The sequence below is a fragment of the Alloprevotella sp. Lung230 genome (genome assembly GCF_014385435.1).
Classification (GTDB): Bacteria; Bacteroidota; Bacteroidia; order Bacteroidales; family Bacteroidaceae; genus Alloprevotella.
Genome location: NZ_JACSUD010000016.1, coordinates 1 through 57,671, shown reverse-complemented (window position 1 = coordinate 57,671; position 57,671 = coordinate 1). Strand labels below are relative to the sequence as shown.

The 57,671-nt window shown below is 55.5% G+C and carries 39 protein-coding genes and 1 tRNA gene (1 of these 40 running past the window's edge); 31 read left to right on the top strand and 9 right to left on the bottom strand.

Going from position 1 to position 57,671, the window contains the following annotated elements:
* The 11 genes from purD to H8527_RS08355 form a co-directional block, all read left to right on the top strand.
* Window positions 1-1,194, top strand: the 3' portion of a protein-coding gene (gene purD / locus H8527_RS08405) for a phosphoribosylamine--glycine ligase (RefSeq protein WP_187547327.1). The gene continues 78 nt to the left of window position 1, outside the view; the window shows 1,194 of its 1,272 coding nt (coding positions 79-1,272); the start codon falls outside the window, past its left edge; the stop codon is at window positions 1,192-1,194.
* A 44-nt stretch (window positions 1,195-1,238) separates the two neighbouring features.
* The gene (locus H8527_RS08400) at window positions 1,239-2,189 is read left to right on the top strand and encodes a hypothetical protein (protein WP_187547325.1); all 951 of its coding nucleotides are present in this window, start codon (window positions 1,239-1,241) and stop codon (window positions 2,187-2,189) included.
* Window positions 2,165-2,626: a YqaA family protein gene (locus H8527_RS08395; RefSeq protein ID WP_187547323.1), complete on the top strand. Its 462-nt coding sequence runs from the start codon at window positions 2,165-2,167 to the stop codon at window positions 2,624-2,626. The genes H8527_RS08400 and H8527_RS08395 overlap by 25 nt, the downstream gene beginning before the upstream one ends.
* An 88-nt stretch (window positions 2,627-2,714) precedes the next feature.
* Window positions 2,715-3,590, top strand: a complete 876-nt coding sequence (locus H8527_RS08390) for a metal ABC transporter solute-binding protein, Zn/Mn family (protein WP_187547320.1) — start codon at window positions 2,715-2,717, stop codon at window positions 3,588-3,590.
* A gap of 182 nt (window positions 3,591-3,772) precedes the next feature.
* Window positions 3,773-4,402: a metal ABC transporter ATP-binding protein gene (locus H8527_RS08385; RefSeq protein WP_255498557.1), complete on the top strand. Its 630-nt coding sequence runs from the start codon at window positions 3,773-3,775 to the stop codon at window positions 4,400-4,402.
* A 76-nt stretch (window positions 4,403-4,478) separates the two neighbouring features.
* The gene (locus tag H8527_RS08380) at window positions 4,479-7,214 is read left to right on the top strand and encodes a DNA gyrase/topoisomerase IV subunit A (RefSeq protein WP_187547341.1); all 2,736 of its coding nucleotides are present in this window, start codon (window positions 4,479-4,481) and stop codon (window positions 7,212-7,214) included.
* Between the two features lie 18 nt (window positions 7,215-7,232).
* Window positions 7,233-9,320: a hypothetical protein gene (locus tag H8527_RS08375; protein WP_187547318.1), complete on the top strand. Its 2,088-nt coding sequence runs from the start codon at window positions 7,233-7,235 to the stop codon at window positions 9,318-9,320.
* 855 nt (window positions 9,321-10,175) lie between these two features.
* Window positions 10,176-11,237: a TlpA disulfide reductase family protein gene (locus H8527_RS08370; RefSeq protein ID WP_187547316.1), complete on the top strand. Its 1,062-nt coding sequence runs from the start codon at window positions 10,176-10,178 to the stop codon at window positions 11,235-11,237.
* A gap of 182 nt (window positions 11,238-11,419) precedes the next feature.
* On the top strand, window positions 11,420-13,465 hold the full coding sequence (locus H8527_RS08365; protein ID WP_187547314.1) for a protein-disulfide reductase DsbD: 2,046 nt from the start codon (window positions 11,420-11,422) through the stop codon (window positions 13,463-13,465).
* Window positions 13,466-13,580: 115 nt separating this feature from the next.
* The gene (locus tag H8527_RS08360; RefSeq protein WP_187547312.1) at window positions 13,581-15,143 is read left to right on the top strand and encodes a YifB family Mg chelatase-like AAA ATPase; all 1,563 of its coding nucleotides are present in this window, start codon (window positions 13,581-13,583) and stop codon (window positions 15,141-15,143) included.
* 54 nt (window positions 15,144-15,197) lie between these two features.
* Complete coding sequence (locus tag H8527_RS08355) at window positions 15,198-15,947, top strand: outer membrane beta-barrel protein (protein WP_187547310.1); 750 nt, start codon at window positions 15,198-15,200, stop codon at window positions 15,945-15,947.
* A gap of 622 nt (window positions 15,948-16,569) precedes the next feature.
* Here H8527_RS08355 and H8527_RS08350 read toward each other — a convergent pair.
* From H8527_RS08350 to H8527_RS08335, 4 genes are all read right to left on the bottom strand, one after another.
* Window positions 16,570-17,721, bottom strand: a complete 1,152-nt coding sequence (locus tag H8527_RS08350; RefSeq protein WP_187547308.1) for a glycosyl hydrolase 53 family protein — start codon at window positions 17,719-17,721, stop codon at window positions 16,570-16,572.
* A gap of 52 nt (window positions 17,722-17,773) precedes the next feature.
* A complete protein-coding gene (locus H8527_RS08345) occupies window positions 17,774-20,269 on the bottom strand; it encodes a glycoside hydrolase family 2 TIM barrel-domain containing protein (protein WP_187547306.1) in 2,496 nt (831 codons plus the stop codon).
* Between the two features lie 153 nt (window positions 20,270-20,422).
* Entirely contained in the window at window positions 20,423-21,646 is a 1,224-nt protein-coding gene (locus H8527_RS08340) for a hypothetical protein (protein ID WP_187547304.1), read from the bottom strand.
* 26 nt (window positions 21,647-21,672) lie between these two features.
* Window positions 21,673-23,832 carry a TonB-dependent receptor gene (locus H8527_RS08335; RefSeq protein ID WP_187547302.1) on the bottom strand — a complete coding sequence of 720 codons (2,160 nt, stop codon included), beginning with the start codon at window positions 23,830-23,832 and terminating at the stop codon, window positions 21,673-21,675.
* A 473-nt stretch (window positions 23,833-24,305) separates the two neighbouring features.
* On the opposite strand from H8527_RS08335, the gene H8527_RS08330 reads away from it, so the two are divergent.
* On the top strand, window positions 24,306-26,165 hold the full coding sequence (locus H8527_RS08330) for a glycoside hydrolase family 16 protein (RefSeq protein WP_187547299.1): 1,860 nt from the start codon (window positions 24,306-24,308) through the stop codon (window positions 26,163-26,165).
* Between the two features lie 206 nt (window positions 26,166-26,371).
* On the opposite strand, the gene H8527_RS08325 is transcribed toward H8527_RS08330, so the two are convergent.
* The 3 genes from H8527_RS08325 to H8527_RS08315 form a co-directional block, all read right to left on the bottom strand.
* Window positions 26,372-27,901 carry a peptide MFS transporter gene (locus tag H8527_RS08325; protein WP_187547298.1) on the bottom strand — a complete coding sequence of 510 codons (1,530 nt, stop codon included), beginning with the start codon at window positions 27,899-27,901 and terminating at the stop codon, window positions 26,372-26,374.
* 79 nt (window positions 27,902-27,980) lie between these two features.
* On the bottom strand, window positions 27,981-30,812 hold the full coding sequence (uvrA, locus tag H8527_RS08320) for an excinuclease ABC subunit UvrA (protein WP_187547296.1): 2,832 nt from the start codon (window positions 30,810-30,812) through the stop codon (window positions 27,981-27,983).
* 72 nt (window positions 30,813-30,884) lie between these two features.
* A complete protein-coding gene (locus H8527_RS08315; protein ID WP_187547294.1) occupies window positions 30,885-31,574 on the bottom strand; it encodes a gliding motility-associated C-terminal domain-containing protein in 690 nt (229 codons plus the stop codon).
* Between the two features lie 112 nt (window positions 31,575-31,686).
* On the opposite strand from H8527_RS08315, the gene H8527_RS08310 reads away from it, so the two are divergent.
* The 15 genes from H8527_RS08310 to H8527_RS08240 all read left to right on the top strand — a co-directional run bounded on the left by H8527_RS08310 (window position 31,687) and on the right by H8527_RS08240 (window position 47,837).
* Window positions 31,687-31,768: transfer RNA gene (locus H8527_RS08310), tRNA-Leu, on the top strand.
* 255 nt (window positions 31,769-32,023) lie between these two features.
* Window positions 32,024-33,316, top strand: coding sequence for a methionine adenosyltransferase (gene metK / locus H8527_RS08305; RefSeq protein ID WP_187547292.1), 1,293 nt, complete (start codon window positions 32,024-32,026; stop codon window positions 33,314-33,316).
* A 17-nt stretch (window positions 33,317-33,333) separates the two neighbouring features.
* Window positions 33,334-33,909: a TIGR00730 family Rossman fold protein gene (locus H8527_RS08300; protein ID WP_187547290.1), complete on the top strand. Its 576-nt coding sequence runs from the start codon at window positions 33,334-33,336 to the stop codon at window positions 33,907-33,909.
* Between the two features lie 13 nt (window positions 33,910-33,922).
* Complete coding sequence (locus H8527_RS08295; RefSeq protein WP_187547288.1) at window positions 33,923-34,909, top strand: DUF4271 domain-containing protein; 987 nt, start codon at window positions 33,923-33,925, stop codon at window positions 34,907-34,909.
* Window positions 34,910-34,951: 42 nt separating this feature from the next.
* Window positions 34,952-35,683, top strand: coding sequence for a uroporphyrinogen-III synthase (locus tag H8527_RS08290; protein ID WP_187547286.1), 732 nt, complete (start codon window positions 34,952-34,954; stop codon window positions 35,681-35,683).
* Between the two features lie 93 nt (window positions 35,684-35,776).
* A complete protein-coding gene (gene rnpA, locus H8527_RS08285) occupies window positions 35,777-36,190 on the top strand; it encodes a ribonuclease P protein component (RefSeq protein ID WP_187547284.1) in 414 nt (137 codons plus the stop codon).
* Window positions 36,191-36,195: 5 nt separating this feature from the next.
* The gene (gene yidD, locus H8527_RS08280) at window positions 36,196-36,417 is read left to right on the top strand and encodes a membrane protein insertion efficiency factor YidD (RefSeq protein ID WP_187547339.1); all 222 of its coding nucleotides are present in this window, start codon (window positions 36,196-36,198) and stop codon (window positions 36,415-36,417) included.
* Between the two features lie 28 nt (window positions 36,418-36,445).
* Entirely contained in the window at window positions 36,446-36,994 is a 549-nt protein-coding gene (locus H8527_RS08275) for a TatD family hydrolase (protein WP_187547282.1), read from the top strand.
* Window positions 36,995-37,634: 640 nt separating this feature from the next.
* The gene (locus H8527_RS08270) at window positions 37,635-37,868 is read left to right on the top strand and encodes an acyl carrier protein (protein WP_187547280.1); all 234 of its coding nucleotides are present in this window, start codon (window positions 37,635-37,637) and stop codon (window positions 37,866-37,868) included.
* A 164-nt stretch (window positions 37,869-38,032) separates the two neighbouring features.
* Entirely contained in the window at window positions 38,033-39,298 is a 1,266-nt protein-coding gene (gene fabF, locus H8527_RS08265; protein ID WP_187547278.1) for a beta-ketoacyl-ACP synthase II, read from the top strand.
* Between the two features lie 118 nt (window positions 39,299-39,416).
* A complete protein-coding gene (rnc, locus tag H8527_RS09755; protein ID WP_255498555.1) occupies window positions 39,417-41,345 on the top strand; it encodes a ribonuclease III in 1,929 nt (642 codons plus the stop codon).
* A gap of 29 nt (window positions 41,346-41,374) precedes the next feature.
* Window positions 41,375-41,842: a transcription elongation factor GreA gene (greA, locus tag H8527_RS08255; protein WP_187547276.1), complete on the top strand. Its 468-nt coding sequence runs from the start codon at window positions 41,375-41,377 to the stop codon at window positions 41,840-41,842.
* Window positions 41,843-42,045: 203 nt separating this feature from the next.
* Window positions 42,046-42,720, top strand: a complete 675-nt coding sequence (locus H8527_RS08250; RefSeq protein WP_187547274.1) for a hypothetical protein — start codon at window positions 42,046-42,048, stop codon at window positions 42,718-42,720.
* A 453-nt stretch (window positions 42,721-43,173) separates the two neighbouring features.
* Window positions 43,174-43,761: a septal ring lytic transglycosylase RlpA family protein gene (locus H8527_RS08245; protein WP_187547272.1), complete on the top strand. Its 588-nt coding sequence runs from the start codon at window positions 43,174-43,176 to the stop codon at window positions 43,759-43,761.
* Between the two features lie 347 nt (window positions 43,762-44,108).
* On the top strand, window positions 44,109-47,837 hold the full coding sequence (locus tag H8527_RS08240) for a hypothetical protein (RefSeq protein ID WP_187547264.1): 3,729 nt from the start codon (window positions 44,109-44,111) through the stop codon (window positions 47,835-47,837).
* A gap of 1,007 nt (window positions 47,838-48,844) precedes the next feature.
* On the opposite strand, the gene H8527_RS08235 is transcribed toward H8527_RS08240, so the two are convergent.
* Entirely contained in the window at window positions 48,845-49,222 is a 378-nt protein-coding gene (locus H8527_RS08235) for a DUF1634 domain-containing protein (RefSeq protein WP_187547262.1), read from the bottom strand.
* Between the two features lie 105 nt (window positions 49,223-49,327).
* Window positions 49,328-50,170 (bottom strand): sulfite exporter TauE/SafE family protein, encoded by an 843-nt coding sequence (locus H8527_RS08230; protein ID WP_187547260.1) that lies wholly within the window; start codon window positions 50,168-50,170, stop codon window positions 49,328-49,330.
* A 380-nt stretch (window positions 50,171-50,550) separates the two neighbouring features.
* On the opposite strand from H8527_RS08230, the gene H8527_RS08225 reads away from it, so the two are divergent.
* The 4 genes from H8527_RS08225 to pflB all read left to right on the top strand — a co-directional run bounded on the left by H8527_RS08225 (window position 50,551) and on the right by pflB (window position 57,666).
* Window positions 50,551-52,206 (top strand): THUMP domain-containing protein, encoded by a 1,656-nt coding sequence (locus tag H8527_RS08225; protein WP_187547258.1) that lies wholly within the window; start codon window positions 50,551-50,553, stop codon window positions 52,204-52,206.
* Window positions 52,207-52,354: 148 nt separating this feature from the next.
* The gene (locus H8527_RS08220; RefSeq protein ID WP_187547337.1) at window positions 52,355-54,547 is read left to right on the top strand and encodes a DPP IV N-terminal domain-containing protein; all 2,193 of its coding nucleotides are present in this window, start codon (window positions 52,355-52,357) and stop codon (window positions 54,545-54,547) included.
* Window positions 54,548-54,567: 20 nt separating this feature from the next.
* On the top strand, window positions 54,568-55,035 hold the full coding sequence (locus H8527_RS08215) for a DUF4488 domain-containing protein (RefSeq protein WP_187547256.1): 468 nt from the start codon (window positions 54,568-54,570) through the stop codon (window positions 55,033-55,035).
* A 393-nt stretch (window positions 55,036-55,428) separates the two neighbouring features.
* Window positions 55,429-57,666: a formate C-acetyltransferase gene (gene pflB / locus H8527_RS08210; RefSeq protein ID WP_187547254.1), complete on the top strand. Its 2,238-nt coding sequence runs from the start codon at window positions 55,429-55,431 to the stop codon at window positions 57,664-57,666.
* The last annotated feature ends 5 nt before the right edge of the window (window positions 57,667-57,671 follow it).

Sequence of the window (57,671 nt, the reverse complement as noted above, 5' to 3'; positions counted from 1 at the left end):
CATCTCTACATTGCTCCCGGCAATCCCGGTACGGCCCAAGTGGGGGAGAATGTGCCCATCAAAGCCGATGATTTTGACGCCATCGGCCGTTTTGTAATCGACCATCAGGTCGATATGGTTGTCGTGGGCCCTGAAGATCCTCTGGTCAAGGGCATTTACGACTACTTTCAGCACGATGAGCATTTGTGCCGTATCCCTGTCATCGGGCCTTCCAAGGCCGGAGCAGTGCTGGAGGGCTCGAAGGATTTTGCCAAAGCCTTTATGCAACGTCATGGCATCCCGACGGCAGCTTACCGCACGTTCGATGGCACACAAGTCGAAGACGGTTGCCGTTTTCTCGAAACGCTCAAGGCTCCCTACGTGCTCAAGGCCGATGGCCTTTGTGCCGGAAAAGGAGTGCTCATCCTCCCCACGCTGGAAGAAGCGCAATGTGCGCTGCATGAGATGCTTGGAGGGCAGTTTGGCAACGCCTCCAGCCGTGTGGTGATTGAGGAGTTTCTTTCGGGCATCGAATGTTCCGTTTTCGTCCTCACCGATGGCACGCACTACAAGGTGTTGCCCGAGGCCAAGGACTATAAGCGCATCGGGGAGGGCGACACCGGCCTGAACACCGGTGGTATGGGGTCGGTGTCTCCGGTGCCGTTTGCCACTTCCGAATGGATGGAGCGTGTGGAGCAAACCATCATTCGCCCCACGGTAGAGGGGTTGAAGGCCGAAGGCATCGACTACAAGGGCTTCATCTTCTTCGGGCTCATCAACTGCGATGGCACTCCCAAGGTGATTGAGTACAACTGCCGAATGGGTGACCCCGAAACCGAAAGTGTGATGTTGCGCATTGAGAGCGACTTGGTGGATTTGTTCGAAGGCGTAGCCACCGGCGACTTGGATGCCCGCACGCTCACCATCGACCCTCGTCCGGCGGTGTGTGTGATGTGCGTGAGTGCAGGCTATCCCGAACACTATGAGAAAGGGCGTGTGATGTCCCACACCGAGGTCGAAGGCAGCGTGGTGTTCCATGCCGGTACGGCGCTGCGCGATGGCCAACTCGTCACTGCCGGTGGCCGTGTCATTGCGGTCAGCTCCTATGGGTCGACAGCCGCTGAGGCGTTGCAGCAATCCATGCGTGGTGCGGCTCAAATCGACTACGAAGGGAAGTATTTCCGCCGTGACATCGGGTTTGACTTAGGTTTGTAAGTTTCTTCGCCTTTCGGCATCAATCGCCATAAAGTAGAACAGCTATGCACGAACAGAAATTCCGCAACCGAGTGAGTCAAAGTCTCGCCTCGCTCCCCATCACGGCACTACTGGTGTCGGTGGTTTGGATGCTTCCTGACGTGAGCAACCTGTATCTTTGGGGAGGGCTGGGCGTAATGGCAGCCATGACGCTCATCGTGGCCGAATGGAACAACCAGTTTCAACTCATCCGCATCCGCTCGCGCATGAACAGCGTGGTGTTTCTCACCCTCATGGCGCTCTTTCCGAACCTCCATGTGCTCAACTGGGCCGTTGTCCCGGCAGCAGCGCTACTCGTGAGCTATTTCGTGCTATTTCGTGCCTATGGCGCTTATCAAGTACAAGGCATTGTGTTCCACGCGATGTTCTTCATCAGTTTGGGCAGTTTGTCCTATCCTCCCTTGCTGCTTTTTGTGCCCTTCTTGCTCATCTCCACCTATGCTCAGCTGCGTGCTCTCACGCTGCGCGCTTTCTTTGGTGGCCTCTTGGGGGGGCTGTTGCCCTATTGGCTTTATGCCCCCTATTTGGTGTGGCAGCCCGAGGCGGGGCAGAAGTTTTTTGCACTTTGGAGGGACTATCTGATTGTGGACATACCCGACTACGCTGCCCTTCCTCCTCACCATTGGGTGGCACCGGGCCTGTTGATTTTCCTTGCTTTGGTGAGCCTGCTCCACTTCCTCCGCACGGCCTACAACGACAAAATCCGTACGCGGCAATATTTCTACCTCTTGCTGGTGCAGTTCCTGCCGCTGCTCCTGATTATGGCGGCTTACCCAACGGATGATGCACATTGGATTCCGCTGCTCATCGTCAATATGACCCCTTTTGTCGGGCATTATTTCACTTTGGCACGTGGGCGTCTGATGAACCTGTGGTTCTGGTGCTGGCTGGTGCTGTTGGTGGCGCTCGGAGGCATTCAATATCTTGATTTATGGAGGTTTTTCTACAATATCTGATCGACTATGGCGTGGCGGGGATGTTCATTTCCGCCTTTCTGGCCGGCAGCATCCTCCCACTCTCGTCCGAATTCGTTTTGGCCGGATTGGTGGCGGCCGGGGTGGCACCGCTCGAACTGCTGCTCTCTGCCACCCTCGGCAACACCCTCGGCTCGGCCCTCAACTACGGCATCGGCCGTTTGGGGCGCGAAGCGTGGATTGAGCGCTGGGTGAAGGTGACGCCCGAACAGTTGGAGCGGGGCAAAGGTTATGTCCGGCGCTTCGGATTTTGGGGTGGTTTGCTGTCCTGGTTGCCCGTTCTCGGCGAACTCATTACGGTGGCGATGGGCTTTCTGCGGGTCAATCTGCCCCTCTCGTTGCTCACCATCTTTGTGGGAAAATTGGTGAGATACTGGGCGATTATCGCCACGATGACGGGAGCGATGACGCTCTTTTAGGCGGGAGTTCCTTTCGCTGTAACACTTTCAAACTACAGGTTGACAGCTTGTCTCAACAGACTTTACCTTACGATTCACTCTCGGATTTATGCACAAGATTTCTCAGCTTCTCCTCTGCTGTCTGCTTCCCTTGACGCTGGCGTCTTGTGGTGAAGCCCTCACCGGTGGACAACGTCTCACCGTGAGTATAGAACCGCTACGCTATTTCGTGGAAAATGTAGCCGGCGACAAATTTGTTGTTACCACCCTCGTTCCTACCGGTGCCAGTCCTGAAACCTACGAACTCACCCCTCAGCAAGTGGTGGAGGTGAGCGATAGCCGCGCCTACTTCACCGTGGGCACTTTGGGGCTGGAGAAGACGCGCTTGCAAAAACTGACTGAAAACGCCCCTGAACTCGTTACGGTCAATGTTTCCGATAGCATTCCGCTGATGACCACCGATGAAACCAACTGCACGGACGAGCATCATGGCCATCTGCACAGCGATGGCGTCGACCTCCACACCTGGACCTCCACCACTTCAGCGCGGGCCATTGTCAAACGCATTTGCCACGCTTTGGTTGAACTGGATTCTGCCAATGCCGCGTTCTATGCCCATCGTTCCGATAGTCTGCTGGCCCATATCGACAGCATTGATGTTCAGATCCGGGCCACATTGCGCAACCTGCAACACCGTACCTTCTTGATTTATCATCCCGCGTTAGGCTACTTTGCCCGCGACTACGGATTGCAGCAGATGTCCGTTGAAACCGATGGAAAAGAGCCCTCTGCCGAGCGGATGCAGCAACTCATCCATCGGGCGCAGAGTGAAAATGTGAAAGTCGTTTTCATCCAGACGGAACACTCCGGCCGAGCCGCTCGCCGCATCGCTGAAGCCATCGGTGGTCGCGTGGTGAGCATCTCGCCGTTGGACTATCAGTGGGATGCGCAGATGCTCCACATTGCCAAATCTTTGGTTCAATAGATAAGTAGATGTTCAGAATTAGTTGATAATAGATTTGTTCCCCTTTTTCGTCAACTCGTCTTTGCGAAGAAGGAGTGTAGCGGGCTACACGACTGATGAACAAAGGCAAGATGGTGGAAAAGGGAAATAAAGATGGTATCAAAGTAGAGAACTACCTACGACTAAAACAGCTACGATTAATTTTGAAGACCTATTTACCGCCCATGATGCTCATTTCTCTTCAACACATCAACATCGCCTACGAAGGTCGCCCCATCCTGAGCGATTTTTCACTCGATATCCATTCCGGCGATTTCATCGTGCTGCGTGGGCAGAACGGCGGCGGAAAGACCTCCCTGCTCAAAGTGATGGTCGGCCTCTTGCCACCTGTGGCGGGACGCGTGGAGCGCGCACCGGGACTTACCCTCGGCTATCTGCCGCAATATCGCAGCATCGACCGCCGATTTCCCATCACCGTCGAGCAAACCGTGCGTTCGGGCTTGCTCTCGCAGCTCCGCTGGTGGCAACGCTACACCTCCGCCCATCGGCAGCAGGTGCAGTCCATCCTGCAACGCTTCGGACTGGAAGCCCTGGCCCATCAGCCCATCGAAGCCCTCAGTGGCGGGCAGTGGCAACGCACCCTCTTGGCACGAGCTTTGGTGAGCCAGCCCCATTTACTGCTCCTCGACGAACCGGACACGCATCTTGACAATGCCACCAAAAGCGAACTCTATGCCACGCTTGCCGAAGAACACACCCAGCGCGCCATTGTCGTTGTGAGCCACGATGCCCACTTTCCCCATCCTGCCGAAGCCCGCATTGTCGATGTCTAAATGTCACATCACTCGAAGCCGCTCACACCGATGCGGCAACCCCTAAAACTCCTTCATGTCCAACAATATCCGAACCATGAGTGAAGATTTCAAAGATACAGAAGCACAGGACGAAGTGTCCGAAGTGCTCGAACATTCCACCTACGACCCCAAAACCGAAGACCGAGGCGAAGGCCCCATCAGCGTACACCCGCTCACGGGAATGTACGAGAAGTGGTTTCTTGACTATGCCTCCTATGTCATCCTTGAGCGTGCCGTTCCTCATTTGGGCGACGGGCTCAAACCCGTGCAACGCCGCATACTTCACACCATGAAGCGTATGGATGATGGACGCTACAACAAAGTGGCGAATATCGCCGGTGAAACCATGAAATTTCACCCTCATGGCGATGCCTCCATCGTCGATGCCCTCACGCAGATGGGGCGGCAAAATCTGCTCATCGACTGCCAAGGTTCGTGGGGCAACATTCTCACCGGCGATGAAGCTGCCGCCCCGCGCTACATCGAAGGACGCCTCACCAAGTTTGCCCTCGATGTCCTCTTCAATCCCAAGACCACGGAGTGGAAACTATCCTACGATGGGCGCAACAAAGAACCGGTGGCGCTCCCCGTCAAATTTCCCCTCCTTCTTGCTCAGGGAGCGGAAGGCATTGCCGTCGGGCTCAGTGCCAAAATCCTTCCTCACAATTTTGGCGAACTCTGTCAAGCGGCCATCCACTACTTGCGTGGAGAGGCATTTCAAGTCTATCCCGACTTCCAAACGGGCGGTTTGATAGATGTTCTCAAGTACAACGACGGTCTCCGTGGAGGCAGTGTGAAGGTGCGGGCGCGCATCGAAAAGCGCGACAGCAAAACGATTGCCATCACCGAACTTCCCTATGGAAAAACGGTGGACACCCTCAGCGAAAGCATCAAGAAAGCGGCCGAAAAGGGACGCATCAAAATTCGGAAGATTGAGGATTTTACTTCCGAAAAGGTGGAAATCCTTATCCACTTGGCGCCCGGCGTGTCGAGCGACAAGACCATCGATGCACTCTATGCCTTCACCGATTGCGAGGTGAGCATTTCGCCCAACTGCTGCATCATCGACGACGACAAGCCGCGTTTCGTCACGGTGAGCGAGGTGCTCAAGTCGAATGTCGAAAGCACCAAAGAACTGCTTCGCCGTGAGTTGGAAATCCGTCGCGGCGAACTCCTCGAAAGCATGATGTTTGCCTCTCTTGAGCGCATCTTCATCGATGAGCGCATCTATAAGGACAAGGCTTATGAGAATGCCGCCGATCTCGAAGCCGCTCTCTCTCACATCGACACCCGACTCGAACCTTTCAAAAAGGATTTCGTGCGTGAAGTCACTCGCGACGACTTGCTTCGTTTGCTCGAAATCAAGATGGCCCGCATCCTGAAGTTCAACAAGGCCAAGGCCGACGAACTCATTGCGCGCATCAAGGCCGAAATCGCCGAAATCGAGCACGACCTGGCCCACATGACCGACGTCACCATCCGCTGGTTTCAGTACATCTTCGACCATTATGCCGCCGACCACCCGCGCCTCACGGAAATGCGATCGTTCGACACCATTGAGGCGGCCAAAGTGGTGGAGGCCAATGAAAAACTCTACATCAATCGGGCCGATGGATTTATGGGAACTTCCTTGAAAAAGGACGAATTTATCGACAACTGTTCCAACATCGACAACGTCATCATCTTCTATCGCGATGGCACCTACAAGGTGACGCGTGTGGCCGAAAAGGTCTATATTGGGGAGACGGAACGTTCCAAGGCGGAGAAGCGGAAAGCCGAGGTCGTCCACATCGCGGTGTTTAAGAAGAACGACCAGCGCACCATCTACAATGTGGCCTATCGCGATGGAAAAGAAGGCGCTTTCTACATCAAGCGCTTCAACGTGACCAACCTCTCTCATGAGCGCGAGTACGACCTGACCACCGGCAACCCCGGTTCGAAGATTTACTATTTCAGTGCCAATCCCAATGGAGAGGCCGAAACCATCAAGGTGACGCTCAAGCCCAATCCCAAATTGCGCCGCATCTTCTTCGAGAAGTCTTTCTCCGAGCTCGCCGTCAAAGGGCGCAGCACGAAGGGCAATCTCCTCACCCGGCTTGATGTCCATCGCATCACGCTCAAAGCCCACGGCGGTTCCACTCTCGGCGGGCGCAAAGTGTGGTTCGACCACGATGTCCAGCGCATCAACTTCGACGAGCGCGGCGCCTATCTGGGCGAATTTCACTCCGACGACCAAGTTTTGGTGGTGCTCGACAACGGTGATTTCTACACCACCTCCTTCGACCCCAACAACCACTATGAAGCCACCGGCCTGCTCCGCGTGGAGAAGTTTTCGGAAGAAAAGGTCTGGACGGCCGTCCTCATCGATGCCGACAACGACAACTACCTTTACATCAAGCGTTTCAACTTTGAGCGTACGGCCCAAACCCGTCACCTCAACTTCTTGGGCGACAATCCCAACTGCCGCTTGATGGCCCTCACCGACCAAGCCTATCCGCGCTTCCGTGTTGAGTTTGCCGCCCCCGACGATTTCCGTGAGCCCATCGAGGTCGATGCCGAAGAGTTCATCGCGGTCAAGGGATTTAAGGCCAAAGGCAAGCGCGTGACCACTTTCGGCATCGCCAAGGTCGAAGAGTTGGAACCGACCCGACACCCCGAACCTGATGCTGAAGCCGAAGAACCTGAAAGTGCCGATGAAACCGTCGACAATAACGAAAATGTGGTTGCTCCTCCCCGCCAGACGAGCGATGACATCATGGACGACTTGACGGGCCAATTCAAGCTCTTTTAGCCCAAATCCCCTCTGCCCATGAGTGTGCGCCTGTCCTCCGTCTTGCGCACGATGCTCTGCTGCTTCGTGTTCCTCCTGCCCTGCTCCTTGTGGGGACAGGTGGCCGATGTGCCGCAGCGAGAGACCTTCATCTCGTGGGAGGACTTTGCCACGGACTATCTGCTGCCGCGCGAGGAGGAAGAGGTGCTGCTGCCGGCCGACACGCGCAGTGGAGAGTTGGACGACTTGCTGGCGCTCTATGAGCACCCTCTGCCGCTCAACTCCGTGACGCGCGACGAACTGCTGGTCATTCCCTTCCTCCGCCCTGAACAAGCCGATTCCATCGTGGCCTATCGCGGCCGTCTCAAAGGCTTCCATTCCCTGGGAGAGTTGATGCTCGTACGCCAACTTTCCTACACCGAGCGCCGATGGCTCTCGCTCTTCGTCTTTGTCGACCCGCCCGAAAGTCCCTCACCGACTTGGCGGGAACGAGCTTTTGGCGGACATCATCAGGTGGAGTTGTGCGCGGACTTTCCGCTCTATCGTCGGGCAGGATTTACGGTACTGAAACCCGATGGAACCGCCCGAAATCCGCAAACCCTCTACCTCGGTCACCGTTTCGGCCACACCTTGCGCTATCGCTATGCCCATCGCACGGGGGTGAACTATGGCCTGACGCTGCAAAACGATGTGGGCGAACCCTTTGGCATGCGCGGCAATCGCCCTTACGACTTCACCTCCTTCCATCTTGTCCTCGGTCGCACCGGCAGCCGTCGGCAACTCTTCCTCGGCGACTACCGCGCGAAGTGGGGGCAGGGGCTCTTGATAGGGCGACAATTTCTGCGCTCGCCGCTCTTACTCTTACAACAACCTTCCTATCCGACTGCACGCTTGTCGCCCCACACCGGGAGCGACGAGGTGCAGTTTTTGCGTGGTGCGGCGGTTGCGATCCGGGGACGGCACTGGGCGTGGCAAGTGCTGGTGAGCCACCGTCAGCGGGATGGCCGCACCGAGGGCGACACTGTGCGCTCTTTTTTGACCTCGGGGTTGCACCGCTCCCTTCGCGAGTTGTCGCGCCGCAATGTGGTGGGCGTCTTCACCTTCGGCAGTCGTCTCGAATGGCGCAACCCGCGTGGCACTTTCGGCCTCAATGCCTATGCGCAGCATTACGACAAGTTCGTCCTTCCCCGCCCCAAACTCTATAATCTCCACTCCCTGCGTGGGCGGTCGGCGTATGGGATGAGCGTAGATTATGGATGGGCGGGACGAAAATGGTATCTTTCCGGCGAAACTGCCGTAGATGCCCAAGGCCATTGGGCGACCACCCACACCGCGCAGATGGAGCTGCATCCAGCCTTCCGTCTGACTTCCCAACTGCGGTGGCTGTCGGCGGCGTTTGTTTCTCCGCTGGGCGAAACTTTGCAACAGGGCACCCACACGCAAAATGAGATGGGGGCTTTCCTCGGGTGGCAGTGGGAAGGCCTCCCTCGTGTCGAAATGCGTGGTTTCATCGATGTCTTTCGCTTTCCGCAACCCACTTTTCGAGCCGATACGGCCTCCCAAGGTTTCGGGGTGCTGTGGGAGGCGGTCTATCACCAACGAGATGCCCTCTTGCACACCCTGCGCTATCATGTCAAAGCACGGCAACAAAACATTCCCCGCCATGCCCCACATTTGGAGTATCAAATCACTCACCACCTGCGATGGCAGCTGCGATCCGAAACGTCCCGACGCTTTTGGCAGTTGGCCATGGATGTGGCGGCCCATCATCGGCAGACCCATCCCCACCCCACTTGGGGCGGTATGTGCTCTGCACGTGTGGGGCGCACCTTCGGGCGTGCCGTGCGCCTCAGTGCATTTGCGGGCGTCTTTCTCACCGAAAATCATGCCACACGCCTCTATGCCTACCTCCCCCAACTGGCGGGAGTGGGGGCTTTTCCTCAGTTTTCGGGCCGTGGCTGTGCGCTGGCTTTGGTGGGCCACTGGGAGCCTTCGCCCCACCTTCGTGTGCACCTCCGCTGGGGCTGGACACGCTATTTTGACCGTGCCACCATCGGGCAGGACATGCAGAAAATCTTCTCGCCGCAACAACACGATTTGGCGCTGGCCCTCCGCTACCGCTTTTGAGGATTTTGCCCATGTATCGGTAGGTTTTTAGGGTGGAACATCGCTTCTCGCGCGCACGCGTATACCCTGTATGGTTCGTGTTTTTCTCCTTCAATCCTTCACCTGTTGAGCTATCTTGCTGTCATGCAGGGAGTTGTGGGTGAAGGCAACAGGGGAGATTGCCTTCACCGAGGTGTGGGTCTCGGCTTTCTTTCTGACGTATTGGAAAGGTGTTGATTTTGAGGGATTTATCTGTTGGGGTGAAGGCAGTGAAGGAAAAATACAGGGAAATCGTGTAGTGTATGGCGCGCACGTGAGGAGTGCAGATTTTGCTCAGAGATAATTATTTTTCTCTCAGAGATAGATGAAACTACCTCAGAGGTAGATTCTACTCCATTTGAGGTTTGTGTAGATGGGGGGGACGGAAAGTGTTAAACTTGTGTTAAAGTCTGGTTCTTCCGGCTGATTTCGCCGGCGAGATGTCTATATCTAAACAGAGGGAACGAGTATCGGGTGAAGTTGTCATTTTGTAGGATGTGAGCCGATTTGCGGGATTTCTGTCCGTAGGAGACTCGCTTTTTGAATAACTCCGCCTCGTGGTTTGAGCCAAAGAACGTAAAATGTTTGTGAATGTCAGCGGAAAACCTTATTTTTGCCGTCAAATCTTGTCGCTTCCGCGATTTCTATTTTAGGATGCTGCGCGCGCCTTTTCCACAGCAGCCTCATCATCGATATTCGCCCCCTTCGGGGACTTGCTGCATCCTACGTGGTTACGTGTAGGCGGGTGGTAGTATCATGTCTGCCGGTGCTCCACGTTGGTGTCGAATACCTTATTTTTGATTGAGAACTCCTCTCTACTTATCACATTTTAACGATATGAAAAAAATCTCCCTCTTTCTCCTCTTTGCTGCCTGCACATTGTCAGGCGCTGCACAACGCTACACCGTGACGGGCAAAGCCTCTGCGGGTGCAAAAACAGCCTATCTTCTTAACGTGGCCCATCAAAATGCCGACTCTGTGGCAGTGGCCGCCGATGGGACGTTCAAGTTTGACGGCGATGCCAAAGGTGATGTATTTGCCTTTGTGCGCGACGACAAGGGCAAGAGCACCGAAGTGGTGCTCGATGGAGCCATCAGTGTAGATCTCGCCACACAGGTGGTGAGCGGTACGCCTGAAAACGCGAAACTCAACAGCTATTCGAAAGAGATTGCTCCTCTGCTGGCGAGCGTGATGGACGCCGTGACCTATCTCAAAGCCCATCCCGGCGAAAGAAATGCCGAGGTGGAGGCGAAAGAGAACCTCTACGAAGAGAATGTCCACAAAATCGGCGATATTGCCAAGCGTGCTGTCAGCGAAAACCTCACCGAGCGCTTTCCCGCCATCCTCGTGGCACAATATGGCAGTTTGCTGGAAGAGAGCGATTTGGCAACCCTTGCCGCCCTCAATCCGGCATCGTTCAAAGAAAAACTCCTCGCTCCCATCGTGAAGCGAGTGGAAGCCGGGAAGCGTCGTATGCCCGGTCTGCAATATACCGACCTGAAAATGCCCGACCCCAACGGCATCGTGAAGAGTCTTTCGGACTATTGCGGTAAGGGCAACTATGTGCTTGTGGACTTTTGGGCATCCTGGTGCGGACCTTGCCGCGCAGAAATGCCGGCTGTGAAGGCACTTTATGACAAGTACAAAGGCAAAGGGTTCGACATTGTGGGCGTTTCGTTCGACCGCGACAAGATGGCTTGGACCGGTGCCATCAAGAAGCTCGACCTGCCCTGGCACCACATTTCCGACCTGAAAGGGTGGGAGAGTGAAGCCGCTTCGGTCTATGGCATTTCGGGCATCCCTGCCACGCTCTTCGTAGGACCTAAGGGCGAAATCATCGCTTTCGGCCTCCGTGGAGAACAACTGAGCGACAAACTCAAAGAAATCTACGGCGAATAAAATCATCTGCTTTCTATATTTGTTTCAATTTTTCGTCAAGTCGTCTTTGTGAGGAAGGAGTGTAGCGAGCTACACGACTGATGGACAAAGGCAAGATGGCGGAAAAGGGAAACAAAGATGGTGTCAAAGTAGAGAATATCCTACGCAGAAGATAGTTACGATTAATTTTTGAAGACCTACTTATGCAACGTAAGTTTTTCCTTTCGCTCCTCGTGTTTCTCGGAGCGACGGTGTCGGCGTTGGCGCAAATCTCATTTAGCGTGAGCTACAAGCGCGTCAGTCCCACCGAGATAGATATTGTGTTCAGCGGTAAGGCCGCCTCGGGTTGGCACATCTACGGCACGAACATCGAAGATGGTGGCCCTACCCGTGCCACTTTCGGTACCGACCAACTCAAAGGAGTTCGTCTCAAAGGCGGCCTTAAAGAAGGCCCCGGTATCAAGAAGAAGCACGATGCGATTTTTGATATGCCCGTGACTTATTTTGAGAAAACCGCGGTGTTCATTCAGCGCGTCGAACTGACAGCGAAGGACTATTCGCTGAAAGGTTATCTCACCTATGGCGCGTGCAACGACCAAAACTGCCTGCCCCCGACCAATGTGGACTGCAACGTTTCCGGCAGTGACGGCCCCAACAAGACCGCGGCCGAAGCCGCTGCCGTCGAAAAGTCTGGTGCAAACCCTATGGAGGCTGCCGTGTTGCTAAAATCCGACTCGGCAGCCACCCCAAAAAGCGCAGCACCCGATAGCAGCCTGGCGGCTGTCGCTCCGATGGACAGCCTTTCCGCACAGCAACTTTGGACTCCCGTCATCGACCGCCTGCAAGCTTTCGGCGGCAACGAGCACGGCACGACCAACAAGGGCTTCCTCGTCATCTTTGGCTTGGGCTTCTTGGGCGGTTTGCTCGCGCTGGTCACCCCTTGCGTTTGGCCGATTATTCCGATGACGGTAAGTTTCTTCATCAAGCGCAGCAGCGACCGCAAAAAGAGCATCCGCGACGCCATCACCTACGGCATTTCGATTGTCGTGATTTATGTGGCGCTCGGGCTGATCATCACCTCCATCTTCGGAGCATCGGCGCTCAACGACCTGTCGACCAATGCGGTGTTCAACATCCTCTTCTTCTTGATGTTGGTGGTGTTTGGTGCTTCCTTCCTCGGTGGCTTTGAAATCACCCTCCCCTCCAAGTGGAGCAATGCCGTCGATTCCAAAGCATCGTCCACAACGGGCTTGTTGAGCATCTTCTTGATGGCCTTCACGCTGGCTTTGGTGAGCTTCTCCTGCACCGGCCCCATCATCGGTTTCTTGCTGGTAGAAGTGTCCACTTCGGGCGGAAGCAATTTGGCGCCGACCATCGGCATGTTGGGCTTTGCTCTCGCTCTCGCCCTGCCCTTCACCCTCTTTGCCCTCTTCCCCACACTGCTCAAAAAGACCAGTCGCGGTGGTTCGTGGATGAACACGGTGAAGGTGACGCTCGGCTTCCTCGAACTGGCCTTTGCGCTCAAGTTCTTCTCCGTGGCCGATTTAGCCTATGGATGGCGTTTGCTTGACCGCGAAACTTTCCTCGCCCTTTGGATTGCGCTCTTCACCCTCCTTGCGCTCTACCTCTTCAAACTCGTGAAGTTCCCTCACGACGATGCCGATGAGCGCAACACGACCGTGCCCCAATTCTTCTTGGGTATCGCCTCTTTGGCCTTCGCCATCTATATGGTACCGGGACTGTGGGGGGCACCTTGTAAGGCAGTGAGTGCTTTTGCACCGCCCATGACTACGCAGGACTTCAATCTGGATCAGGTGAAGGTGGAAGCCAAATTCACCGACTACGAAGCCGGAATGAACTACGCCCGTCAGCAAAACAAGCCGGTACTCATCGACTTCACCGGTTTTGGCTGCGTGAACTGCCGTAAAATGGAAATGGCCGTTTGGCACGATGCCAAGGTACGCGACATCATCAACAAGGATTATGTGCTCATCTCGCTCTATGTTGACGACAAGACCAAGTTGCCCGAACCTATCGTGGTGAACGAAAACGGCGGACAGACCACCCTCCGCACGGTAGGCGACCGCTGGAGCTATCTGCAACGCACCAAGTTCGGCGCCAACGCTCAGCCTTTCTATGTGTTGCTCGACGGCAACGGCACCCCCATCGGCCCCAGCCGCAGCTACGATGAGAATATCGATGCTTACGTCAACTTCCTTCGCAACGGACTGAAGGAATACGCCAAATAAACTAGACTTTCTGTAAAAGTCGGAGATGAGAAGGGAATTCTTTTCATTTCCGACTTTTCTTTTGCCCTAAATCGAGAGAAATTGCTAACTTTGCTCGAAAACCTAATTTCGCCTTATGCTATCGACCATTCACTCCATCGCCATCAACGGACTCAGTGCCTCCCGTGTGCTCATCGAGGTCAATGTCAGCCCTGTGAAAGGGCCGCGTGAGCCTGTCTACATCATGGTCGGCCTGCCGGACAATGCGGTCAAAGAGAGCAAAACGCGGGTGCGGTCGGCCATGGAAAACAGCGGCTACGGCATCAACGGCGCGGCAGATATCGCCGTGAATTTTGCTCCTGCCGATGTTAAAAAAGAGGGCAGCGGCTATGATTTGCCGCTGGCCATCGGCATTTTGCAGACGCACGACCTGCTGCGCATCGAGCAGGAACGGATGGAGCGCTGTCTTTTCCTCGGCGAACTCGGTTTGAACGGCGATTTACGGCCGGTGCGGGGCGTGTTGCCGGCCGCTATTTTGGCGCGTCGTTTGGGCTATGAAGCGATTTTCGTTCCCGAAGAAAATGCCCGCGAAGCCGCCGTGGTCGACAATCTCCAAGTGTTTGGCGCCGGCAACCTCCGCCAAGTGGTCGAGCATTTGGAAGGTGTGAACCTCATCACTCCGACCGTGGTTAATACCCGCGAGGAGTTTTATGCCGCCCAAAACCGCTTCTCTCACGATTTTAAGGACGTGAAAGGGCAGGAGGTGGCGAAGCGGGCTTTTGAAGTGGCGGCCGCCGGTGGTCACAACCTTTTGTTGGTGGGAAGTCCGGGCTGCGGAAAGAGCATGATGGCCAAACGCCTGCCTTCCATTCTGCCGCCCCTCTCGCTGGCCGAAAGTTTGGAAACCACGCAAATCCACTCTGTCGCTGGCAAACTTCAACGCAACGATACCCTCATCTCCACCCGCCCTTTCCGCGCACCGCACCACACCATCTCTGATGTAGCGCTCATCGGAGGCGGAGGCAATATCCAACCGGGGGAAGTGAGCCTTGCCCATAACGGGGTACTTTTTCTCGACGAGTTTCCCGAATTTTCAAAAAACGCCCTCGAAACCCTGCGCCAACCGCTCGAAGATCGGCATATCACCATCTCTCGTGCCAAATACACCGCCACGCTTCCCTGCTCGATGATGCTGATTGCCGCCATGAACCCCTGTCCCTGCGGCTATTACAACGATCCCTCCCACGAGTGTTCCTGCCGTCCGGGACAAGTGCAGCGCTACATGAGCCGTATCAGCGGCCCGTTGCTCGACCGCATCGACCTTCAAGTAGAGGTGACTCCGGTGCCGGTGAAAGAACTTTCCAGCGCGCCCGAAGGTGAAAGTTCGGCCGAAATCCGCGCCCGTGTCATCGCCGCCCGAGAGCGGCAGACAGCCCGCTTTGCCCAAACACCCCGCGTCCACTGCAACGCACAAATGGAAGCGCCCCACATTCGCGAGTTTGTACACCTCGACGACGGCGCACGGCAGTCGCTCGAAACCGCCATGAACCGCCTCAATCTTTCGGCACGCGCCTATGAACGCATCTTGAAAGTAGCCCTCACCATTGCCGACCTCGCTGCGTCCGATGTGGTTACTTCCGTCCATATTGCCGAGGCGGTGAGCTACCGCAATCTCGACCGCAGCACATGGGGCGAGTGACGCGCTTCGCTCCTCCCTCAGTCTTTCTCCTCCCTTTTTCCAACACGCTCCACTATGCACAAGTCCTTCCTCCTTCTCTTTTTTGCCCTCCTGCCCTTCTCGCTCTCAGCCCAGCATCTCTTCCTGCAACTCGGAGGTGGTTTTGCCGGCCACTACAATGCCCATCGCCCCGTAGGCGCTACCCAAGTCGCCCTTGGCTACGAGTTTGAGCTTGATCAGCATTGGGCGCTTGCCCCCTCCTTTGGCTTTGCCGGAAAAGGTTGGGAAGAGGCCGACCGCCTCACGCCCGACCTCCTCTACGATGCCGCAGGACAGCCACGCCGCAATGCAGCCGGCGAACACCTTCAGCGCACCGATGCTCAAGGCCGACCTGTGGAGAGCACGATGCACCGCGACTACACCGCCCACTATCTCCAACTCGACCTGCCGCTCCACTACTACCACCGCCTTGCCGAACATCGCTATCTGCGCTTCATGGCCGGTGTCTACACCGCCTATGGCGTGGGAGGACGGCGCCGCACTCGTGGCGATGGGACGGCGGCCGGCGAGCGCAAAATCAGTTATACCGACCCCACCTTCTCGCTCAGCGGTAGCCGTCGCTTTGATGCCGGACTGAAAGCCGGTGTGGCTTACCAGTTTCCTACGGCCCTCACCGCGGGAGTGGAAGCCAACTTTGGACTGCTGCCGGTCAATCGCCTGTCGTCGGATTTCACGAAGAAAGGACGCAATGTGTCACTTTTGCTTACCTTTACCTATCATTTCGACCGCAAAAAGCACATTTCTGCACCTGCCGATGCCTTTTGATAGTGGGAAAAGGAAGGAGAAATGGGCCAAAAGCATCAAAATCACCACTTTTGGGTATTGCATAGGCTTCAGAAAGTGCCTACCTTTGCAGTGCAATCTGATAGCAAGGCTGCTTGGTTTCAACGCTAAGTTCTGCGCCGTCAGAGTAAGAATTTAAATTGTTATGTCTATGTTCGAAAGAAAGGCTGTCTTCAGTGGAAGATGGCCTCTTTCGTGTTTATAGAAAAGGGAATCTTCGGTCATTCCGAAGATTCCCTTTATGCAACTATGGGGAGAATTGATTTTTCTCTGAGGTAGTTTCTTCTACCTCAGAGGTAGTTCGCTTTATCTCGGAGGTAAATTTCCCTCCTTCCTATCCTTTTCTCTCGCGCGTACGCGCGCGCTACTACTATAAAACATTGTTTTTTGCCTTCATTGCCTTCACCGAAAGGCGTAAACTGCTGATAATGATGGAGTTGTTGGTGAAGGGAAATCCTGTGAATGAGGTGAAGGATGGAGCACCTCTTGCCTTCACCCGCAATCTCCTGTCTCTCTGCGACTTACCTCTCCCGGTGAAGGAGTGAAGGCAAAATACACACGCTATTGTAGAGAGCGCGCGTACGCGCGAGGGAAAAGGTAGACATCAAGGTTTCAGTACATCAAAGAGTGGTGTGGGACGCCCCTCGGGGGTGAATGCTCCCATGTCGTAGGCTCCCCAGTTCCATTGGGCATAAGAAGCCGGACGCCAGCGACCGTCGGCCAGCGGTTCCCAGTAGAACCAGCCTGCGCAGTGGGACGAAGCCTTTGTGGCGCGATAGAGTTGCTCAAACCACTGCTTGGACTCGGCAGGCGTCGAGAGCGGCATGCCACATTCCGAGACGAGGACCTTGCAGCCGTAGCGCTGCGCCACAAAGGCCATGTTTTCCATCGCTGCATCTATCAGTTCGCTGCCGCTGTGGAGCACCACCTGCTGTCGGCGGGTTTCCGACCAAAAGGATTGCTGTTTCCAAGCGCCGTTCTCCCAATAGCGGTGTTCCGTCGGGTAGATCGACATGCCAATCAGGTCGAACTTTGCCCCATTGTTGCGGAGCAGGTCAAGGTTCCATTTGAAAAGCCCCGAATCGTAGCCTTTGGCCAAGTGGACCACCACCAGCACATTGGGAAACACCGATTTTGCGGCTTCACAGCCGGTGCGGAAGAGGGCGGCATACTGCGCCGGCTTCTGAGTTGTGCCCATTTCGCCGAGCATCCCGTTGTTCGTCTCGTTGCCCACCTGGACCCACTGCGGCGTCACACCCGCCTGCTTCACAGCGGTGAGCACATCGGTGGTGTGCCGGCGCACGTCCTTTTCCAGTTCGCTGAAAGCATGCCCCTGCCAGGCTTTTGGAATTTCCTGCCGGCCCGGGTCGGCCCACCAGTCGGAGTAGTGGAAGTCGATCATCACGGCCAGTCCTGCCGATTGGGCAGCCTTCGCTTTGCGCACAACATCGGCCGTGTTGCAGAAGTTCACCCCTTTGTTTTCGGGGTTCACCCACACCCGCAGGCGCACAGCGTTCATCCCCAGTTCGCGCATCAGCACCGGGGCCTCGCGCTCCTGTCCTTGGGTGTTGTAGAACTTACGGCCATCGGCCGCCATTTCGGTGTACCACGAGATGTCCGCCCCATGGGCAAATGCCACTTTTTCAGGGAGAGATGGGGCTATGGGAGGCGTGGGTTGCGGTGTTTCGTTGCCACCGGAACAAGAAACGAAGAGGGAGAACAGTGCTCCCAAGAGTGAAAAACGTGTGGTCAGCATAAGCAATCAATAGGTTGAGGGGTGAAAAGTAAGGTGTTGCAGAACAAAAGCACTATTCGACACGGAGTGAAAGGCGGGCAGACTTCAACCCTTTGGCCGAGGCTTCGAGGGTGAGTGTGCCGGGCATCTTTCCGGCTTGGATGATGGCGGTGCACTGCCCCGAGAAGGCGTGCATCTGCGGGAGGTGGAAGAGGTCGAGCGAAGCAGCGTCGCCGTTGGCGGCCGCACGGTATTGTCCGGCACCTTTCACCTTGAAGCGTACCAAGTGGGTTGCATCGGGGCAGAGATTGCCGTCCTTGTCCACCACAGAGACGGTGACATAGGCCAGGCTGTTGCCATCGGCCGGAAGGGTGGATGTATCGCCCGGATAGACGGCCGGCGTGAGCTGCAAGTGGTGGGGCGCTCCTGCTGTGTGGAGGGTGCGCTCCTCGGCCGGGCGACCTTGCGCATCGTAGGCCACCACACGCAGTGCTCCGGGGGCATAGACCACCTCGTTCCACATGAGGCGGTAGCGGGCTTCGATGCTGCCGTCTTTGATGGTGGCAGGATCGGGATTGTCCATCGAGGGAGTAGGGCGCGAGGCGTGGCGCTTCCGCCCTTGACTCACTCCGTTGACAAAGAGTTCGGCTTCGGGATAGTTGGTGTAGACATAGATCGGCGTGATTTCCCCTTCGCGCCCCGGCCACGTCCAGTGGGGTAGCACGTGCAGGGTGGGGGCTGTTTTGTTCCAAACGGAGCGGTAGAGATAGTAGCGGTCCTTGGGCAGGGAGGCGAGGTCGACAATGCCGAAGAGGGAGGCGTGAGAAGGCCAGGCATCGGTGTCGTAGGGCGAAGGTTCACCGAGGTAGTCGAAGCCCGTCCAGACAAACTGCCCCATCGTCCAGGGATAGTCTTCGGCGAGGGCGAAATCGACATCGGGGGTGTTCGACCACGAACAATACTCTGTGTCGTAGCCCGACGACTGATGGTCGGGATAGATGGCATCGGACTTCAGCACAACAGGAAACTTGTAGACACCACGGCTGCTCACCGTCGAGGTCGTTTCCGAACCGAGCACCACATTTTGCGGCAGACGGCGATAGGCTTCGGTGTAGCGGTGGGCACGGTAGTTGAAGCCCGGCACGTCCATGATGGCGGCGAACCCATTGTCGAGCACACAACTCACTTGGTCCATACCGCAGGTGACGGGGCGCGTGGGGTCTTCGCGATGGCAGATGTCGCGAAGCATCGTGGCCACCTTGTAGCCTTCGGCCGAACACTGCGTGGGCACTTCGTTGCCGATGCTCCACATCACCACGGCGGGCGAGTTGCGATACTGCCGCAGGAGGTTGACCATGTCGCGTTCCGCCCATTCGTCGAAGTAGCGGTGATAGCCGTTCTCGCACTTGGCGATGTCCCACTCGTCGAAGGGTTCGAGCATCATCATGAAACCCATCTCCTCACAGAGTTGCACGAGTTCGGGGGCGGGCATGTTGTGGGCGGTGCGGATGGCGTCGCAGCCCATGTCCTTGAGGATGGCGAGCTGGTGGCGGAGGGCACTCACATTGACCGCTGCCCCGAGCGGGCCGAGGTCGTGGTGGTTGCAGACGCCGCGAAACTTGCGCAGCCGACCGTTGAGGAAAAATCCCTTGTCGGCCACCACCTCGATGCTGCGCACCCCGAAGCGCGTTTCGTAAGTGTCGCGGAGCACGCCTTCGGTGTAGACTTCTGTCACGGCGCGGTAGAGATGAGGCGTTTCGGGCGACCAAAGGCGGGGGCGCTCAATGATGAAGTTTTGCGTGATGGGCAACCCATGCGCCACATAAGCCTCGTTGGTCTTGGCCGCCACCACGTGCCCTTGTTCGTCGCGCAGGGTGGTTTTGAGGGTGAGCCGGGCAGTGTCGGCCCCTTCCACGTGGGTCTTCAAGCAGACGGAGGCATAGTCTTCTGCCACGTGGGGCGTGGTGAGCTGTGTGCCCCAGACGGGCACATGGATGCGGTCGGTTTCGACCAAGCGCACGTTGCGGTAAAGTCCCGCCCCGGGATACCAGCGGCTCGACTGCGGTCGATTTTCCAAACGAACGGCAAGTGTATTGGGCTGGCCGTCGGTGCGGAGCAGTGGGGTGATGTCCACATGGAAGGAGTTGTAGCCCAACGGCCAGAAGATGGCTTCGCGCCCATTGACATAGACGCGGGCTTCGCTCATCGCCCCATCAAACACGAGGCTCACCCGGCGGCCGGCGGTGGGCGTGAAGGTGCGGCGATACCAGCCCACGCCAACGTAGGGCAGTCCGCCGGTGCGACCGGTCTTTACCGTGGCCTGCGTCTCGCCGTTTTGCGTCACGGCGACGGTTTGCAGGTCGTGGCTGCGGTCGAAGGGGCCGGTGATGGCCCAGTCGTGGGGGATGCTGACGCGTGTCCACGTGCGGTCGTTGTAGTCGGGAGTTTGTGCGCCGGGCGCATCGCCACGATGGAAGGTCCACCCCTCGGTGAGCAGGGTAGTGGTACGTTGCGCTGTGAGCGAAAGGGCCGCGCAGCATAGGGAAAGCAGGAGCAGGGAGCGTTTCATAGGAAGATAATGATGAGAATAGGTCAGGCAAAGATACGAACTTTTATTCACTCTCACAAACTATACGGCAACGCCCACCCTCATCGGCCGAAGAGGCAGGAGGGTGGGCGCTGTTGTCTTAAAGAGGTGAGCGGTGCTTGACCGCAGGAAGGTTTAGTACTTCACGATGGCGTAGGGGTTGCCCTTCACGGTGATGACAGGACCTGCGGACTTACCGGTGGCGGGGTCGTAGACGTAGAAGCCCGAAGCCTTTTCGTTGGCACTGCCGAAGATGACCTTACCCTTGTAGGCATAGACTGCCACGGCGTGCGGGTTGGAGATGGGGAGATCCATGATGCGGCGGATGGTGCGGGCTTTGAGGTCGATGATGGCCGGGGCCGACGACTTCGCACCGTAGGGATTGCTCATTCCGGCAGGGTCGAGCTTGTAGGAATTGACGTAGGCGTAGAGTTTACCGTTGCCGCCGTAGTAGACGGCCGAGAGGAAGTCGGCGCCCGTGGGCAGTCCTTCGACGGTGGTGGCGCTGAGGTCAATCACATAGTCGGGGTCGAAGTCGGTCTGTCCCTTGCGGATGCGCAGGATACCGCCCTTGAAGCCCGGCTTCAAGCCGAAACTACCGATGCAGTTGACGTAGATGTCACCAGCTTCGTCCATGAACATCGAATAGGGGTCGATGGGGCGCGTGGCAAAGGAGAGTTCGTGCTTCTCGTCCTTGATGTGTTTGACGAATTTGTCGGTCTTGGTGTCGATGAGGGCGAGTTCAGCCATCTTGTGGTTGGGCATCCATTGGGCGTCAAACTGCGAGAGACCAACGTAGAGCAGGCCGTCGCGTTCGAGCATCGTGGCCGGTGCCACGCGGGTGTCGGGGTGAGCCAGGCTGTTGAGGTCGATTTCGCCCGTCTTGGTCATCGTAGTGGGGTTGAACACCATCACCTTGCCCAGGTTTTGGAAGGCCACGTAGGCTTTCGTGTTGCTCACCTGCACCACATTGCAAGCGCCTGCACCGCCGGGGAGCGTGAGTTCGCCTTGTGGGATGAACTTTCTGTCCTTGTTCACCTTGTAGCGCGTGAGGACGGCCTTGTTCTGCCCCATGTAGTCGGGGAGGACGTAGACGTTCTTGCCGTTCACGATGATGGGCGTGCCGAAGCCTGTGGGGATGGCGTTGCTGTTGTCGTAGGTCGCGGTGTTGAGATTGGGCACGGCTTGGAGATAGCACGAACCGCTGGCACCTTCGGGATTGGTGACGGAGGTGGCAAAGAGCAGCCCGTCGAAGTCGGCCGAAGCGGGTGGGGTGGGCGTAGGCGTGTCGTTGGATTTGTCGCAGGCCGTGAGCAGTGCTGCACTGCACAGGGCGAGAAAGAGAGATTTGAGTTTCATGTTGATAAAAAGTATGAATGATAAGTTTATTTCAGCAGATAGCGGAGTTTGACGGCAAAGTTGCGGCCGGGCAGCGGGCGGTTGAGTTCCGACATCACGGCGCGGTCGGTCAGGTTGCGGAGTTTGGCGCTGAGCGTCCAGCGGCGGTGGCCGAAACTATGCTCCACACCGAGGTCGAAGGTCAGGGAGGTGGGTATCTTCCGACTTTGATATTTGCTCATTTCGAAGTCGTAGAAATACTCGTGGATGTAGGACGCATCGAGGAGGAAGCGGGAGCGCTGTCCTCGTCCGCCGAAGAGGTTGTTGCGGTGGAGTTCAAAACCGAAGTTGGCCATGGTGTAGGGCACGTTGGGGATGCGCTTGTCGTAGGTCGGGTTTTCCACCGTCGTGCCGGGCGTGAAGCGGCGGCGGTCGCGCAGGTCTTGGAGGGTGACGTTGGCGTAGAGGTAGAGCCAGGAGAGGGCGTCCCACTTCACTTCGCCCTCAATGCCCATCGTGCGCACCTTGCCGAAGTTGCGGTAGCGCGCCATGGTGGGTATCATGTCGGGCATAAAGCGTATCATGTCGTCGAGCTGACTGAGGAAGAGGTTCACCTCCGCTTCGAGCAGTCCGCCCCGCTCGTTGTTGTGGTGGAAGAGCGCCCCGAAGTTGAGCGCCTTGTTGCGTTCGGGAGCAAGGTCGATGGAGGGGAGGATACTGTAGCCGTTGCCGATGAGCTCCTCGCTCGTCGGGACGCGCACTTCCGACGAGGCCGCCATCTTGAGCATCCATTGGTGGTCGAGGCTGTAGCGCACCGCCCAACTGGCGCCCCAGCGATTTTGGTCGATGCGCACGGGTACGGGCTGAGAGATGTAGAAGTTTTGGAGCATCTTGGCGCGAGAGTTCACCCAGAAGTTTTTGAGGGTGAAGGCACTCTGCAAGTGGCCGTCGAGGAGGGTGAGGTCGTAGGAAAGTCCCGTGATGAGGCTCGACAAGCGGCTGTTGAAGTTGGCCGAGAAGCCCAGCGCCTTGTCCATCGGTTCGTTCTTGGGATGGAGCACGGTGTTGGTGGCGTAGAGGTTGAGGTTGAAGGCGTGGACGGGGTTGAGGCGATATTCCAGATTGAGTTTGCTCATGAAGTCGTGCGACACATGCCGTCCGTCCGAGGGATAGTTGTTCGCTTCTCCGCCGTGGGGCGAGAGGGAGGGGATGCGGTTGCCGTCCCAGTCGTAGCGCGTCTTGGCCAGGTCCTTCAAGCCGTAGCGCCCGAGGTTGTAGGCCACGTCCCAGTCGAAGTCGAGCCCTTGGAGGAAGAAGTTGTCGCGCTTGGCGTTGAACGTCCACACCACCGACTGCGCGTGGTTGTAGGCTTCGCGGATGTCGTTGTCGAAACCCTGCACCCCTTGGCGCGTGTAGAACCCGATGAGTTCCGATTTCAGTTCGTCAAACCACCCTTCTTTGGCCGTGAGCGATGTCCCGACCATGAGTTTTTCGAAACGGTCGTTGTTGCGACGGATGCGGCGGTTGCCGAGGGTGGCGAGCGTCATCTCATAGTCGTTGTCCGACGAAATCCAGCCCCCACCGGCTCCCCATTGCAGATGCGTGCCGGGGATGCGATGCTTGTAGATGGTGTTGAAGCGGTGGGTGTTGTAGCTTCCCACCTCGTAGGACGCGTCGAAGTAGTGTTCCGGATACTCCTTCGTCACCACATTGACCGCACCGCCCAGCGCACTGCCGCCGAGCTTGTAGGGCACGATGCCTTTGTAGATTTCCACGCGCTCAATCATGTCGGTCGGGATGTCGTCGATGTTCACAAAATTGCTCATCTGACCCATCGCCGCTTCGTCGACAAACATGCCCATGCGCTTTCCTTCCAGTCCGCGCACCGAGATGCGCGAGGCACTGCCCACACCGCCGGTGGCGCGCACCGTCACGCCGGCCACGCGTTGCAGCACGCCGTTGAGGGAGGAGGCCGTGCCTTCCAGTTGTTGCAGCCCCAGCACGCTCACCGTGAGCGGTGCCACCTTTGTGCGGCGGGCTTCGGACATGCCCATCACGGTGGCTTCGCCCAGTCGGCGCTCGCGCAGAGGCGCTTTCGTGGTGGTGCGTGTGCTGTCTTCGGGCAGGCCGGCTACTCCATGAGGCAACGTCTGCGCACCGGCACAGCAAGCACTCAGGAAGAATAAAGGGAGTATTTTTAGTTGCATATAACGGTATTTATTCGTCCTGCAAAGATACAGACTCCCTTTGGGGCACACAATCCCCAATTTTGGGTAAAGCGCACTCCTTTTTCACCGGAGCGATACCCACATGTGGCGATGAACGGCGAGTGGGCGGGGCGAAACTGCCCGCCTTCCGGTGGCAATGCTCACGGAAGTAGTTTTCGTCTCTTCACGAAGGGACGAATGTCTCTTCGTGAAGGAACGTTTGTCTCCTCGGGAAGGGACGAACGTCTCCTCGCGATGGGACGTTTGCTGCTTGCCGTTCCGAAGCGCACGGAAGTAACGTGCCGAGGAGAAAGTCGTTAGGAGACATTTGCGCATTCCTCTTAATTTCGTACCTTTGCACCATACTCATCGGCAGAATCTTGCTGCGGCCATCGACAACGTCTTGCTGCAGCTACCGTCCGATGGGCGTTTTTATCGAATATTCACCCCCACCATCCCCCCTCTCTTTTACCATGTCCTTCCCCTCTCTTTTCGCTTTCTGTGCCCTCCTCACCGTGACGCCCTTTGCGGCAGCAGCACAGACCTCCGGCGACTATGCGCTGAACTTCGACAAGTCGCAAACCATCACCCGCAACGACCGTCTGCTTCGTGCCGTCACTCTACAATCGGCCGACGGACCGCAAACCCTCAACGTCGGCACGCGGTTTGTCTACAACGACCTCACGGCACAAGCCTTCACCGCTCTGCCCGGCGACAAGGTGCAAATCCGCTTCAACTACCAGTCGGGCGCATCGCCTTGGATGCACGGATATGTCTATCTCGACCGCAACAATGATGGGAGCTTCTCGGCCGACGAACTCGTGTCTTACTCCTATGCCGATGGGAAGAACTCGCTCGGAGAACCCATCGCACAAAACGGCGGAGGCTGGGGAAACGCCCTCCAACCACCGGCATTCCAACTGCCGAACGACCTTGCCACCGGCAACTATCGCCTTCGTGTGAAAATTGATTGGAACAACACCGATCCCGCAGGGGCTTTGGGCGAAGACGGCACCATTACGGGCAACAACAGCATCGTGGTCAATGGCGGCGCCGTGGCCGACTTTACGCTCAGTCTTCACCCCACCGCCTATCCGCAGGTGAGCCTGCAACTCGACACCCGCCACGCCAACCTCTATGCCGAGCGGGGCGCGCTTCCCTTACAACCTCAGCGCGGGAAAGCGCTCAAAGTGCGGGTCGTGCCGGTAGAACCCTCTTACGAAGTGGAAGAACTTTCCGTGCGCTATGCTCAACAGCAAGAGGGAGCGGCCGAAGGCGAAACGCGGTGGGAAACCCTCGCGCTCACAGCGAACGACCAAGGCATCGTCACCCTTCCGGCCGAAATTATGCAGGGGAGGGTGCAGCTCACCGCCCACTACAAACCCACTCGTCATTCCAAATACCTACCCGTTTTCAGTGAAGAGTTTGAAGGCGACGACAACACCCAGCCCAACGATAAATTTTGGTCGCGCACCCTCCGCAGAAAATCCACTTGGAATCGTTTCTGCTCGGATGATGATGCTGTCGTCTTTTTGAAAAACGGCGAACTCGTTTGCCGCGCCATGGCCACTCCCGAACGTCTTAAAGGTGTAGAAGAGAAGTCCTTTATCAGCGGAGGAATCAGAAGCGAAAGCAAATTCTCCTTCTGTTACGGCCGCGTCGAAGCCCGCATTTTCACGCATCCCCACAAGGGCAACTTCCCCGCCTTTTGGATGATGCCCCAAGACAATAGCAAAGGTTGGCCGAACGCCGGAGAAATCGACATTTGGGAGCAAATCAACGAGGAAAGCGTGTCCTACCACACCCTCCACTCCCACTGGACTTACGACCTCAAGCACAAGTCTGACCCCACCTCGGCCGTGCAGGGTCGCAACATCGACTACACCGCCTACCACACCTTTGCCGCAGAGTGGACGCCCACTCTCATCACTTGGTACGTGGACGGCGAGAAGGTGGGCAGTGCACCCAAAAGTACCAACGCCGATGCCTTGGCCAACGGCCAGTGGCCGTACACGGCTCCGTTCTACCTCATCCTCAACCAGAGTGTGGGCGATGGCAGTTGGGCCGGACATCCCGACCCGGCTTTTGTCTACGAAACGCGTTTCGACTGGGTGCGTGTCTATCAGACGGCCGAACAAAACCCCACCCTCACGGGCATCGACACTGTCTTGGCCGACCCTGACCCCGACGCTTGGGATACCACCCCCAACGGCCGTCCCGATGCGCGCACCGCTTCTGCCTTCTGGTACGACCTCTCCGGCCGCCGCGTCCTCAACCCTGATGCCTCCCACGGTGTACTGGTGAGAAAGGGCGAAAAGCGCCTCGTCTTCTGACACATTTCCCCCGCTTTTTGAACGTACACTTTTTGAACACATCACCGATCAAAGCTGCCACTGAAATGCCACCGCGGGCAGAGAAGCACTGCGCCTCTCTGCCCGCGGTGGTGTTTTTTGGGGTCTTGTAGGAGGGGAAAACAACAAGAGGGTATGCCCGCACGTGGGGCATACCCTCTTGGAGGATGTTGGCGCTTCGCGGAGGTTTAGGACACCTTTTCGAGGCGCTTCATCTGCGAGAAGATGAAAATGAAGGAAAGCACGCACAAAGCGATGAGCACACCCCAAACCACGGTGAGCGAGAGGCCGCCCCAGAGGTAAGCAGGAATTACGGTGAGGAAGTTACCGATGGCCGTAGCCACAAACCAGCCGCCCATCATCATACCCTTGTATTTGGGAGGAGCTACCTTCGACACGAACGAAATGCCCATGGGCGAAAGCAGAAGTTCGGCAAACGTCAGAACGAGGTAAGTCGAGATGAGCCAGTTGGGAGAAACGCGTGCCACTTCTCCTCCTGCATCAATCGCCGCTTTTTGTTCGTCGGGAGTGGCCAAGCCCATCGAGCCGAAGAACATAATGCCGAAACCTACTGCGGCCACGAGCATACCATAGGCAATTTTGCGAGGAGCGGAAGGTTCTTTACCGATCTTACCCAACCAACCGAAGAGGGCGATGCTCACGGGAGTCAAGCCCACCACGAAACTGGGATTGAATTGCTGGAAGATGGGAGCATCGACAGCAACGGCACCGGAAATCTGCGTATATTTGTAGTAAAGCGCACCCAAGGCTGCAAACACAATGAGCGTTGCGATGCCTTTGCCCTTCGTACTCTTACTCTGCACTACGGCAAAAGCGGCATAGATGGAAACGATGACTAAAACAATGTTGATGACATCGAAGAACATGGATTGTACTCCCGTGGCAGAAGTGGCCACATAGTCGCGCGCGAAATAGGTGAGGGTAAGTCCGTTTTGGTGGAATGCCATCCAGAAGAAAATCACCACGGCAAACACGAGGCAGAGTGCCACGATGCGTGCTCTCGTTTCAGAAGCCGAAAGTTCGGGGGCTGTGGTTTCTTGAGCTGCGGCCACATTTTTCTTTGTGCCGCCTTCCACATGACGGAAGGTGGAGCGGAAAGCAAAATAGATGGCGATGCTCACGATGAGCGAAAGACAAGCCACGGCAAAAGCAAAGTGGTAACTATCGGCCTTGGAGTAACCCATTCCGTTTTGAGCATAGTCCATAATCTTTACGGCTGCGGTGGGTGCAAAGAGGGCACCAATATTGATGGCCATATAGAAGAGGGAGAAGGCAGAGTCGCGCTTACCGGCCAATTCGGGCGAATTGTACAGGTCGCCCACCATGACTTGCAGATTGCCCTTAAAGAGGCCGGTACCGATACAAACAAACGTGAGTGCTCCCACGATGGCTGCAACTGCCAAATTGCCGGCACCAAGAGGAACAGCCAAGAGCATATAGCCAAAGAACATGATGATGATACCAATCGTCACCATACGGCCATAGCCGTATTTATCGGCCAAGATACCTCCAATAAAAGGAAGGAAATAGACGAACATGAGGAAGGTGGAATAGAACGATCCGGCTACACCGGCACTCCATCCGAAGTTTTCCTGCAAGAACAGCACGAACACGGCCAACATGGTGTAGTAGCCGAAACGCTCACCAGTATTGGCGAGGGCGAGGGCAAAGAGCCCTTTGGGTTGTCCTTCAAACATAACGTAGTAAGGGATTTAGGGGTGAATAATGGATTGAAATGATTTTTTGTCGAGAGAAAAAAATAGAGGCTTGTGCGACTCAGTGCTTGAGTTCTTCCTTCAAGAATTTCGCGGTAAAGCCCTTTCCGGCTTTGATGACTTCTTCGGGCGTTCCGCAAGCGATCAGTTGTCCGCCGCCGCGTCCGCCTTCGGGACCCATATCGATGATATAGTCGGCCACTTTGATGACATCGAGGTTGTGCTCAATCACGATGACGGTGTTGCCTTTCTCCACGAGTTGATTGAGGACGCCGAGCAGCACGCGGATGTCTTCAAAATGCAGTCCGGTGGTGGGTTCGTCGAGGATGTAGACCGTCCGACCGGTGTCGCGCTTGGAAAGTTCGGTGGCCAGTTTGACGCGCTGACTTTCGCCGCCCGACAGCGTGGTGCACGACTGCCCGAGTTTCAAATAACCCAGTCCCACTTCCTGCAACACTTTGATTTTATGGAGGATATTGGGCACGTTTTCAAAAAACTCCACAGCTTGGTTGATGGTCATATCAAGCACATCGCTGATGCTCTTGCCTTTGAAGCGCACTTCGAGCGTTTCGCGGTTGTAGCGCTTGCCGTGGCAGGTTTCGCACGGCACGTAGACATCGGGGAGGAAGTTCATCTCGATGGTCTTGTAGCCATTGCCCTTGCAGGTCTCGCAGCGTCCGCCTTTGACATTGAAAGAGAAACGTCCCGGCTTGTAGGCGCGGATTTTTGCTTCCGGCAGATTGACAAAAAGGCTGCGGATGTCAGCAAAAACGCCGGTGTAAGTGGCCGGATTGGAGCGCGGTGTGCGTCCGAGCGGACTCTGGTCGACCGCCACTACTTTGTCGATATGTTCCAACCCTTCGATGCGGTCGTAGGGCATAGGTTCGCGCAAGGAGCGATAGATGTGTTGCGAAAGAATGGGCAGCAGGGTGTCGTTGATGAGGGTCGATTTTCCCGAACCCGAAACACCGGTCACACAAGTGAGGGTGCCGAGAGGGAAGGTCACGTCAACGCCTTTGAGATTATTGCCGCTTGCGCCAAAGATGCGGAAGGCTGTGCCGTTGCCCTTACGGCGAGTGGCGGGCACTTCTATTTGGCGTTCGCCGGTGAGGTAGCCGGCGGTGAGGGTGTGGGTGGCGAGCATCTCCCGAGGTGTCCCTTGAAAGACGACTTCCCCGCCTTTGCGTCCTGCTCGCGGCCCGATGTCGATCACGTAGTCGGCCGCCAGCATCATATCTTTGTCGTGCTCCACGACCACTACGGTGTTGCCGGTGTCGCGCAACTGCTGGAGCGAACGAATGAGCCGCACGTTGTCGCGCTGATGCAGGCCGATGGAGGGTTCGTCGAGGATGTAGAGCACATTGACCAACTGTGAGCCGATCTGCGTGGCTAAACGGATGCGCTGGCTTTCACCGCCCGAAAGCGTCATCGTGGCGCGGTCGAGGGAGAGGTAGTCCAGCCCGACATCGAGCAGAAAGGACAAGCGCGAACGAATCTCTTTGAGAATTTCGGTGGCGATGGCCGCCTGTTTTCCGGTGAGTTGCGTTTCCAAATCGGCCAACCATTCGGAGAGTTCGCCGATGTCCATATGGGCGAGTTCAGCAATGTTTTTTCCTCCGAACTTAAACGACAGCGCCTCGCGGTTGAGTCGCTGACCCTGACAGTCGGGGCAGGTGGTGGTGCTCGAAAACTGGTCGGCCCATTTCTGAGCGGCCGCCGACATTTCGGCATCGGCCATCTGCTGAATGTACTTCACCAATCCGGCAAACTCGACATAATAGTCTTCGCTTGTTTTGGCGATGGAAGCAGGAATGCGCAGGCGGTCGCCCGATCCGTTGAAGATTTCGCCCATCGCCTCTTCGGGAATATCCTGAACAGGGGTGGTGAGGCTGCAATCGTACTTGAGCAGCACGGCCTCGATTTCCCAGAAGATGAGGGCATTTTTGTATTTTCCCAATGGTTCCAACGCTCCCTCTTTGATACTGAGGGTGGGACGTGGACACACTTTTTCGCGGTCGATGACATTGACGTAGCCCAACCCTTTGCACTTGGGGCAGGCGCCTTGTGCGGAGTTGAACGAGAAGTTGTGGGGAGCCGGCTCTCGGTAGGCCAATCCCGTGGTGGGACACATCAGCCGCTTCGAGTAGAAGCGCACGGCGTCGGTGTCGGCATCGAGGATGAGCATCAGTCCATCGCCTTGTTGGAGGGCTTGTCGCACGCTCTTTTTCAAGCGCTCCTCGTCCTTACTCTGTACGCGGAGCTTGTCGATGACCACTTCGATGTCGTGATTTTTGTAGCGGTCGAGGCGCATACCGTGTTCCACGGATCGGAGTTCGCCATCGACGCGCACGTTGAGGAATCCCTTTTTGCGAATGCTCTCAAAGAGTTCCTTGTAGTGGCCTTTGCGCTGTTTGACCAAGGGCGCAAGGAGATAGACCTTGCGGTCGGCATAGTCGGTCAGGATGCGCTCGAGGATTTGCTCCTCGGTGTACTTCACCATCTTCTCCCCGCTGATGTAGGAGTAGGCATCGCCCGCACGGGCATAAAGCAAGCGGAGGAAGTCGTAGATTTCGGTGACGGTGCCGACCGTGGAGCGCGGATTTTTGTTCGTAGTCTTCTGCTCGATGCTGATGACGGGAGAAAGTCCGGTGATTTTATCGACATCGGGACGTTCGAGATTGTCGAGGAAGTTGCGCGCGTAGGCCGAAAAGGTTTCAATGTAGCGGCGTTGTCCTTCGGCATAAAGGGTGTCGAAAGCCAGCGAAGACTTTCCACTGCCGCTCAAACCGGTGATCACCGTCATGGCGTGGCGCGGGAGGGTGACATCGACGTTCTTCAGGTTGTGAACGCGCGCACCGAGGATTTCTATTTTTCCTTTGTCTTGTGAAGTCATTGTGGTGTTGCTGTTTCTTCAAAAATAAGCGGTTTTCGCGGTATTTCTTAAAGCCGTTTCAGAACATCTGTTTTAAGAGCCGCCCGTCCCGATACTTTTGCGCAACAGATTGATGGTCTTCTTGATGTCGTAGCGCACCCCATCGGCTCCTCGTGCTTTGACCACGAGGTAGTAAGCGCCATCGGGCGCATCACTGCCGCCGGAGCGACCGTCCCACCCATCGGCGGGATTGCCCCATTCAGCCACCTTCTTGCCCCATCGGTTGAACACCATCGCTTTGAACTCCACCAGGCTGCGGTAGCCTTCTTTGGCACGGAACACATCGTTCGTGCCATCGCCATTGGGGGTGAAGGCATTGGGCATTTCGAGTTTGCTTTCTGTGATGACGATGCGGAAGGGCGTGTCCATCTCGTAGGAAACAGTGTCCTTCCCCAACACAAAGGAGGCCAACAACTGCACCCTAAAACTACCGCTTTGTGCGAACGTGTATTCGGTGTTTTCGTCGTAGCGCAGCAAGAAGGGGGTGCTGTCGCCGTCTTTCAGAAATCGCCATTCGTAGAGCGGTGTTCGTGCTCCTTGATTTTCGGGATGAGCCTCAAAGCGCACGTGGAGAGGGGCGCCCCCTTCGTAACTGCTCTCTTCGCTCGTCGTGCCGTCGGCGGCGACAATCTTCATCACCGGTGCAGCCGTGGGTACAAGACTTTGCCCCCACACAGCGATTGGGAGCAGAAAAGCCAGCAAAAGGAAGAGAGTTTTGTTCATTCGAAGAGGAGTTTAAGATGCAAAAATACCAATTCGTGGGAGAAAGACAAAAAATATTGTCTGTTTTCTTTGTACTTTTCTCAAATAGCAGTACTTTTGCAGGCGGAAAACCGCGCCTGTGGCGAAATTGGTAGACGCGCCAGACTTAGGATCTGGTGTTGCGAGACGTGTAGGTTCGAGTCCTATCAGGCGCACAACAAGGTGTTTCCACTCCCTTTTTTCGAACGAGGACAGATTTGACTGCTTGCAACCTCAGAAAAAAATGCTAAAACGACCCGCATGCCACTTAGTGCTGCGCCCTCGTTCTTCTTCTCGGGAGAAGAAAAAGCTACTTTCTCTTGCACCTCCATCTGCTTCGTTCTGCTTTTGCCACTCCGGCAACCGGCAGGCGTTTTTTGTTTATAGACGTGCGCCGTTTTTTCTCAACGTTTCAAAACAACAACAGCACAATGGCTTATCTTTTCACCTCCGAATCGGTGTCGGAAGGACACCCTGACAAAGTAGCAGACCAAATCTCCGATGCCGTTCTCGACGAACTTCTGGCGTTCGACCCCACCTCTAAGGTGGCTTGCGAAACCCTCGTCACCACCGGCCAAGTGGTGGTGGCGGGCGAAGTGAAGTCCGATGCCTACGTCGACCTCCAAGACACCGTGCGCCGCACCATCCGCCGCATCGGCTACACCAAGGCTGAATACAAGTTTGACGCCGACAGCTGCGGTATTCTCTCGGCCATTCACGAACAGAGCGAAGACATCAACCGCGGCGTGGAACGCATCAATCCCGACGAACAAGGCGCCGGCGACCAAGGCATGATGTTCGGCTATGCCAACAACGAAACCGACCGCTACATGCCCCTCCCTCTCTCCCTGGCCCACGACATCCTCATCGTCTTGGCCGACATCCGCCGCGAGGGCAAGGTGATGACCTATCTGCGCCCCGACTCTAAAAGTCAGGTCACCGTGGAGTATGACGACAACGGATGTGCCACCCGCATCGACACCATCGTTGTGAGCACCCAGCATGACGACTTCATCAGCGCCGAAGAGGCCGGCAGTCAAGCTGCTGCCGACGAGCAGATGTTGGCGAAAATTCGCAAAGATGTCATCGAAATCCTCATCCCCCGCGTCCTCAGTGGTCGCGTCACGACTCCCGAAGTGAAGGCCTTGTTTGCACACAGCGACATTAAATATCACGTCAATCCCACGGGCAAGTTTGTCATCGGCGGCCCTCACGGCGACACTGGTTTGACGGGTCGCAAGATTATTGTTGACACTTATGGCGGCAAAGGTGCTCACGGCGGAGGTGCTTTCTCCGGAAAAGACCCCTCCAAAGTGGACCGTTCGGCCGCTTATGCCGCACGCTACATCGCCAAAAACATGGTGGCTGCCGGCGTGGCCGACGAAATGCTTGTCCAACTGGCTTATGCCATCGGTGTGGCCGACCCTGTGAGCGTCTTTGTCGATACCTACGGCAAGAGCAAGGTGGCGCTGAGCGATGGCGAGATTGCCGAAAAAATCAAAACCCTCTTCGATCTGCGCCCTGCCGCCATCGAACGCACCCTCAAGCTCCGCCAGCCCATGTACGAAGAGACTGCCCGCTACGGCCACATGGGACGCCAAAATCGCATCGTCACCAAGACTTTCCAGCAGCGTGGCGAAGCCCCGAAAACCCTCGATGTCGAACTCTTCACCTGGGAAAAGCTTGACCGCGTGGACGACATCAAGAAGGCTTTCCAACTCTAACATTTCTAACGCTGCGCATGAACATCACCATCTATGCCGCCTCCTCGGGTCAAGTGCCCGAAGTCTACAAGCAAGCTGCCGCCGAACTGGGAACACTCCTGGTTCGGCGCGGCCATACCCTCGTCAATGGTGCCGGCTGTACCGGACTGATGGGCGCCACCACTGATGCCGTCTTGGCAGCCGGTGGGCGTGCCATCGGAGTCATTCCGCAGTTTATGTTGGAGCAAAACTGGCAGCACACCGGAATGAGCCGACTCATCGTGACGCCCGACATGCACAGCCGCAAAGAGACGATGGCGGCCCAAAGCGATGCCTGCATCGCCTGCCCCGGTGGGGTGGGGACGCTCGAAGAATTGCTCGAAATCATCACTTGGAAGCAACTTGGACTTTATGGCAAACCCATCGTTATTCTCAACACGGCCGACTTCTTCACACCGCTGTTGGAACAGTTCCGCCGCTGCACCGATGAGCACTTCATGCGTCCCGTCCACTGCGAAATTTGGCGCGTAGCCTCCACTCCCCTCGAAGCCATCCGCCTTTGCGAAGAAACGCCCCTTTGGGACAGTTCCGTACGAAAATTTGCCGCGCTCTGACACCCCTTAATCCATGACCGACTCCCTGCACATCGAAACGCCCGCCCTCACCGCCTCTCAACCGGTTGCCCCGCAGCCCGTTGAGCACTTGGTCATGGAGCCGGCCGACTCCACCCTGCAAGCCTATTTTGCGGGAGAACCGGCCATGCTCCGGCGGTTTGTCGTGGAGCGCAAGTCGGTGGAAAATTGGGGATTTCCGCTCCCGAAGGATAGTGTCTTCTTGGCCGAACAGCGAAGCTTTTGGGACTCACTTTCGCGCGAAATCACTTGGCAGCACGAGTCCGTGCCCTATCGCCCCGACGGCATTGCCGGCGACCCTGTGCCCTATCGCTTTCGCAACGACGATTTTGTCACTTCAGCCCTGATGCTCAGTTTCTTCCTGCTCGTTTGGGTGATGGCTTCGTCGTGGCGCTTCCTCCGTGAGGTTGCGAAGGACTTCTTCTACCATCGCCTCCGTCCCAACCTCTTCACCGACCGCGCCAACACGGTGTTGCGAGGGCGCTTCTTTTTGGTGGCGCAGGCGTGTTTCATGCAGGGCATCCTCTTCTTCGACTACACGCAGAAGCAGCAGCCCGAAGTCTTCGCCCAAGTTTCGCCCTACACCCTTCTGGGCGTTTCGACCCTTATTTTTGGAGTGTACTATCTGACCAAGGTGATGTTCTACCGCATGGTCAATCTCACCTTTTTTTCGCCCGAGCGCAACAAGCAATGGGACGACCACTTGCTCGTCTCCATCTTGGCCACCGGTGCCCTCCTGTTGCCCTTGACGCTGCTCGTTGTCTATTTCGACTTGCCGTTTCGCGAAACCCTGATAACTTACGTTTTGCTTATGGCGATTGTCAAAATGCTACTCTTTTATAAGGCTTATCGCATCTTTTTCAGCACCTTGATAGGCAATGTACATTTAATTTTGTATTTTTGCGCCCTTGAAGTCGTACCCATTTTGATACTTTGGATGACGCTTCTCGCCTCCAACCGCTTTTTGATGGCCAATGCTTGATGGCCAATGCCTAACCCATCCCCTCCCGATACACGATAGAAGATGATCAAAAAAATTCTCGTTTCTCAACCCGAACCGTCATCTGAGAAATCCCCCTATCACGAAATTGCCGGCAATCTCGGCGTGGATTTCACCTTCCGTCCTTTCGTCAAAGTAGAAGCCATCGAAGCGCGTGAGTTTCGTGCACAAAAGGTCAATATCCTCGACCACACCGCCGTGGTGTTTAACTCGAAGAATGCCATCGACCACTTCTTCAACCTCTGCAAAGAGCTTCGCATCACCCTGCCCGAGGACATGAAGTATTTCGGCATCTCCGAAAAGGTCATTCTCTACATCCAGAAGTACGTGCAATACCGCAAGCGCAAAGTCTTCTACGGAACGAGCGGACGATGGCCTGAACTTCTCACCGTGATGGGTAAGCACAAGAACGAAAAATACCTCATCCCGCATGGCGAGGACACCTCGCTGGAAGTGGCCGGACAGTTCGATGCCAAGAAAATCAAGCACACGGAGTGCGTCATGTTTCGCACCGTGCAGACCCACTTCGAACCGGATTTCTACAAAGACTACGATTTGATACTCCTCTTCACGCCTGTCGGGGTGCAGAGTCTCATCAACAACTTCCCGGACTTCAAGCAGGGCGACATCCGCCTCGGATGCTTCGGCGATGCCACCGCCAAAGCCATGGAAGACGCCGGGTTGCGTGTCGACTTGAAAGTCACCGGTTCCATTGCTGAGGGCTTGGACACCTACATCCGTGAGGTCAACCGATAAAGCACACAGCCATCAAGCTCTCAGGAGGTTGATGGCTGTGCCGTTTTTTTTAGGGTTTTCTCTCTACTCTTTTTCTCTATTTTCTCTTGCATCATGCGCTTCACCTTTCCCAAACCCGAACACCTCTGTCGCCAACGCGACATTGATGCCCTCTTCACCCCCGAAAGCCGTTCGGCCGTGGCCTTTCCGCTGCGGATGCTGGTGCGCGAAGTGGCACACACCGACCCTCACGCGCCGCGTGTGCAGGTGCTGGTGAGCGTGTCGAAGCGCAAGTTTAAGCACGCTGTCGACCGCAACCGCGCCAAGCGCCAACTCCGTGAAGCCTATCGGCTCAACAAACATCTGCTGCTCAATGTGTTGCCCGAAGGCACTGCTCTCCATGTGGCCTTCATCTGGATTGCCGACGCTCCGCAAACCAGTGCCCTCGTGCACAAGCGGATGCAGACCCTCCTCCACCGCACCGCCGACCGCTATTGTTCACCACAGCCCATCCCCGCTGCACCATGAATAGGATTTTTCGCCTCCTGGCCGAACTGCTCATCCTCCCCATTCGGTTCTATCGGAAATTCATTTCCCCCCTCACGCCGCCCTCCTGTCGCTACACCCCCACCTGTTCGGAATATGCCGTTGAGGCGCTGCGCAAGTATGGTCCTTTCAAAGGAGGATGGCTCGCCCTGCGGCGCCTCCTGAGTTGTCACCCTTGGGGTGGCCACGGCTACGACCCCGTGCCCTGACGTGCGGTCCCATCTCCTTTGCCACACGATGGAATTAGACTTTCACACCCACGACCTCAACACACCTCCCGGGGCAGGCATTGTTTGCCTGCCTCAATGCGTTGTGCAGCACCCCGACGACTGGATGCCGCAGCCCGGGGGACGCTATGCTGCCGGCATTCACCCTTGGTGGACGGCCGATGCCGACTTCTCCCTGTCGCGCTATCTCGAAGCGCTTGCCCGACTGCTGGCACACCCCGAGGTGGAGCAAATCGGGGAATGTGGCTTCGATCGTTTGCGCGGTGCCGACATCGAGCGCCAGCGGGCAGTGTTCGATGCGCAAGTTGCCCTCGCCGAGGATTTTGAGCGTCCGATGACCCTCCATGTGGTGCGGGCCTTCGACCTCATCCTCGAAGCCCACAAGCGCCACCGCCCTCGGTGGAAGTGGACCATCCACGGATTTCGGGGAAAACCTGCCTTGGCACAGCAACTCCTCGATGCGGGGTTCGACTTGAGTTTTGGCCGACACTACAATCCGGATGCCTTTGCCCTCACGCCGCCCCACCGCCGCCACCGGGAGAGCGACAGCGGAGGATAGTGTCTCGACATCCGCGATTTTACCTTCTGTTTTCTCTCGCGCGTGTGCGCGTACACCCTATATAGTGCGTGTTTTTTTGCCTTCATTGCCTTCACCGAGGCTGTAAATGTCTCATATATAGAGGATTTCGGGTGAAGGCAAAAGGTCTCCCATCCTTCACCTCCTTCACCGGATTTCCCTTCACCGACAATCCTCTCATTGACAATGGATTATGAATTTGGGTGAAGGCAGTGAAGGCAAAAAACAAGGTTTTACTGTGTCGTGTATGCGCGCGTACGTGCGCGAGAGGCGAAGTCGGAACGGAGCGGATTTCTCTCTGAGGTAGTTTCATTTACCTCTGAGAAAAATAAAACTACCTCTGATGTAGATGAAACTACCTCTGAGAAAAATAAGAGGTCGTCTTTCATGCCGCTGAAGGCGACACCTTTGCATACCTTTGACCACTTCCGGGGCGAGAAAGCGTGGACAAACCGAAAGAATGGGGGAATTTTGACGACTTTCCTGCACAAAAACCAAGAAGATGAGCAAGAATAGTGCAAATAATCCTCCATTTGTTTGTTTATCTTGATAATAAGTCCTACTTTTGCAGCCGTAATTGTGCAACATTACAAGATTTACTAATCATAAAACAACAAAGACCATGTCTGAAATTGCAGAAAAAGTAAAAGCTATCATCGTTGACAAGCTCAGCGTTGACGCTGCTGAAGTGAAAGACGAAGCCAGCTTCACCAACGATCTCGGTGCCGACTCTCTCGAAACCGTAGAACTCATGATGGATCTCGAAAAGGAATTCAACATCACCATCCCCGAAGAAGAATCTGAAAAGATCGCTACCGTGGGTGATGCTATCGCTTACATCGAGGCTCACGTCTAAACAACTGCTACGCTAAGACAGCCCTAATGGGCGCTTACTATCGAGAAAATGTGCTAATGTGCTCTGACGCCTTGCGCGCGAATGGCATATTAGCACATTTAAGCGTAGCGCTTGGTCTGTCCCAAACGTGGTGCAACAATCACTCCCCAATCCCACACTCACTTATGGAACTCAAAAGAGTAGTCGTTACCGGCCTTGGCGCCCTCACCCCTGTGGGGAACAACATCGAAGAAACTTGGAACAGCCTCCTCAACGGCGTGAGCGGTGCCGCTCCCATCCAAGGCTTTGATGCGCATCAGTTCAAAACTCAGTTTGCCTGCGAAATCAAGAATTTTCAGGCCGCAGATTTCATTGACCGCAAAGAGATCCGCAAGATGGACCTCTATGAGCAATATGCACTCGTGGCAGCAATGGAAGCTGTGAAGGACAGCGGAATGGACCTTGATGCAATCGACAAAGACCGTGTTGGCGTGGTGCTGGGTGTCGGCATCGGTGGTATCCACACCTTTGAAGAGCAGATTGGCGAATATGCCCTCACTCACGAAGAGAAAGGCCCTCGCTTCAACCCCTTCTTCATCCCCAAGATGATTGCCGACATCGCCTCAGGACGCATCTCCATCCAGTATGGTTTCCATGGGCCGAACTACACCACAACTTCGGCTTGCGCCTCTTCGACCAACGCCATCTCCGACGCCTTCAACCTCATCCGCCTCGGCAAAGCCAACGTGATGGTGACCGGTGGTGCCGAAGCGGCCATCACCCCCGGCGGCGTGGGCGGTTTCAACGCCATGCACGCCCTCTCCACCCGCAACGATGATCCCACGCGCGCCAGCCGTCCCTTCAGCGCCAGCCGCGATGGATTTGTGATGGGCGAGGGTGCCGGTATCCTCATCCTCGAAGAACTCGAACACGCCAAGGCTCGCGGTGCGAAAATCTATTGCGAACTGGCCGGTACGGGCATGAGCGCCGATGCTCACCACCTCACAGCTTCCCACCCCGAAGGGCTGGGCGCCAAACTGGTGATGGAACGCGCCCTCGAAGATGCCGAACTCCAACCCACCGACATCGACTACATCAACGTGCACGGCACCTCGACCCCCGTGGGCGACGTGTCGGAGGCCAAGGCCATCGCACAGGTGTTTGGCGATGAGGCCTATAAGCTCAACATCTCTTCGACCAAGTCGATGACCGGCCACCTCCTCGGTGCTGCAGGTGCTGTGGAAGCCATCGTTTGCTGCCTCTCGGTGAAGAACGACATCGTTCCCCCCACCATCAACCACGATGAGGACGATCGCGATGAGAACATCGACTACAACATGAACTTTACTTTCAACAAGGCTCAGCAACGCACCGTGCGTGCCGCCCTCTCCAACACGTTTGGATTTGGTGGCCACAACGCTTGCTGCATTGTGAAGAAATACCAAGACTAAGCGTCTGAACGCAGACCTTACGCAATTATTCTATCGTTGTACGCTTGGCGGTTACGCAGTAATGGCCAAGCGTACACACTATTATTGTGCGACGTCTGCTCCAACACCCAGCAGTGTTATGAAAAACTTTTTTGACCGTGCCAAACTCTTTTTCAGCAAAGACAAAGAGTTTCGCTCTGCCCTCTACGACATCATGGGGTTTTATCCCCACAACATTGAGCTTTATCGCATAGCGTTTGCACACAAGTCGCTCGAATACAAATCCAAGAAGTCGGGCAACAAACCCCTCAACAACGAACGCCTCGAATACCTCGGCGACGCTGTGCTCGAAACCGTGGTGAGCGACATTGTCTATCACCACTTCCCCAACAAGCGCGAAGGATTTCTCACCAACACGCGCTCCAAAATCGTGAGCCGCGAGTCGCTCGGACGTTTGGCCAAAGACCTCCGCATCGACCGCCTCATCCAAAGCCAAACGCACTCCCGCGCCCACAACTCCTACTTGGGCGGTAACTCCTTTGAAGCCTTGATGGGCGCCATCTATCTCGACCGCGGTTTCCACTACGCTTTCCGTTTTGTCGAAAAGCGTATCATCGGAGCTGTGCTCGACCTCGAAGGGGTGGCGCACAAGGAGGTGAACTTCAAGAGCAAACTGCTCGAATGGAGCCAGAAGAACCGCATCCGCATGGAGTTTAAGGAGAGCAACAGTGGCAACAACAACGGCAGTACACCGTCTTTCCAAACCTCCATCATCATCGAAGGCTTGTTTGCCGGCGACGGCAAGGGTTTCTCCAAAAAGGAAAGCCACCAAAACGCATCGAAAGAGGCGCTCACCAAGCTCCGCCGCGAACCGGAATTCCTCGACAGCATCTTCCGCTCCAAAGAGAAGCGCACGGCCATGGAAGCCGATGAGTTTTTCGTACTGCCCAAAATTGACGAAATCGAAGCTGCCATCGCCAAGGAGAAGAGCAACCGCTCCGAACGTCCGAAGCGTGAGAAGCCGGCCGAAACGCGCAACGAGCGTAAGCCCAAGCAGAAGGAACAGACGCCTCGTGGCGAAAAACCGGCACAATCTGCACAGAACGAACCCAAACCCAAGGCTGAGGCACAGAAGCCTCGTCAGGAACGGTCGCGTCGCAAGTCGGCAGCTGCTGCTCCCACGCCCCATCCTCAACCTTCCGAAGCGACAGCCGCTCCCGTCCGCGAGGAAGCACCGGTCGAGGAGGTGAAAGAGCGCGTAGTGGCTCTTGTCGAAGCGGCCAAACAGCACCATGCCGCATCGACCGAACAAGAAACTGCGACTCCTCAAAATCCTGCTGCCACTCCCCGACAGCAGAAGAAGGAGGAGGGCGAAAAGAATGCCGCTATTCCGGCACCTGTACCCACCGCCACTGAGATGCCTGCTGCACCGGCCGAGAAGGCTGCACCGGCTGAAACGCCTGTGACGCCGCCGTCCCTTGCGCCTACCGCTCAGCCCACGGAAGAACCCTCCGAACCGCACGCACCCGTGACCGTTGTCGCTGCACCAGAAGTCGCACCGGCCGAGGCAACGGAGAAGGCCCCTGAAACTGCCGCCGAAAGTGTCTCAACAGATGAAGCTGCTGCCGCTCGCAAACCACGCCGTCAAAGTCGCCGGCAGAATGCTTCGGATTTTGCCAACACCACGCTACCCCCTGCCGAACAGAGCCACCGTGCTGAGAAGGCAGCACGCCGTATGCGCGAAGAAAATGAAACTCGTGCCGTGGAGAAAGCCCGCAAGGACCTCTATGACGAGGAAGTGAGCGAATCCGCGGCATTGGCTGCACCCCAGACTTTGGAAGTAGCGTCCGAAACGGCCGTCCCTGTTGCAGATTCTGCCACTCCCGCAGCTGAAGAAACTGCATCCAATGCCGAGCAACGTCCGGCTCGAAAGCGCAACTCTCGTGGCCGCGGACAACGCCGGCAGCGCCCCGAAGCGCAAAACGAGGCGCCATCGGCCGAAGAAAAGCGTGAGCGTGAAGCGCGCATTGCAGCTGCCGAAGCAGCGGCCTACAACGAAAGTGAATAATCCCCCCCTCATTTAGAACTCTACGAACTATGGCATATATGACCCAAGAGGGCTATGACAACCTCACAGCCCAGCTCCGCCGTATGGAGCAAATAGACCGCCCCGCGGCATCGGCCGCCATTGCCGAAGCACGCGACAAGGGCGACCTCTCTGAGAATGCCGAATATGATGCCGCCAAGGAGGCACAAGCCATTCTCGAAACGAAAATCAACGAACTTAAAGCCGTCATCGCCACGGCCAAAATCATCGACCCTTCGATGTTGCGCACCGATGTGGTACAGATCCTCTCCACCGTGGAGATGAAGAACGTGAAACTCGGTGCGGTGATGAAATATACCATCGTCTCCGAAAGCGAAGCCGACCTGCGTGCCGGAAAAATCTCCAGTACCACCCCCATCGCGCAAGCCTTGCTCGGCCACAAAGTGGGCGATGTGGTGGACGCGCAGACGCCTCGCGGTGTGATGCAGCTTGAAATCTTGAGCATCACCATCGACTAAGTTGTCAATATCGACACTAAGAAGACTAAAAACTCCTCGAAAACGTGAAATTTTCGAGGAGTTTTTGTCTTTTTATCTCCCTTTTGTTTGCAGTATCCCATTTTTCCTCTACATTTGCCATCGAACAATCAATGCGATAACAACGCGACAATTGTGACAATTACGACAAACGCGACGCTACGGTCGCTCAATACCGGAAAATCATGAAAAGATTCCTTTCTCCCTTCCTCGCACTCTTCCTGCTCGTTGGAACTTTGTTCTCGCTGGCAGCCTGCGAAATCTATGTCGATGACCCTTACGACCCCTACAACCCCTACAATCCTGGTGGAGGCAGCGGCGACCGTCAGCGCGCCAACGTCATCTCCGGTGAGTGGCAAGGTGACTTCGGGATGTACTACACCGCCATCCATCCCATTTCGGGAAAAGCCGTCACCTTTGACGCGGCCTATTCCTACCTCCTTTTTCAGAACGACTACTATGGGGCGCGCCGCGGGGTAGGCAAGCAGATTGACTTCTATCGCACCGGCCCTTATGAGTATCAATACTACCTCTTCTATTGGGAAGTGAACAACGGTGTGCTCTACCTCACTTATCCGCAAGACAGCAACCTCAACGTGGCCATCTACGACTACTATCTCTCCAACTCTATCTTCACGGGGCGCGTCGGCAACTCCGGTTTCCGCTTCCGCCTCACCAGTCTGCGCTACAACAACTGGGGTGCTTTCTCCGGCAACTATATGTTTGGCAACTACAACAACTGGACGTGGGGCAATGGCTACACGCAGAAGCGCTCGTTGGAGGGTGTACCCGCAACGCCCGATGCTGCCTCGCTCCACATCGTGCGCGGACACCGTCCCGCTGCCGATGAAAGCCGCTAATTCGTTGGTGTCGGCCGTTCAGTCTTGCTGAGCGGAAGATCTTTCCAAATCTCCGAAAACTCCGTCTTCAGACGACGTATTTATTTATTCTCTTTTTCATAATGCAGACTGCCTTCACGGCCCGGCGGGGTCGCTTGAAGGCAGTTTCTTGTAGGTTTTGTTTCCCAAAATCCTACTGGGCTGTGGAGAACGAAACTGTTCATTTTGCTACCTCTTATTTTGCAAAAATGGCGAAATAGAGTGTTAAAAGGGGGCCGCGCTTGTTAAAATCATTGCTCCTCCCGACAGATAATTGTACTTTTGCCGTCGCAAACATGACATGTCCGAGCCAATTGACTTCCCTCATGCCGCTCCTCTATGATGAATCTGATAGAGTGTATGCGAAACACACGCTTCTTCTCTTCTCCACACTTTCGCTAAGTTGTTTCGCTGATGTGTCGCAAATAAAAACCAATGAATTTCAAACCCCTTTTACTAACACTCTTCGCCCTCTTCTCCTTCGCCGCCTCTCTTGTGGCACAGACCACCCAAGGCTACGCCACCTATTATGGCAGCAAATGGCACGGTCGCCGCAGTGCTGATGGTTCCGTCTTCAGCAACGACTCGCTCACTTGCGCTCACAAGACCCTGCCTTTCGGCACCATCCTCCACGTGCGCAATCCGAAGAACGGCAAAGAAGTGCTCGTAAAGGTTACCGACCGAGGCCCTTTCCGTGCCAATACCCTCATCGATCTCTCGCAGGCTGCCGCCAAGGAGATTGACATGATGAGAGCCGGAGTGGCGATGGTCGAAGTGACCAACCTCAGCACAGGAGTCGACTACCCTCGCGCTGCCGACAATTTGCCCGAGCTCCAACTGCTCGACCCCGTAACGGGAAAATTCTACACCATGGGCGAATGGCAACGCCGTGCCGACCGCCAGAAATCTATCGCCAAGGCACGTGCTGAACAGCAGAAGTCGCGCCTGACGGCTCAAAAAGCCTCGAAAGCACGCTATCGTGTGGGGCGCTGGCGCTTGACAGCACAAGCCAAACGCAAGTAAGCACTGGGTTCGTCCCCGCTGAACTCCCTAACCGCGGACAATGTTGATTTTTTCAACATCGTCCGCGGCTTTTTTTCGCCTTCGAAGCGGAAAAATGCAGCGTCATTGGGCTGCCTGATTCTCCCATCCTTCAACATTTCCGTTTGTCAAGTAAATGACGCAAAAATGTAGTAAAAACCGTATATAGTCGCGACAAACCCTCCAATATGCTCAATAAAGTGTGAAAAATGCAGTCTTTGGAAAAATAATTGCCCCAAAATTGTCAAGTGTAGATATTTTTCTCTATCTTTGCCCACACAACTTCAATCAATCTTATCTTAATCTTTAACTTTAATTTCAATCCATCGATGAAAAAGGTTTACAATCTGATTGCCGCCGCTGCGATGTTCGTGGCCGGTGTTGCAAGTGCTTCGGCACGCTATTGGACCTACGACGGAGCAACTCCTGTAAAATCAGCAGAGAATGTTCAAGCGAACACGCTCTATGCTTTCCAGCCGGGTTACTCTTACGCCGACGGGTCCACATGGTTCTTGGGAGGCCAAAGATTTACACAGTCTGCCAACCTGACCACCGGAAATCTCTTTAAGTTTGTGCCCGTTGGAGGCGACCTTAAAGATAAAACCGGCGCTCCTGTCTACTACATTCAACGTCATTCGGGCGAGTATCTTGCCACGCCCACCAATGGCCAGTTCTTCACTTCGACGACCGATCGTGCTTGGAAGGTCGTGGTAAAGACGGCGGTTTACAAAAATCCGGAAGATACTTATACCGCTACGCTTAAGAATAAAGCCGGCGAAGACAGCACGGCTACCTATAAGGGTATCCAAGCTATCATTGAGAAAGCTAAGGCTGAACATGACGAAACGCTTGCCCTCAATACGATTTCTTTCAACGAGCAAGCCAACAGTGGTGCCATCACGATTTCTTCTTATGAATCGAAAGATGTTTCCAAAGATCCTTACAGCGAGTACGTTTTCTTCATCTCCAACAACAAAGGCGTAGCTCAAGGTGTGGCAGATAAGAACACAGAGTACACTCGCAATGCTTGGGTACTTTATACTGCGAGTGAGCAGACTGCACTCAATGCTTACAAGGCCGTCTTTGCGGAAGTTTCGGGTGGAGTAGACTTGGTCGAAAAACTCAAGAACTACAAACTGGGTACAGGTGCCGGTGAGTACTCAAAGGCTAAGTACGACGAGTTGATGGTGCTCTGGAATGAGTACAAGCAGGTTGATGCCGGTACGCTCACCTTGACCGACGCACAATATGATGCTCAGGCCGACTCTTTCCCCAAGGCTTATGCCGCGTTCACCACTTCCGGCGTAGGGCTCACGGCTGGTTACTATATCCTCACCAACTGGCGTAGTGAAAACCAAAACGGTTATGATGGTGGTGCTCTTTACGATGGCACTGCTGTCAATAGCAGCGACAAACAACTCCGCTGGACGTATAAGGGTGAAAATAAGGTGACCTATACTGCACCCGATGCTACTAATCCCAAACCCCTCACCTATCAAGAGGCTAAGTTTATCTGGAAGGTGACGGCCGATCCCAAGAATGAAGGTCTCTTCTTCTTCCAAAACTTAGAGACGGAAAACTACATCGGTACGCAAGATCGTCTCTATCAGCCTATCAAAATGACGGCCAATGCCGAAGTAAGTTATACCATCAAGGCTAATCCTCGTCAGCCTGGCTTCTTCAGTTTCTACTCTCCCACGCTCGTCAAGAGCCCTGGTGCTGAAATGAGTGGCGTGCACGCTGCCGGTGATGTCAACAACGTTGTGCCTTGGGACTGGACCTCTGACCCCTCTTCTTGGCACGTGCGCACCATCACCGAAGCTGAAGTTAATGCTCTCCGTGCTGCAATGGCTCAGCCCAAGCGCAACAATGACTTGAGCCAACTCGTAGAAAAGGCTGAAACCGCAATTGCCAATGGCTACAGCTATGCTGGTTATGACGAATCCAACAAAAAGATTGCTTCTTCTACTACCGGCGACATCACGGCTGTTGATGGTCTCGTGACCTCTGCCGATAAGTTTGCCTGCCCCATGGCCGATATTCAAGAAGGTAAAGACTTTGGCTCTCTCGTAGATGCTAAATCTGGCACTTACTTCCACTCTTCTTGGCATGATGGCGCCAACGCTTGGACAGGTAGCCACTTCCTCCAAATGGAATTGAGTAAGGCCGAAAACGAACTCCTCATCAAATGGGCGAAACGCGTTATCGGTAACAATGTGAACAACAACGGTGCTCCTGCCAAGGTTGTCCTCTGGGGTACTAACGATCCTGCTAAGCTCGAAATCAATAAGAAGGAAGAACCGAATGCAAACGGTGAAAACGTAACGAACTTCAACGCTTGGAAGACCGACTGGGATTCGCTCACGACTTCCACGTTCACCTATCCTTACGAACTCGCTGTGACGGATAGCGAAACGAAGATTGCCAATGGCGTAGGTAGCGCTTACTTCAAGTTTGCTACTCCCTACAAGTACGTTCGTCTCGAAGTTGTTACTCGTGTAAATGATGGCGATGTTCCTAATGGAAACAAATACTTCCACGGTTCTGAAGTGCGCGTCTACAAGGGCGGCTTCGATGCCACTACTTCGCTCATCGCTTCCGTTCCTAAAGAAGTTGTAGATAAACTCCAGGCTGAACTGAAAGTTGCCCAGCAACAAGTGAAGGATGCAGCGGCTACCGACGAACAAATCGCTAAGCTCAAAGCTGCTTACGAAGAGTTCATGAAGAACTATCCCGATCCTTCTCGCGTGAAGACTGCGCTTACTGCTGCACGTGAACTCGTGAAGGCTGCCGAAGAAGGCACTGATATGGGTTACTACGCTGCCGGCTCGAAGGCGGCCCTCGAAACTGTTATCAACAAGGTGCAAACCGACCTCGATAATATCGTAGCAGTGAAGCCTCCCACGGTTGCTCAAATCAATACTCTTCTTGCTAACTTGAACTCTGGTCTCGCTGCCTTTGAAGCTGCTCTCAAGCAGCCTACAAACGGCTACTACATGATTCAGAGCAACTCTTCGAACGAAACCGTCTTTGGTCGCAAACTCTTTGCCGGCAACTCTTCTCGCGAAGACTACGTAGGCATCTCTGGTCGCATCAAGAACAATGCTGGTAAGTACGAAGACGACAACAACTTCAAGAATAAGCTCGGTGCTTATTGGTATGTTGAAAAGGTAGACACCGGCTATACTTACAAGAACGTATTTACAGGTCTCTATCTCGCTCCTCTCAAGGGTAAGTCTGTGATGACTCAGAGCGAAACGCCTTATGTCTTCACCCTCCGCTTCGCTAAGACGGCCGGCTGCTTCAACATCGTGCTCTCTAAGAACGATGCAGACGGCAATAACATCTTCGCAAATGCACAGCCTGGTACAGGTCATCTCGTAACTTGGAACGCAGCCAGCGGTAAGGACAACTCAGCATTCCAATTTATTGTTGCTGATCCTACTGACGTGGTTACTAATGGTTTCAACTACGACCTCCAGTCTACGACCAATGCGCAAATCATGACTTTCCCCTTCGCTGTAGAAAAGCACGACAACTTCTACACTGTGATTGGTCAGGATGCAAACAACAACATCCAACTGAAGAGATACGAAGAAGATCTTGAAGCTGGTCAGGCTTATGTTTACGTTCCCGAAACCGGCAACACTGACAACTTCATTCAACTCTTCTCGAAGGCCGCAACTCTCGCTGACCTCAATCCTATCCACAAGGAAGCTGCTGCTGTAAATGGTCTCGTTCCCACGTTCGAAACCATCAAGATTGCAGAAAACAATGGTAAGTTCAACAGCGACCACAGCAAGGTGCTCCTCTCTGAAAAGGACGAAAAGGTTCCTGCTAACACAGGTTACTTCTCCAAGCTGCCCACGACCACCGAAACCGGCGATGCTCAAATCGCTACCAACGGTACCATCACCGGCATCAACGCACTTATCTTCAACAATGCTAAGGCTGCTGCCAAGGGCATCTACACCATCTCCGGTATCCGCCTCAACAGCACGAAGAACCTCCCCGCAGGTATCTACATTGTGAATGGTAAGAAGCAAGTGGTGAAATAATCCGACTTTCTCCTCCGCCCCTTGTGGCGAAAACAATCAGGGTGCGTCCCCAACTCCAAAGCGGAGAGGGACGCACCCTCTTTTTGTGACAGCACAAAAATGAGCGGTTCGCAACCTCTTGTCGCTAAAAGCGACAAGAAGCAGCACCCGAATGAAGGACGTTTTTAGCCGACAGCAATGGATCACAATCATTTATGAACACTGACCTATCTCCCTCAGAGGTAGTTTTTTCTACCTCTGAGATAGTTCAATTTATCTCCGAGGTAAATTTTCCCTGCTCCTATCCCTATTCTCTCGCCCCTCGCGCGCGTACGCGCGCGTCACTACATGTAAAACCTTGTTTTTTGCCTTCACTGCCTTCACCGAGCCTGATAACTCTTTGTCAATGAGTCGGTTGTCGGTGAAGGCAAATCCGGTGAAGGAGGTGAAGGATGAAGTATTCCTTGCCTTCACCCACAACTCGCTGATGCTTTGCGACTTATCCCATCGGGTGAAGGCGTGAAGGCAAAAAACACACGCTATTGTAGAGTGTGCGCGCGAGGAGGGAGAGGGGGAGCACCTGCTTTCTCCTCCTGTTTTGCGAATTGCAGGAAGTCGGTGCTCGAAACGAAATCGGGCTGACCTTCAGTCAGCTTGTTCACGGACGTATTTCTACCCCACGAGGACGTGGGGTTATGCAAAGATGTCGCTTTCAGCGACAGCCGTATAGTGACAATCTACGCTGCACACCCCACTTAAAAAATACACCTATCGGAAAACAACAGTCGGATCTATGGCATCGATATTCGCCCCCTCCGGGGACAGATAGAGTCCCCGGAGGGGGCTTCTCCCAATAGCCGTGGGCGAGGAGGACGAAGGACGACGAACCTACGGAAGGCTCAACGCCGCAAGGAACGCCCCCCAAGGGGACGCCCATCGGAAAAGCAACAGCTGTGATAAAAAAGGGGAAACCCCAAAGATGGAGTTTCCCCAAGAGGTGAGCAGCGGTGGTGTTCGGCAGCTGTTGTTCAGAAACCACCGATGGAATTGCTGATGATGATGCCCAACACGATGGAAGTGATGAGGGCATAGAGCCAATCGTGTTCGGCGAGGAAGTCGACGAGCGAAAGGAGCACGCGCAGGATGGGCGTAAGGATGAGCACCAGTACGCCAAACTGAATCCAACTTTGAGCGTTGAGCGAGGCGAGGCCGCCGAAGATGCCCGAGAGGGTGGTGTACTGCGTTTGTCGGAACGCCTCGTGATAGTCGAAGTGAGTGTAGTCCGGCACGGGTTCGCTACCGTGGAGATAGAGGTAGATGCCTCCGCCGATGAGAGCGATGAGACAGGCGGCCGAAACACCCCAGCGTAGGGTGTTGCCGATGAGTTGTTGGATGTCGTATTTCATTGGGAAGAAGATCAAGAGGTGAGAAAAAGGGGAGTCGGGTAGTGCAACAGGGGCGCCTCTTTCCTTTGTCGAATCCTTTTGGGATGAAGAGGACGCCGTGTGTGCTTAATGTTCAAAGCCGCCCGTGAAGCCCATGTAAATCATATTGACCGCCACGGCAAGGATGGCGATGGCGAAGATTTTGCGCAGGAGCGACACGTCCAAACGCTTGAGCAATTTAGCACCCGTGAGCGCTCCAAAAAGCACCCCGATGAGTACCGGAAAGGCGAGGCCGGGCACGATGTTGCCGCGCTGGATGTAGACCACCGCCGAAGCGCAGGCCGTCACGCCCATCATGAAGTTGGACGTAGTGGTGCTCACCTTGAAGGGCACCTTCATGATGCCGTCCATCGCAATCACCTTCAGCACCCCTGAGCCGATGCCCAAGATGCCCGAAAGCATACCGGCGAGCAACATCACCGAAAAACCTCCCCCCACGTTGGTGAGTTCGTAGTATTGCTTCGTGCCGTCCTTCTGCGGAAACGTACCGAAGAGTTTCAGGCGCTTAGCGAGCCGACTGCCCACCACGTGCTCGTGCCGGTTGTGCTTCACCTGCTGCATCACAGCAGTGAGCACCAGTACGCCGCCATAGATGATGGAGATGACGGAATTGTTCATCCAGATGGCCACCACCGCACCGGCCACTGCCCCGATGGTGGTGGCGATTTCGAGCACCATGCCAAGGCGGATGTTGGTGATGCCTTCTTTCACGTAGGCCGAGCCCGAACCGCTGGACGTGGCGATGGACGACACCAGCGCCGCCCCCACTGCATAGTGGAAATCGACGCCGAAACAGAGGGTGAGGAGGGGGATGATGACCACACCGCCCCCCAGACCGGTGAGCGAACCGAGCAGTCCCGCGCAGTAAGCCCCCAGAAGGAGAATAAGTGTAAAGGTAAGTACCGACATATAAAATAAGGAAAAATGATGACAAAAAAAGAGCTTCGCCAGGGGCAAAGCTCCGTTACGGCTGCAAAGTTACAAAAAAAATCTCACTTTTCCTTTTGCCCTTCTTTGGCCGCTTCGTAACTTTGCAGACAAATAATTCTTCAAAATTACTTATCCATAGGTTGTTCTCTACTTTGATACCCTCTTTGTCTCCCTTTTCCGCCATCTCGCCTTTGTTCATCCCTCGTGTAGCCCGCTACACTCCTTCTTCCCAAAGACAAGCTGACGAAAAAATGAAACAAATATAGTATCAATTCATTCTGAACATCTACTTAGCTATTTTCTTTCTCCCCACCTCCCCCGGCTTGTGTGAGCGAGGTGTTTTTTTACTTTTCCCTTGAATGGAACATTCCTTTGAACTGATTGCCAAAACCTTCCAAGGACTGGAAGAAGTCTTGGCGCAAGAACTCATCGAACTCGGTGCCGACGAGGTGCAAATCGGGCGGCGTATGGTGTCGTTTCGCGGCGACAAAGCCATGATGTACCGGGCCAACTTCTGCCTGCGTACGGCCGTGCGTATCCTCAAACCGCTCAAACACTTCCGCGCCAAAGACCCCGAGGACGTCTATCGTGCGGTGAAGAGCGTCGATTGGAGCGAAATCCTCGACATCAACACCTCCTTTGTGGTTGACACCACCGTCTACAGCACCGAGTTCCGCAACTCAAAGTTTGTCGCCTACAAGGTCAAGGACGCTATCGTCGATTACTTCATGGAGACGCAACAGCAGCGTCCCAACATCTCCATAACCAACCCCGACCTGCGCCTCAACATCCACATTGCCGAGGACGACTGCACCCTCTCGCTCGACTCCAGCGGAGAGAGCCTGCACCTTCGCGGCTACCGCACCGCCACCGTCGAAGCCCCCATCAACGAGGTTTTGGCTGCAGCGCTGATCAAGATGAGCGGCTGGAAGTTTGATTGCGACTTCATCGATCCTTTCTGCGGCAGCGGCACGCTGCTCGTCGAAGCCGCTCTGATGGCGCGCAACATTTTCCCCGGTGTCTTCCGTAAAAAGTTTGGTTTTGAGAATTGGAAAGACTTCGATCCCGAACTCTTGCGCGCCATCTTCGACGACGACAGCCAAGAGCGCGACTTTGCCCACCACATTTACGGCTACGACCTCAACCTTCCCGCTGTTGAGGCAGCGCAAACCAACGCCAAAGCCGCCGGCGTGAGCGACCTCATCACGGTGGAGCAGCGCGACATTCGCAATTTCGTCAAGCCCGAACAGCCTGCCGTGATGGTCACCAATCCTCCCTACGGCGAGCGTCTGCGCCCCGAAGACCTCAGTCAAATCTACCGCTTCCTCGGCGAAGCGCTCAAAAAGCAGTTTCAAGGCAACGACGCATGGATCATCTCCTCTCGCGAAGAATTGTTTGATGCCATGCGCCTGCGTCCCTCTTTCAAAGTGCCTCTCCACAATGGGGCTTTGGATTGCGAACTGCGCAAATACGTCACTTTTGAAGGCCGTTTGGAAAACTTCCGCGGGGAAGGCGGCATCGTGAAAACGGACGAGGAGAAGAGCCGTATGGGCGAAAAGGGACGCTTCCGCGATGGGCGTAAGCGCGATTTTTCTCGCAAACGGGGTGATTTCGACCGAGATACCGACCGCAATGCCGAGCGCGATTTCGACGACCGTGACGGCTACGAACGTCCCGCTCCCGACTTTGCCGACGATCCCGAACTGGCCGCTGTCTATCGCAATCTCCGTGCGCGCCACAAGTCCTTTGAAGGAGCGCGTGCCGCCCGCGAACGCAAGGAGTGGAGCAAGGAACGCGGCAGCGATCGCCCACGTCGCAATGCCGACCGCCGCGATGAGCGCGGTGGCAGTGACCGCTTCTCTCGCGACCGCCGCCCATCTGCCGACCGCCGCTTCGGCAATAGTCCGCGCCGAGGCGATGACGGTAGCGACCGCCGTGGCCGTGACGACTTCCGCGGCCATCGTGGCGACGACCGTGGCAACCGTCGTGGTTTCCGCGACCGCCGCGACGACTGATGCTTCTGTATCCACAGCGCGACCGACATTTGCCGCCGTTTCCCACAGGCCGGCAGGTATCGTTCGCGCTGTCGGCATTTTTCTGCCTCTTGTTGCTCCTTTCCCCCTTGATGTAGTTCCTCCTTCCTGCTTTCAAATCCTTCTTCTGATGAAAAAGATATTCACCCTTGCCCTCACCCTCTTTCTTCCCCTTGTGGCCATGGCACAAACCCTCAAAACGCCCACCCTCGACGACCTGATGTGGGGTGGCTCCAACTATTGGAACCTCGTTCCGCGCAACACCGCCACCGCCTGGTGGGGCGATGCCCTCGTCCGCACGGATGTGGAAGGCGTTTCCCTCCTTCGCAATGCCAAAGGTGCAGCCGTCAAAGCCCAAGCCCCCCTCTTCACGCTCGACGAGGTCAACGCCGCCATCGACACCGTGCAATACGGCCGTGTGCGCTCGCTCTACAGCGTCACTTTCCCTGAAGCCGCACAACCCTTGGCGCAAATCACCACCCCGAAGGCCATGTTCCTCTACGACTGGCAGGCTAAGCACGTGGTGTGGACGCTGCCTTTGCCACAGGGCATCGGCCACGAAGACTTCAACACCACTTCGCGCTCTTTGGCCTATACCGAAGCCTATAACCTCTATGTACTCACCGCCGACGGCCGCCGACATGCCGTATCGACCGACGGCAACCGCGAACTCCTCTACGGCACGAGCGTACACCGCGATGAGTTCGGCATCCACAAAGGCACGTTCTGGAGCCCCGACGGCAAGCGCTTGGCTTTCTACCGTATGGACCAAACGATGGTGACGGACTATCCCCTCGTGGACATCCAAGTGCCGGAGGCCGAACGTGTGGCACGCCCCGCCCCCGAAAAGTATCCCATGGCAGGAATGACGAGCCACAAAGTCACGGTGGGCATCTTCGACCCCGCTACCGACCGCACCGTTTGGCTCGATGCCGGCGACCCCACCGACCGCTATTTTACCAACATCGCTTGGCGTCCCGACGGACAGCGCATTTATATGTTTGAAGTGCCCCGCTCGCAGGATCGTGCCGACCTCGTGGAATATGATGCCCAAACCGGAGCGCGTCTCCGCACTCTCTACACCGAGCGCAACGACCGCTATGTCGAGCCTCAGCATCCCATCACTTTCCTCCCTTGGGACGCCTCGAAATTCATCATGCAGTCGCGCCGCGACGGCTTCAACCACCTCTACCTGTTCAATGCCGAAGGCAAAGAGTTGCGTCAGCTCACCAAAGGAGCGTTTGAGGTGCTGGAAGTACTCGGTTTCAACCCCAAAGCCCACAGCATCATTCTCAAAAGCAATGCTGCGGGACATCTCCGCGAGAATCTCTATGCCCTCGATGTCAAAAGCGGCCGAACCACCCTCCTCGACAACGGCGTGGGGGTACACCGCGGCAGTCTTTCGGCCGGCGGTGCTTTCCTCCGCGACACTTGGTCGCAGCCCGACACCTACCGTGTGAGCGACATCCTCTCCACCACCCAACGCCAAACCTTGGCCACGCTCGATCGCTTCGACTCCCCGTGGAAAGACTATAAGATGCCGCAGGTCGAAGGTGGAACGGTCGTGGCGGCCGATGGCACAACACCGCTCTACTATCGCATTGTGAAGCCCGTAGACTTCGACCCTGCGAAGAAATATCCGGCCGTGGTCTACGTCTACGGTGGCCCGCACGCCACCAATCTCAAAGAAGCGTGGAACTATCAAGCGCGTCCGTGGGAATACTACATGGCCAACAAAGGTTATGTGATTTTCGTTCTCGACAATCGTGGTTCGGCCGACCGTGGTTTTGCCTTTGAAAGTGTCACCCACCGCCGTTTGGGCGAAGTGGAGATGGCCGACCAAATGAAAGGTGTCGACCTGCTCCGCTCCCTCCCCTATGTCGATGCCGACCGCATCGGGGTGCACGGATGGAGTTTCGGCGGCTTTATGACAACCAACTTGATGCTTACCCATCCCGACGTGTTCAAAGTGGGAGTGGCCGGCGGCCCTGTGCTCGACTGGAAATACTACGAAGTGATGTATGGTGAGCGCTATATGGACACGCCGCAGGAAAATCCCGAAGGCTATGCCGCGTCGTCGATGCTCAACAAGGCCGACCGTCTCAAAGGTCGCCTGCAAATCATCGTGGGCTACAACGACCCCACCTGCGTGTTGCAACATTCACTGGCTTTCCTCCGCGCCTGCGAAGATGCCGGCACACAGCCCGACTACTTTGTCTATCCCGGCCAAGGGCACAACATGATGGGTCGCGACATGGTGCACCTGCACGAACGCATCACCCGCTATTTTGAAGACCATTTGAAATCCATTTCTCATCCATAATCATTAACCCCTAAAATCACATGAAGAAAATCCTCCTCTGTGCCCTCCTCGCGTTGGGCATCGGTCTGCCCCTCGGTGCGCAAACCAAAGTCAAAGCTACCGACCTCGTCGGCCTTTGGCAAATGACGATAAAAGACGAATTCGGCGGCCTACACTACATCCCCATCTTCAAGCAGATGTTTGCCGATGGCAAGTACCACACTTTCCACCAGCCGGGCAAAACACAGGCCAAGCCTTTTATTATCACCAACCAAGGCTCTTACAAACTGCTCAACGATTCCACCATCCGCGAGCACATTGATGCCTCCATCACCGACGGCGCTGTCATCGGTAAAGACAACGACCTTACCTACTCGATGAGCGAGGACAAGAAGTATCTCTATGTTTCCTACTTTATGCCCGGTGATTCGCGCAGATGGAAGGAAGTGTGGGTACGCCTCGAAATGCCGAAAGTAGACCACGTGCCCGGCACATTGCCAGAACTCTAATTCGGCGGTCGCTTCCGCTTTTTTTCAAGGGTTGAACTTCTCATGTAGAGGTTCAACCCTTTTTTTCAGTGCCGCCGCCCCTCCACCGCCTACTGCCCGATTTTAGTGTAGAGTGATATAAAATGCGTGTTTTTGCAATCTCTTGCGTGGCAAAATGTGAGCATAACTACCCACTGTCAAGGATTTCTCCACGTTTATCTCCTAAAAATGCCTACCGAACTACTCACTTTTGGGTAATTTGTGCAGTTTTCCACTCGTTTTCTTATATTTCTCTTGGCCGATAGGAATGTTAGCCGTAACTTCGCGTCGTCTAAGACAGCACTTTGGCGAAAGTTGTTCTGACTGAGACGCACAAAAACTCTATTTCATCAATTTCAAAACCCCTAACCGATTATGAAATTATCCAATACCGTTGATGCTTTCGATGGTCTCATCTGGAAGCGCGAAATCAATGTGCGTGACTTCATCCAGCATAACTACACTCCCTACGAAGGGGACGAAGCTTTTCTGGCTGCACCGACCGCCAACACTCTCGCCCTTTGGGACAAACTGAGCGAGATGATGAAGGTGGAGCGCGAGAAGGGTCTTTACGACGTGGAAACCAAGCTCCCTCAGAGTGTGACGACCTACGGCCCCGGCTATATCGACAAGGATAAGGAAGTCGTGGTGGGTCTGCAAACCGATGCCCCCCTCAAGCGAGGCATCTTCCCCAAAGGCGGTGTGCGCATGGTGGAAAATTCCCTCACGGCCTACGGCTATGAGCTGGATTCTTGGACAAAGAACATCTTCACCAAATACCGCAAAACCCACAACGATGGTGTGTTCTCGGCTTACACGCCCGACATCCGTGCTGCCCGTCACAGCCACATCATCACCGGTCTGCCCGACGCTTATGGTCGTGGCCGCATCATCGGCGACTACCGCCGCGTAGCGCTCTATGGTGTGAACAACCTCATTGAAGAAAAGAAGCGTTTCCTCGACCGCCTCGACATTCAAGAGATGACCGATGCCTGCATCCAACAGCGCGAAGAAACCACTGAGCAAATCAATGCCCTCAAGGACTTGGTGAAGATGGGTGAAAGCTATGGCTTCGACCTGACTCGTCCTGCACAAAACGCCCGCGAAGCCGTGCAGTGGCTCTATCTCGGCTATCTTGCCGCCATCAAGGACCAAGACGGTGCGGCGATGTCGATTGGTCGTGTGTCGACTTTCCTCGACATCTTCATTGAGCGCGATTTGAAAGCCGGCACCCTCACCGAAGCCGAAGCACAAGAGCTCATCGACCAGTTTGTCATGAAGCTCCGCATCGTGCGCTTCCTCCGCACTCCCGAATACAACGCCCTCTTCTCCGGCGACCCCGTTTGGGTGACCGAATCAATCGGCGGTATGGGCATGGACGGTCGTACGATGGTGACCAAAACCTCTTTCCGTATCCTCCACACCCTCACCAACCTCGGCCCTGCGCCCGAACCCAACCTCACCGTGCTTTGGAGCACCCGTCTGCCCCAGGCTTGGAAGGACTATTGCGCAAAGATGTCTATCGAGACTTCGGCCATCCAGTATGAGAACGACGACCTGATGCGTCCCGACTACGGCGACGACTACGGTATCGCCTGCTGCGTTTCGCCCATGCGCATCGGTAAGCAGATGCAGTTCTTCGGCGCGCGTGCCAACCTCGCCAAGTGCTTGCTCTACGCCATCAATGGCGGTCGCGACGAAATTTCGGGCAAGCAGATTTCACCCATCTACACGCCCATCACCAGCGAATATCTCGACTACGAAGAAGTGATGGAGAAGTTTGAACAAATGATGCGTTGGTTGGCCAAGGTCTACTGCAACGCCCTCCGCATCATCCACTACATGCACGACAAGTACAGCTACGAAGCTCTCGAAATGGCGCTTCACGACGGCGACGTCATCCGTACCCGTGCCAGTGGTATTGCCGGTCTGTCGATTGTCACCGACTCGCTCGCTGCCATCAAGTTTGGTAAGGTGCGCGTCATCCGCGATGAAAACGGCCTCGCTACCGACTTCGTGCAGGAAGGCGAATATGTGCCCTTCGGCAACAATGACGACAAGACCGATGCCATCGCAATGATGATTACGGAGAAATTTATGGAGTACATGCGTCAGCACGAGACTTACCGCAACTCCATTCCCACCCAGTCGCTCCTCACCATCACGTCCAACGTGGTGTATGGCAAGCACACCGGCAACACGCCTTGCGGCCGCCGCTCTGGTACGCCCTTTGCCCCCGGTGCCAACCCCATGAACGGACGCGACACGCGCGGCGCCATTGCTTCGCTCGCTTCGGTGGCCAAACTGCCTTTCCACCACTCGCACGACGGTATTTCCTACACTTGGGCGATTGCTCCCGCCACCCTCGGTAAGAGCAACGAAGATCAAGTGACCAACCTCGTCAATCTCATGGACGGCTACTTTACTCCCGATGGTGGTCAGCACCTCAATGTCAATGTCTTCGACCGCGACCTCCTCTACGATGCCATGGAGCATCCTGAGAAGTATCCCCAGCTCACCATCCGCGTTTCGGGCTATGCGGTGAACTTCATCAAGCTCACTCGCGAACAACAACTCGACGTGATTTCGCGTACCATCAGCAGCTGCCGATAGTCGTC

What these genes read in the sequence shown, in the direction of transcription:
- H8527_RS08400 (WP_187547325.1), top strand. Translation starts at nt 1,239, where the DNA reads ATGCACGAACAGAAATTCCGCAACCGAGTGAGTCAAAGTCTCGCCTCG.
- H8527_RS08395 (WP_187547323.1), top strand. Translation starts at nt 2,165, where the DNA reads ATGGAGGTTTTTCTACAATATCTGATCGACTATGGCGTGGCGGGGATG.
- H8527_RS08390 (WP_187547320.1), top strand. Translation starts at nt 2,715, where the DNA reads ATGCACAAGATTTCTCAGCTTCTCCTCTGCTGTCTGCTTCCCTTGACG.
- H8527_RS08380 (WP_187547341.1), top strand. Translation starts at nt 4,479, where the DNA reads ATGAGTGAAGATTTCAAAGATACAGAAGCACAGGACGAAGTGTCCGAA.
- H8527_RS08375 (WP_187547318.1), top strand. Translation starts at nt 7,233, where the DNA reads ATGAGTGTGCGCCTGTCCTCCGTCTTGCGCACGATGCTCTGCTGCTTC.
- H8527_RS08370 (WP_187547316.1), top strand. Translation starts at nt 10,176, where the DNA reads ATGAAAAAAATCTCCCTCTTTCTCCTCTTTGCTGCCTGCACATTGTCA.
- H8527_RS08365 (WP_187547314.1), top strand. Translation starts at nt 11,420, where the DNA reads ATGCAACGTAAGTTTTTCCTTTCGCTCCTCGTGTTTCTCGGAGCGACG.
- H8527_RS08360 (WP_187547312.1), top strand. Translation starts at nt 13,581, where the DNA reads ATGCTATCGACCATTCACTCCATCGCCATCAACGGACTCAGTGCCTCC.
- H8527_RS08355 (WP_187547310.1), top strand. Translation starts at nt 15,198, where the DNA reads ATGCACAAGTCCTTCCTCCTTCTCTTTTTTGCCCTCCTGCCCTTCTCG.
- H8527_RS08350 (WP_187547308.1), bottom strand. Translation starts at nt 17,721, where the DNA reads ATGCTGACCACACGTTTTTCACTCTTGGGAGCACTGTTCTCCCTCTTC.
- H8527_RS08345 (WP_187547306.1), bottom strand. Translation starts at nt 20,269, where the DNA reads ATGAAACGCTCCCTGCTCCTGCTTTCCCTATGCTGCGCGGCCCTTTCG.
- H8527_RS08340 (WP_187547304.1), bottom strand. Translation starts at nt 21,646, where the DNA reads ATGAAACTCAAATCTCTCTTTCTCGCCCTGTGCAGTGCAGCACTGCTC.
- H8527_RS08335 (WP_187547302.1), bottom strand. Translation starts at nt 23,832, where the DNA reads ATGCAACTAAAAATACTCCCTTTATTCTTCCTGAGTGCTTGCTGTGCC.
- H8527_RS08330 (WP_187547299.1), top strand. Translation starts at nt 24,306, where the DNA reads ATGTCCTTCCCCTCTCTTTTCGCTTTCTGTGCCCTCCTCACCGTGACG.
- H8527_RS08325 (WP_187547298.1), bottom strand. Translation starts at nt 27,901, where the DNA reads ATGTTTGAAGGACAACCCAAAGGGCTCTTTGCCCTCGCCCTCGCCAAT.
- uvrA (WP_187547296.1), bottom strand. Translation starts at nt 30,812, where the DNA reads ATGACTTCACAAGACAAAGGAAAAATAGAAATCCTCGGTGCGCGCGTT.
- H8527_RS08315 (WP_187547294.1), bottom strand. Translation starts at nt 31,574, where the DNA reads ATGAACAAAACTCTCTTCCTTTTGCTGGCTTTTCTGCTCCCAATCGCT.
- metK (WP_187547292.1), top strand. Translation starts at nt 32,024, where the DNA reads ATGGCTTATCTTTTCACCTCCGAATCGGTGTCGGAAGGACACCCTGAC.
- H8527_RS08300 (WP_187547290.1), top strand. Translation starts at nt 33,334, where the DNA reads ATGAACATCACCATCTATGCCGCCTCCTCGGGTCAAGTGCCCGAAGTC.
- H8527_RS08295 (WP_187547288.1), top strand. Translation starts at nt 33,923, where the DNA reads ATGACCGACTCCCTGCACATCGAAACGCCCGCCCTCACCGCCTCTCAA.
- H8527_RS08290 (WP_187547286.1), top strand. Translation starts at nt 34,952, where the DNA reads ATGATCAAAAAAATTCTCGTTTCTCAACCCGAACCGTCATCTGAGAAA.
- rnpA (WP_187547284.1), top strand. Translation starts at nt 35,777, where the DNA reads ATGCGCTTCACCTTTCCCAAACCCGAACACCTCTGTCGCCAACGCGAC.
- H8527_RS08275 (WP_187547282.1), top strand. Translation starts at nt 36,446, where the DNA reads ATGGAATTAGACTTTCACACCCACGACCTCAACACACCTCCCGGGGCA.
- H8527_RS08270 (WP_187547280.1), top strand. Translation starts at nt 37,635, where the DNA reads ATGTCTGAAATTGCAGAAAAAGTAAAAGCTATCATCGTTGACAAGCTC.
- fabF (WP_187547278.1), top strand. Translation starts at nt 38,033, where the DNA reads ATGGAACTCAAAAGAGTAGTCGTTACCGGCCTTGGCGCCCTCACCCCT.
- rnc (WP_255498555.1), top strand. Translation starts at nt 39,417, where the DNA reads ATGAAAAACTTTTTTGACCGTGCCAAACTCTTTTTCAGCAAAGACAAA.
- greA (WP_187547276.1), top strand. Translation starts at nt 41,375, where the DNA reads ATGGCATATATGACCCAAGAGGGCTATGACAACCTCACAGCCCAGCTC.
- H8527_RS08250 (WP_187547274.1), top strand. Translation starts at nt 42,046, where the DNA reads ATGAAAAGATTCCTTTCTCCCTTCCTCGCACTCTTCCTGCTCGTTGGA.
- H8527_RS08245 (WP_187547272.1), top strand. Translation starts at nt 43,174, where the DNA reads ATGAATTTCAAACCCCTTTTACTAACACTCTTCGCCCTCTTCTCCTTC.
- H8527_RS08240 (WP_187547264.1), top strand. Translation starts at nt 44,109, where the DNA reads ATGAAAAAGGTTTACAATCTGATTGCCGCCGCTGCGATGTTCGTGGCC.
- H8527_RS08235 (WP_187547262.1), bottom strand. Translation starts at nt 49,222, where the DNA reads ATGAAATACGACATCCAACAACTCATCGGCAACACCCTACGCTGGGGT.
- H8527_RS08230 (WP_187547260.1), bottom strand. Translation starts at nt 50,170, where the DNA reads ATGTCGGTACTTACCTTTACACTTATTCTCCTTCTGGGGGCTTACTGC.
- H8527_RS08225 (WP_187547258.1), top strand. Translation starts at nt 50,551, where the DNA reads ATGGAACATTCCTTTGAACTGATTGCCAAAACCTTCCAAGGACTGGAA.
- H8527_RS08220 (WP_187547337.1), top strand. Translation starts at nt 52,355, where the DNA reads ATGAAAAAGATATTCACCCTTGCCCTCACCCTCTTTCTTCCCCTTGTG.
- H8527_RS08215 (WP_187547256.1), top strand. Translation starts at nt 54,568, where the DNA reads ATGAAGAAAATCCTCCTCTGTGCCCTCCTCGCGTTGGGCATCGGTCTG.
- pflB (WP_187547254.1), top strand. Translation starts at nt 55,429, where the DNA reads ATGAAATTATCCAATACCGTTGATGCTTTCGATGGTCTCATCTGGAAG.